Annotated in this window: 51 protein-coding genes (1 of these 51 only partly in view); 23 read left to right on the forward strand and 28 right to left on the reverse strand. The window is 62.4% G+C overall.

The genetic code is table 11. The features are described 5' to 3' along the window. Window positions 1-121: 121 nt before the first annotated feature. The 5 genes from RGM2987_RS26300 to RGM2987_RS26320 form a co-directional block, all read right to left on the reverse strand. Window positions 122-340, reverse strand: coding sequence for a formate dehydrogenase subunit delta (locus RGM2987_RS26300; protein ID WP_245145780.1), 219 nt, complete (start codon window positions 338-340; stop codon window positions 122-124). Next, a complete protein-coding gene (fdhF, locus tag RGM2987_RS26305; RefSeq protein ID WP_245145781.1) occupies window positions 337-3,213 on the reverse strand; it encodes a formate dehydrogenase subunit alpha in 2,877 nt (958 codons plus the stop codon). Before fdhF ends, RGM2987_RS26300 begins: the two co-directional genes overlap by 4 nt. Beyond that, window positions 3,210-4,769, reverse strand: a complete 1,560-nt coding sequence (locus RGM2987_RS26310; protein WP_245145782.1) for a formate dehydrogenase beta subunit — start codon at window positions 4,767-4,769, stop codon at window positions 3,210-3,212. Before RGM2987_RS26310 ends, fdhF begins: the two co-directional genes overlap by 4 nt. After that, entirely contained in the window at window positions 4,763-5,245 is a 483-nt protein-coding gene (locus tag RGM2987_RS26315) for a formate dehydrogenase subunit gamma (protein WP_245146147.1), read from the reverse strand. Before RGM2987_RS26315 ends, RGM2987_RS26310 begins: the two co-directional genes overlap by 7 nt. 706 nt (window positions 5,246-5,951) lie before the next feature. After that, window positions 5,952-6,467 carry a hypothetical protein gene (locus RGM2987_RS26320; RefSeq protein ID WP_245145783.1) on the reverse strand — a complete coding sequence of 172 codons (516 nt, stop codon included), beginning with the start codon at window positions 6,465-6,467 and terminating at the stop codon, window positions 5,952-5,954. A 303-nt stretch (window positions 6,468-6,770) separates the two neighbouring features. Between RGM2987_RS26320 and RGM2987_RS26325 the strand changes: the two genes are divergently transcribed. After that, window positions 6,771-7,640 (forward strand): AraC family transcriptional regulator, encoded by an 870-nt coding sequence (locus tag RGM2987_RS26325; RefSeq protein ID WP_245145784.1) that lies wholly within the window; start codon window positions 6,771-6,773, stop codon window positions 7,638-7,640. 53 nt (window positions 7,641-7,693) lie between these two features. On the opposite strand, the gene RGM2987_RS26330 is transcribed toward RGM2987_RS26325, so the two are convergent. The 10 genes from RGM2987_RS26330 to RGM2987_RS26375 all read right to left on the reverse strand — a co-directional run bounded on the left by RGM2987_RS26330 (window position 7,694) and on the right by RGM2987_RS26375 (window position 18,916). Continuing rightward, window positions 7,694-8,503, reverse strand: a complete 810-nt coding sequence (locus tag RGM2987_RS26330) for a gamma-glutamyl-gamma-aminobutyrate hydrolase family protein (protein WP_245145785.1) — start codon at window positions 8,501-8,503, stop codon at window positions 7,694-7,696. 284 nt (window positions 8,504-8,787) lie between these two features. Beyond that, window positions 8,788-11,532, reverse strand: coding sequence for a cystathionine beta-lyase (gene metC, locus RGM2987_RS26335; protein WP_245145786.1), 2,745 nt, complete (start codon window positions 11,530-11,532; stop codon window positions 8,788-8,790). Window positions 11,533-11,577: 45 nt separating this feature from the next. After that, the gene (locus RGM2987_RS26340; protein ID WP_245145787.1) at window positions 11,578-12,177 is read right to left on the reverse strand and encodes a cysteine dioxygenase; all 600 of its coding nucleotides are present in this window, start codon (window positions 12,175-12,177) and stop codon (window positions 11,578-11,580) included. Between the two features lie 30 nt (window positions 12,178-12,207). Next, window positions 12,208-13,044, reverse strand: a complete 837-nt coding sequence (locus RGM2987_RS26345) for an amino acid ABC transporter ATP-binding protein (protein WP_245145788.1) — start codon at window positions 13,042-13,044, stop codon at window positions 12,208-12,210. Beyond that, window positions 13,031-13,819, reverse strand: a complete 789-nt coding sequence (locus tag RGM2987_RS26350) for an amino acid ABC transporter permease (RefSeq protein ID WP_245145789.1) — start codon at window positions 13,817-13,819, stop codon at window positions 13,031-13,033. The genes RGM2987_RS26345 and RGM2987_RS26350 overlap by 14 nt, the downstream gene beginning before the upstream one ends. Continuing rightward, window positions 13,809-14,543 (reverse strand): amino acid ABC transporter permease, encoded by a 735-nt coding sequence (locus RGM2987_RS26355; RefSeq protein WP_245145790.1) that lies wholly within the window; start codon window positions 14,541-14,543, stop codon window positions 13,809-13,811. Before RGM2987_RS26355 ends, RGM2987_RS26350 begins: the two co-directional genes overlap by 11 nt. Next, window positions 14,540-15,751, reverse strand: a complete 1,212-nt coding sequence (locus RGM2987_RS26360) for an aminotransferase class I/II-fold pyridoxal phosphate-dependent enzyme (protein ID WP_245145791.1) — start codon at window positions 15,749-15,751, stop codon at window positions 14,540-14,542. Before RGM2987_RS26360 ends, RGM2987_RS26355 begins: the two co-directional genes overlap by 4 nt. Next, window positions 15,748-17,172: an FAD-binding oxidoreductase gene (locus tag RGM2987_RS26365; RefSeq protein ID WP_245145792.1), complete on the reverse strand. Its 1,425-nt coding sequence runs from the start codon at window positions 17,170-17,172 to the stop codon at window positions 15,748-15,750. Before RGM2987_RS26365 ends, RGM2987_RS26360 begins: the two co-directional genes overlap by 4 nt. Then, a complete protein-coding gene (locus RGM2987_RS26370; protein WP_245145793.1) occupies window positions 17,169-18,020 on the reverse strand; it encodes a transporter substrate-binding domain-containing protein in 852 nt (283 codons plus the stop codon). The genes RGM2987_RS26365 and RGM2987_RS26370 overlap by 4 nt, the downstream gene beginning before the upstream one ends. Before the next feature lie 53 nt (window positions 18,021-18,073). After that, window positions 18,074-18,916, reverse strand: a complete 843-nt coding sequence (locus RGM2987_RS26375) for a transporter substrate-binding domain-containing protein (protein WP_245145794.1) — start codon at window positions 18,914-18,916, stop codon at window positions 18,074-18,076. 228 nt (window positions 18,917-19,144) lie between these two features. Here RGM2987_RS26375 and RGM2987_RS26380 point away from each other — a divergent pair, with 228 nt between their 5' ends. Continuing rightward, window positions 19,145-20,008 carry a LysR substrate-binding domain-containing protein gene (locus tag RGM2987_RS26380; protein ID WP_245145795.1) on the forward strand — a complete coding sequence of 288 codons (864 nt, stop codon included), beginning with the start codon at window positions 19,145-19,147 and terminating at the stop codon, window positions 20,006-20,008. A 36-nt stretch (window positions 20,009-20,044) separates the two neighbouring features. Next, window positions 20,045-20,746, forward strand: a complete 702-nt coding sequence (locus tag RGM2987_RS26385) for a cyclase family protein (RefSeq protein ID WP_245145796.1) — start codon at window positions 20,045-20,047, stop codon at window positions 20,744-20,746. Between the two features lie 8 nt (window positions 20,747-20,754). On the opposite strand, the gene RGM2987_RS26390 is transcribed toward RGM2987_RS26385, so the two are convergent. Continuing rightward, window positions 20,755-21,669, reverse strand: a complete 915-nt coding sequence (locus RGM2987_RS26390) for a LysR substrate-binding domain-containing protein (RefSeq protein WP_245145797.1) — start codon at window positions 21,667-21,669, stop codon at window positions 20,755-20,757. Between the two features lie 198 nt (window positions 21,670-21,867). Between RGM2987_RS26390 and RGM2987_RS26395 the strand changes: the two genes are divergently transcribed. From RGM2987_RS26395 to RGM2987_RS26415, 5 genes are all read left to right on the forward strand, one after another. Continuing rightward, entirely contained in the window at window positions 21,868-22,617 is a 750-nt protein-coding gene (locus RGM2987_RS26395; RefSeq protein WP_245145798.1) for an SDR family NAD(P)-dependent oxidoreductase, read from the forward strand. 95 nt (window positions 22,618-22,712) lie between these two features. Beyond that, complete coding sequence (locus RGM2987_RS26400; protein ID WP_245145799.1) at window positions 22,713-24,011, forward strand: MFS transporter; 1,299 nt, start codon at window positions 22,713-22,715, stop codon at window positions 24,009-24,011. Window positions 24,012-24,028: 17 nt separating this feature from the next. Continuing rightward, a complete protein-coding gene (locus RGM2987_RS26405; protein ID WP_245145800.1) occupies window positions 24,029-24,877 on the forward strand; it encodes a transketolase in 849 nt (282 codons plus the stop codon). After that, on the forward strand, window positions 24,874-25,896 hold the full coding sequence (locus tag RGM2987_RS26410) for a transketolase family protein (RefSeq protein ID WP_245145801.1): 1,023 nt from the start codon (window positions 24,874-24,876) through the stop codon (window positions 25,894-25,896). The genes RGM2987_RS26405 and RGM2987_RS26410 overlap by 4 nt, the downstream gene beginning before the upstream one ends. A gap of 62 nt (window positions 25,897-25,958) precedes the next feature. Continuing rightward, window positions 25,959-26,900, forward strand: coding sequence for an alpha/beta hydrolase (locus RGM2987_RS26415; RefSeq protein WP_245145802.1), 942 nt, complete (start codon window positions 25,959-25,961; stop codon window positions 26,898-26,900). A gap of 334 nt (window positions 26,901-27,234) precedes the next feature. On the opposite strand, the gene RGM2987_RS26420 is transcribed toward RGM2987_RS26415, so the two are convergent. The 3 genes from RGM2987_RS26420 to RGM2987_RS26430 all read right to left on the reverse strand — a co-directional run bounded on the left by RGM2987_RS26420 (window position 27,235) and on the right by RGM2987_RS26430 (window position 30,748). After that, window positions 27,235-27,588, reverse strand: coding sequence for a DUF6124 family protein (locus RGM2987_RS26420; RefSeq protein ID WP_245145803.1), 354 nt, complete (start codon window positions 27,586-27,588; stop codon window positions 27,235-27,237). Between the two features lie 602 nt (window positions 27,589-28,190). Beyond that, a complete protein-coding gene (locus RGM2987_RS26425; RefSeq protein WP_245145804.1) occupies window positions 28,191-28,571 on the reverse strand; it encodes a response regulator in 381 nt (126 codons plus the stop codon). Window positions 28,572-28,573: 2 nt separating this feature from the next. After that, complete coding sequence (locus RGM2987_RS26430) at window positions 28,574-30,748, reverse strand: PAS domain S-box protein (RefSeq protein ID WP_245145805.1); 2,175 nt, start codon at window positions 30,746-30,748, stop codon at window positions 28,574-28,576. A 240-nt stretch (window positions 30,749-30,988) separates the two neighbouring features. Between RGM2987_RS26430 and RGM2987_RS26435 the strand changes: the two genes are divergently transcribed. Continuing rightward, window positions 30,989-32,707 carry an amidase gene (locus tag RGM2987_RS26435; protein ID WP_245145806.1) on the forward strand — a complete coding sequence of 573 codons (1,719 nt, stop codon included), beginning with the start codon at window positions 30,989-30,991 and terminating at the stop codon, window positions 32,705-32,707. A 796-nt stretch (window positions 32,708-33,503) separates the two neighbouring features. Continuing rightward, the gene (locus RGM2987_RS26440; protein ID WP_245145807.1) at window positions 33,504-34,841 is read left to right on the forward strand and encodes an OprD family porin; all 1,338 of its coding nucleotides are present in this window, start codon (window positions 33,504-33,506) and stop codon (window positions 34,839-34,841) included. A 6-nt stretch (window positions 34,842-34,847) separates the two neighbouring features. Here the strand turns inward: RGM2987_RS26440 and RGM2987_RS26445 are convergent, their stop codons facing one another. Further along, window positions 34,848-35,702, reverse strand: a complete 855-nt coding sequence (locus RGM2987_RS26445; protein WP_245145808.1) for a LysR substrate-binding domain-containing protein — start codon at window positions 35,700-35,702, stop codon at window positions 34,848-34,850. Window positions 35,703-35,776: 74 nt separating this feature from the next. Here RGM2987_RS26445 and RGM2987_RS26450 point away from each other — a divergent pair, with 74 nt between their 5' ends. Continuing rightward, on the forward strand, window positions 35,777-36,739 hold the full coding sequence (locus tag RGM2987_RS26450; protein WP_245145809.1) for a DMT family transporter: 963 nt from the start codon (window positions 35,777-35,779) through the stop codon (window positions 36,737-36,739). Between the two features lie 4 nt (window positions 36,740-36,743). Here the strand turns inward: RGM2987_RS26450 and RGM2987_RS26455 are convergent, their stop codons facing one another. Then, window positions 36,744-37,676, reverse strand: coding sequence for a LysR family transcriptional regulator (locus tag RGM2987_RS26455; protein WP_245145810.1), 933 nt, complete (start codon window positions 37,674-37,676; stop codon window positions 36,744-36,746). A 144-nt stretch (window positions 37,677-37,820) separates the two neighbouring features. Between RGM2987_RS26455 and RGM2987_RS26460 the strand changes: the two genes are divergently transcribed. Then, window positions 37,821-39,023: an MFS transporter gene (locus RGM2987_RS26460; protein WP_245145811.1), complete on the forward strand. Its 1,203-nt coding sequence runs from the start codon at window positions 37,821-37,823 to the stop codon at window positions 39,021-39,023. A gap of 57 nt (window positions 39,024-39,080) precedes the next feature. On the opposite strand, the gene RGM2987_RS26465 is transcribed toward RGM2987_RS26460, so the two are convergent. The 4 genes from RGM2987_RS26465 to RGM2987_RS26480 form a co-directional block, all read right to left on the reverse strand. Next, a complete protein-coding gene (locus RGM2987_RS26465; RefSeq protein WP_245145812.1) occupies window positions 39,081-41,135 on the reverse strand; it encodes a pyridoxamine 5'-phosphate oxidase family protein in 2,055 nt (684 codons plus the stop codon). Between the two features lie 220 nt (window positions 41,136-41,355). Continuing rightward, window positions 41,356-42,711, reverse strand: coding sequence for a PAS domain-containing methyl-accepting chemotaxis protein (locus tag RGM2987_RS26470; protein WP_245145813.1), 1,356 nt, complete (start codon window positions 42,709-42,711; stop codon window positions 41,356-41,358). 180 nt (window positions 42,712-42,891) lie between these two features. Then, the gene (locus RGM2987_RS26475; RefSeq protein ID WP_245145814.1) at window positions 42,892-43,668 is read right to left on the reverse strand and encodes an EAL domain-containing protein; all 777 of its coding nucleotides are present in this window, start codon (window positions 43,666-43,668) and stop codon (window positions 42,892-42,894) included. Window positions 43,669-43,795: 127 nt separating this feature from the next. Next, on the reverse strand, window positions 43,796-45,118 hold the full coding sequence (locus RGM2987_RS26480; RefSeq protein WP_245145815.1) for an APC family permease: 1,323 nt from the start codon (window positions 45,116-45,118) through the stop codon (window positions 43,796-43,798). Window positions 45,119-45,731: 613 nt separating this feature from the next. On the opposite strand from RGM2987_RS26480, the gene RGM2987_RS26485 reads away from it, so the two are divergent. The 5 genes from RGM2987_RS26485 to RGM2987_RS26505 all read left to right on the forward strand — a co-directional run bounded on the left by RGM2987_RS26485 (window position 45,732) and on the right by RGM2987_RS26505 (window position 49,309). Next, window positions 45,732-46,724, forward strand: coding sequence for an aliphatic sulfonate ABC transporter substrate-binding protein (locus RGM2987_RS26485; protein WP_245145816.1), 993 nt, complete (start codon window positions 45,732-45,734; stop codon window positions 46,722-46,724). Window positions 46,725-46,788: 64 nt separating this feature from the next. Next, window positions 46,789-47,646, forward strand: a complete 858-nt coding sequence (locus RGM2987_RS26490; RefSeq protein WP_245145817.1) for an ABC transporter permease — start codon at window positions 46,789-46,791, stop codon at window positions 47,644-47,646. 24 nt (window positions 47,647-47,670) lie between these two features. Further along, window positions 47,671-48,384, forward strand: a complete 714-nt coding sequence (locus RGM2987_RS26495) for an ABC transporter ATP-binding protein (protein ID WP_245145818.1) — start codon at window positions 47,671-47,673, stop codon at window positions 48,382-48,384. Window positions 48,385-48,503: 119 nt separating this feature from the next. Continuing rightward, a complete protein-coding gene (locus RGM2987_RS26500) occupies window positions 48,504-48,665 on the forward strand; it encodes a hypothetical protein (protein WP_245145819.1) in 162 nt (53 codons plus the stop codon). Window positions 48,666-48,718: 53 nt separating this feature from the next. Then, the gene (locus RGM2987_RS26505) at window positions 48,719-49,309 is read left to right on the forward strand and encodes an XRE family transcriptional regulator (protein ID WP_245146148.1); all 591 of its coding nucleotides are present in this window, start codon (window positions 48,719-48,721) and stop codon (window positions 49,307-49,309) included. A 130-nt stretch (window positions 49,310-49,439) separates the two neighbouring features. On the opposite strand, the gene RGM2987_RS26510 is transcribed toward RGM2987_RS26505, so the two are convergent. Beyond that, the gene (locus tag RGM2987_RS26510) at window positions 49,440-49,943 is read right to left on the reverse strand and encodes a hypothetical protein (RefSeq protein WP_245145820.1); all 504 of its coding nucleotides are present in this window, start codon (window positions 49,941-49,943) and stop codon (window positions 49,440-49,442) included. A 315-nt stretch (window positions 49,944-50,258) separates the two neighbouring features. Then, on the reverse strand, window positions 50,259-51,215 hold the full coding sequence (locus RGM2987_RS26515; protein ID WP_245145821.1) for a threonine dehydratase: 957 nt from the start codon (window positions 51,213-51,215) through the stop codon (window positions 50,259-50,261). 94 nt (window positions 51,216-51,309) lie between these two features. Between RGM2987_RS26515 and RGM2987_RS26520 the strand changes: the two genes are divergently transcribed. Next, a complete protein-coding gene (locus tag RGM2987_RS26520; RefSeq protein WP_245145822.1) occupies window positions 51,310-52,107 on the forward strand; it encodes an AraC family transcriptional regulator in 798 nt (265 codons plus the stop codon). Between the two features lie 29 nt (window positions 52,108-52,136). Here RGM2987_RS26520 and RGM2987_RS26525 read toward each other — a convergent pair whose 3' ends face one another. Then, window positions 52,137-52,922 (reverse strand): GntR family transcriptional regulator, encoded by a 786-nt coding sequence (locus tag RGM2987_RS26525; protein WP_245145823.1) that lies wholly within the window; start codon window positions 52,920-52,922, stop codon window positions 52,137-52,139. 250 nt (window positions 52,923-53,172) lie between these two features. On the opposite strand from RGM2987_RS26525, the gene RGM2987_RS26530 reads away from it, so the two are divergent. The 5 genes in view from RGM2987_RS26530 to hisM are tightly spaced (at most 58 nt apart) and all read left to right on the forward strand, a layout consistent with a single transcriptional unit that may run on beyond the window. After that, complete coding sequence (locus RGM2987_RS26530) at window positions 53,173-54,186, forward strand: SIS domain-containing protein (RefSeq protein ID WP_245145824.1); 1,014 nt, start codon at window positions 53,173-53,175, stop codon at window positions 54,184-54,186. Between the two features lie 2 nt (window positions 54,187-54,188). Next, window positions 54,189-55,043, forward strand: coding sequence for a PfkB family carbohydrate kinase (locus RGM2987_RS26535; protein ID WP_245145825.1), 855 nt, complete (start codon window positions 54,189-54,191; stop codon window positions 55,041-55,043). Window positions 55,044-55,101: 58 nt separating this feature from the next. After that, complete coding sequence (locus RGM2987_RS26540; protein ID WP_245145826.1) at window positions 55,102-55,872, forward strand: ABC transporter substrate-binding protein; 771 nt, start codon at window positions 55,102-55,104, stop codon at window positions 55,870-55,872. Between the two features lie 24 nt (window positions 55,873-55,896). Continuing rightward, entirely contained in the window at window positions 55,897-56,586 is a 690-nt protein-coding gene (locus RGM2987_RS26545; RefSeq protein WP_245145827.1) for an ABC transporter permease subunit, read from the forward strand. Continuing rightward, a protein-coding gene (gene hisM / locus RGM2987_RS26550; protein ID WP_245145828.1) for a histidine ABC transporter permease HisM crosses the window boundary here: on the forward strand, window positions 56,583-57,195 show its 5' portion. Its footprint extends 95 nt past the window's final position; the window shows 613 of its 708 coding nt (coding positions 1-613); the start codon lies at window positions 56,583-56,585; the stop codon falls past the right edge of the window. The genes RGM2987_RS26545 and hisM overlap by 4 nt, the downstream gene beginning before the upstream one ends.

Below are 57,195 nucleotides of genomic sequence, written 5' to 3' on the forward strand. Positions count from 1 at the left end.
GCCCTAATCCAGACACCGCGGTGCAGCAGATGCACCGCGTCAACTGATGGCGCCTGCTGCGCAGCCGAGCGGGAGCAAGCTCCCTCGCCACAGGGGTTTGCATGTTCCCGCATTTAAGGCGCTAGGCCCCTTCAGGTTCCGTCAACGCCGCCAGCAACAGCGGATGCAACACCGCCTCCGGATGCTTCTCCTGCCAGGCCGACAGCTCCCGGCGCATGCCCGGCGTCCAGAAGCTCTGGATGTGCTGGCGCACGCCCTTCACCGCCAGGGCGTTGTCCGGTTCGCTGGAGAAATACTGGGCGATCTGGTTGGCCATTTTGATCAGGCTTTCAGCACTCATCGGCGCACCTCGGCTTTCTCGGCTTGACGACGCTCGCGCAGCAGGCGGCCTTGTTCATCACTGAATGCCTGATAGCGTTTCTGCCATTCCGAAGGCTGGCTGACCCGCACGACTTCCACCGCCGTCACCTTGTATTCCGGGCAGTTGGTGGCCCAGTCGGAGTTGTCGGTGGTGATTACGTTGGCCCCCGATTCGGGGAAGTGGAAGGTGGTGTAGACCACCCCCGGTGCGACCCGCTCGGTGACTTTCGCCCGCAGTACCGTCTGCCCGGCGCGGCTGCCGATGCCGACCCAATCGCCATCGACAATGCCACGGTTCTCGGCGTCGGTCGGGTGGATTTCCAGGCGATCTTCCTCGTGCCAGGCCACGTTCTCGGTGCGCCGGGTCTGGGCACCGACGTTGTACTGGCTGAGGATCCGGCCGGTGGTGAGCAACAGCGGATAGCGGTTGTTGACCTTCTCTTCGGTGGGCACATAACCGGTAAGCATGAAGCGCCCCTTACCGCGCACGAATTGCTCGATGTGCATGGTCGGCGTGCCGTCCGGCGCGGCATCGTTGCACGGCCATTGCAGGCTGCCGTGGCGATCGAGCTCTACGTAGCTGACACGGGTGAAGGTCGGTGTCAGACGGGCGATTTCATCCATGATCTGCGACGGATGACTGTAGTCCATCTTGTAGCCCAGAGCGTCGGCCAGGGCGATGGTGGCTTCCCAGTCGGCCTTGCCGGCCAGGGGCTCCATGACCTTGCGCACCCGGGAAATGCGTCGCTCGGCGTTGGTGAAAGTGCCGTCTTTTTCAAGGAACGAGCTGCCCGGCAGGAACACGTGGGCGAACTTGGCGGTTTCGTTGAGGAAGATGTCCTGAACGATCACGCATTCCAGGGCGCTAAGGGCCGCAGTCACGTGCTGGGTGTTCGGGTCGCTCTGGGCGATGTCCTCACCCTGGCAATAAAGTGCCTTGAATGTGCCGTCCAGGGCAGCCTCGAACATGTTCGGGATGCGCAGGCCCGGGTCGGGTTGCAGCGTCACGTTCCACGCCTGTTCGAACTGGGCGCGTACGGTTTCGTTGGAGATGTGCCGGTAGCCGGGCAGTTCGTGGGGGAAAGAGCCCATGTCGCACGAACCCTGGACGTTGTTCTGCCCGCGCAACGGGTTCACGCCGACACCTTCACGACCGATGTTGCCGGTGGCCATGGCGAGGTTGGCAATGCCCATTACCGAGGTACTGCCCTGGCTGTGTTCGGTGACGCCGAGGCCGTAGTAGATCGCCGCGTTGCCACCGGTGGCGTACAGCCGGGCGGCGGCGCGGATCTGCTCGGCAGGCACGCCGCACACGGGTCCCAACACCTCCGGTGCGTTTTCCGGCAGGCTGACGAAATCGCTCCAGCGGGCGAAATCCGCCGGTTCGCAGCGTTCGTCGACGAACCCCTGCTTGACCAGTCCTTCGGTGACAATCACGTGGGCCAACGCGTTGAGCATCGCCACGTTGGTGCCGGGCCGCAATTGCAAGTGCAGCTCGGCACGGGCATGCGGCGAGTCCACCAGGTCGATGCGCCGTGGGTCGATGACAATCAGCCGCGCCCCCTGACGCAAGCGGCGCTTGAGCTGCGAGCCGAACACCGGGTGAGCGTCGGTGGGGTTGGCGCCCATCACCAGGATCACGTCGGCCTTCATCACCGAGTCGAAGTTCTGGGTCCCGGCCGATTCCCCAAGGGTTTGCTTGAGGCCGTAGCCGGTGGGCGAGTGGCAGACCCGGGCGCAGGTGTCGACGTTGTTGTTGCCGAACGCGGTGCGCACCAGTTTCTGCACCAGGTAGGTTTCTTCGTTGGTGCAGCGGCTGGAGGTGATGCCGCCGATGGAATCGCGCCCGTACTTGAGCTGGATCCGCCGCAACTCGCTGGCCGCATAGGTGACCGCCTCGTCCCAGCTGACCTCCTGCCACGGATCGCTGATGTGCTTGCGGATCATCGGCTTGGTGATGCGATCCGGGTGGGTGGCGTAGCCCCAGGCGAAGCGGCCCTTGACGCAGGAGTGGCCGTGGTTGGCCTGGCCGTTCTTGTCCGGGACCATGCGCACCAGTTGCTCACCCTTCATTTCAGCGCGGAACGAACAACCGACGCCGCAGTAGGCGCAGGTGGTGATGACGCTGCGTTCCGGCTGGCCGATCTCCACCACGCTCTTGTCGATCAGCGTGGCGGTCGGACAGGCCTGCACGCAGGCACCGCAGGACACGCATTCGGAATCGAGGAAGTTGTCACCGCCGGCCGCTTCCACACGGGAATCGAAACCGCGCCCAGTGATGGTCAGGGCGAAGGTGCCCTGGATTTCCTCACAGGCGCGCACGCAGCGGCTACACACGATGCACTTGCTCGGGTCGTAGTCAAAATAGGGGTTGGAGACATCCTTGGTCTCGGCCAGGTGGTTGGCGCCTTCGTAGCCGTAGCGCACCTCGCGCAGGCCAACCTGCCCCGCCACCGTCTGCAATTCGCAATTACCGTTGGCCGGACAGGTCAGGCAGTCCAGCGGGTGATCAGAGATGTACAGCTCCATCACATTGCGCCGCAGGGTCGCAAGCTTGGAGGTCTGGGTGCGGACCACCATGCCTTCGGTCACCGGCGTGGTGCAGGAGGCCGGGTAGCCGCGCATGCCGTCGATCTCCACCAGGCACATGCGGCAGGAGCCGAAGGCTTCCAGGCTGTCGGTGGCGCAGAGCTTGGGAATGGTGGTGCCGAGCAGCGCCGCCGCGCGCATCACCGAGGTGCCGGAGGCGACGCTGATTTCACGGCCATCGATGGTCAGATTGACCTGCACTTCGCTTTCGCGAGCGGGGGTGCCAAGGTCGATGTCAGTGCTGGGGTCGAAGATGTTGATCATTGCTCGGCCTCCGTGGTCGCCAGACCGAAGTCGGCGGGAAAGTGCTTGAGGGCGCTGGCGACGGGGTAGGACGTCATCCCACCGAGGGCACAGAGCGAACCGTATTGCAGGGTGTCGCACAGGTCTTGCAGCAGCAGCGCCTGTTCCTGGCGCGCACTGGCATCGGTGCTGGCGATCAGCCGATCCACCACCTCCACCCCTCGGGTGGAACCGATCCGGCACGGCGTGCATTTGCCGCAGGATTCCTCGGCGCAGAACTGCAAGGCGAACCGGGCCATGTGGGCCATGTCCAGGCTGTCATCCGCCACCACCACGCCACCGTGGCCGAGCATCGCGCCCATGGCGGCGAACGCTTCGTAGTCCAGCGGTGTGTCGAACTGCGAGGGCGGCACCCAGGCGCCCAACGGCCCGCCCACCTGCGCGGCCTTCAACGGCCGACCGCTGGCAGTGCCGCCGCCGTAACCTTCCACCAACTCGCGCAGACTCAGGCCGAAAGCACGCTCCACCAGCCCCGCCTGACGGACATTGCCCGCCAGTTGGAACGGCATCGTGCCCAAGGAGCGGCCCATGCCGAAATCACGGTAGAACTGCGCGCCTTTCTCCAGGATCACCGGGACCGAGGCCAGGGTCACCACGTTGTGTACCAGGGTCGGCAAGCCAAACAGGCCTTGCAACGCCGGCAGCGGCGGCTTGGCGCGAACCTCGCCGCGCTTGCCCTCGAGCGATTGCAGCAGCGAAGTTTCCTCGCCACAGATGTAGGCACCCGCCCCCACCCGCACTTCCAACTCGAAGCGGCGACCGCTGCCGCCCACGTCCGCGCCCAGGTAACCGGCGCTACGGGCGATGCCCAGGGCCTGGTTCAGGGTGCTGACGGCGGCCGGGTATTCCGAGCGCACGTAGATGTAGCCCATCGTCGCACCGACCGCGATGCCGGCGATGATCATGCCTTCGATCAACAGGAACGGGTCGCCTTCCATCAACATCCGGTCGGCGAAGGTCCCGGAGTCGCCTTCATCGGCGTTGCACACCACATACTTCTGCGGCCCTACCGCGTCGCGCACGGTGCGCCACTTGATGCCCGCCGGAAACGCTGCGCCGCCGCGACCGCGCAGGCCGGAGTCAAGCACGCTGGTGACCACGTCCAGGCCATCCATCTGGATCGCCCGGGTCAAGCCTTGAAAGCCGCCCTTGGCCCGATATTCGTCCAACGACAGCGGCTGGGTAATGCCGGCACGGGCGAACAACAAGCGCTGCTGGCTCTTGAGATACGGGATGTCCTCCACCGGGCCCAAGGCCAGCGGATGGCTGCCCGGATCGCCCGCCAGGGCATCGAGCAGGCTCGGTACGTCTTGCGGCGTGACGGGACCGAAACCCAGGCGGACACCGGCGCTTTCAAACTCCAGCAGCGGTTCCAGCCAATAGAGGCCACGGGAACTGGTGCGACGCAGCTCCAGCGGCAATTGTCGACGTTCAGCTTCACTGGCCAGTGCCGCCGCCACCTTGTCTGCGCCCACGGCGCAGGCCACCGAATCACGAGGGATGCAGAGTGTCAGCATGAGCCCTCCTCCAGGCAACCGTTCACCAATTGACGCAGGCGCTCCGGAGTCAACCGCGCATGCAGCTCACCGTCCAGCTCCAGGGCCGGCGAACACACGCAGGCCCCCAGGCAGTACACCGGCCGCAGGCTGATGCTGCCATCGGCGCTGGTGCCGTGGTCGTCCAGGGACAGGTGTTCGCGCAACTGCGCCGCCAACCCTTCGGCGCCCTTGCTCTGGCAGGACTCGGCCCGGCACAGGCGCAAGGTATGCCGCGCCGGCGGCGTGGTGCGCAAGTCGTGGTAGAAACTGATCACCCCGCGCACTTCAGCCTCGCTGAGGTTAAGGGCATGGGCGATTTCAGGGACGGCGGTGTCGGGCACATACCCGCAACCTTCCTGGATGGCATGCAGGATCGGCAACAAGGCACCCGGGGTGGCCTTTTCGCGTTCCAGAACGCTGTGAATCAGGGGCAGGTGAAGCGTCTCATCGAGCATAAGTGACCTCGGCATCTCGAACGCCACCGCCGCATAGCGGCAGCCGTCCGGAGTCTTGGCTGCGGCGCCCGGCCCACGTCACGGTAGCGTGGTTGATCCAGACGCCATTCCTGCTCTCCGGCCAGGCGTCTTGGCGCGCCTGGTCCGGGGCATCCCTACAGCTTGCCACTCCCCAAGGGTGACGATTGCACGTGGACGACAGAACGTGTTCTGAAAGCGACTTGGGGATGAGAGTGAGCTTAGTTCAAATCGTCTTTATCTACCGGGCTGACGCCGTGTGACGCCCTCCGATGGATGACTGCCTCACATGGGAATATCGACACCTGCCCATAAATCCATATCTTGAGTTGAGCCAACCAACCCGTAGAAATCTGTCACTACGCCTTTTGCCGAGCAACTAGTCCCTCCTTGTCTCAATAACGCTCCTTAGCTACTCGGACAAGGCTATCGCTAACAAAGCCAACATCGCAGTGTCCGCAGTAGAACCCCGCGACTACCTGTTGCAACGGCGACTGCCTCAGCAACTCAGGTTTACATTCATCCACAGCCAGTTGATCCGCTCGCACATAGCCGGCCTTTTCTTCCCCATTGAATCGTTTCTTGGGACTTTGCGCTCCGATAAGCAGCTCTTTTGGCCGAACGTACTGGGCGCTTCCACAGCGGGGACAGCGTTCAAGATCATTAGATTGCATCGCCGTAGCCCCCTCTACTTCAACTCCACCAACCGAATCGACTGCGACCCATCCAGCGACAGGTGAATCGTCGCCGCCTTGCTAGGAAAATTCGGCGCATCGCTGTCGGTATTTTCCAGCACCGGAATGTCGATCAAGGTCTGCTCGCCCGATGGATCGCTGACCAGTTTGGCGTCCAGTTTGTCGATCGAGCGCCAGCTGTCGCCGCCAATGCGAATCACGTCAAGCAGGGTGTAACGCTGCTTGCCCTCTTCGCTTTCTTCAGGAGTGAAAGCCGCCAGGTATTGGCTGTAGTTGTTGCCCATGCCGAAGCCTTCGATGGTGAACACGGCGAGCGTGACTTCGCTGTCCTCGCCGGTATCCAGCGTCTGCACCAGCGTCGCTTCCGGGTAGCCGGTGGCGTAGCTGTCTTTGAGCAGCGCCACCAGATGCCCGACCTGTTCTTCCAGCGGTTTTGGAATGGGTTGCTCGGCGGCTTGGGTCAGGGTACAGGCGAGGAACAGGCTGGCGGTAAGCAGGTGTAATTTCATGAATGGGAAGTCCGAGGTACGGGAGGTCGGCGCGGATAGTAGCGCATCAGCAGCATGGTTGATGAGCCTGTTGTTGCCTAGCAGACTGCCCACTAAGGAACGCAATGTTGTTCACTTCAGGTTTATCACTTGTCGTGGCGTCCTTAAGTAAACGGTATTGCGGCAGTATCGACATTTTCTACATCGCGCAATCAACTTCGATAGAAAGGAAACGGCAAAATCTGTCCTGAGCAAACACGGCTAGGCACGCTCATGCCGTTATAGTCGACTCTATTGCGACCGCACTTCCAAGAGCCTTCCCTGATGCCCGACATGCCGACCCACCTCGCCTACACCCAACGTTTCAACGCGGTGCTCGCCTACATCGAGGCCAACCTCGAAGGCGACTTGTCGGTGAAAACGCTTGGCCATGTGGCGAACTTTTCGGCGTTTCACTTTCATCGGCAGTTCACGGCGTTCGTCGGTGTGCCGGTTTCACGCTATGTGCAACTGATGCGACTGCGACGCGCGGCTCATCGCCTGGCGGCCGCGGCTAACTACTCGGTACTGGACGCCGCACTCAGTGCCGGTTTTGAAAGCCCCGAAGCCTTCAGCCGAGCGTTCCGACGGGCATTCGGCATGACGCCGAGTGCCTTTCGCAAGGCGCCGAACTGGCAGGTCTGGAACGCGGTGTTCACCATCCCTCACTTTTCCAGGACGATTACCATGCAAGTACGAATTGTGGATTTCGCTGAAGTCCGGTTGGCAGCGCTGGAGCATTGCGGCGCGCCCGGTCTTGTCAATGAAAGTGTGCGCAGGTTTATCCAGTGGCGCATGCAGAGCGGGCAATCGCCGGTGGCGTCGAGCCGCAGCTTCGGTATTCCCTATGGCAACCCAGATACGACGCCGCCGGAGCAATTTCGCTTCGCCATCTGCGGCGAGATGCACGAGGCCGTGGAGCCGAATGAATTCGGTGTCCACGAGCGCGTCATTCCTGCGGGTCGTTGCGCTGTGGTGCGACACACCGGGTCACCGGACCACATCGGCGAAACGATTTATCCGGTCTACCGCGACTGGCTGCCTGCCAGCGGAGAAGAACTGCGTGACCACCCGCTGTTCTTCCATTACCTGAGTGTCTATCCCGAGACGCCACAGGATCAATGGCAAACCGATGTGTATGTTCCGTTGCAATAGCGACTGAGCGGCCCGGGGTCGGAACTGACGAAGCTCTGCTCTGGATGGGCTGCTCAACCATCGCCTGCAAGCACTGCCGCCCGACGCTCAACCCGCTCCCGACAAGCCTCACCAAACGCCTGGAATATCCTCAGATAATCCGGATTGGCCGTCACCTGCCACTCCGGATGCCACTGCACCCCCAAGGCGAACGCCTTGCTGCCTTCCACAGAAAGCCCTTCCACCAACCCGTCTTCGGCCAGCGCTTCGATGCGCAAGCCATCGCCCACCCGCGCTATGCCCTGGCCGTGCACGGAGTTGACCTGGATGACGCCTGACAGGCCCAGCCGGGACAGCACGCCACCCGGTTGCACGGTCATGGCGTGGGTGCGGGCGTATTGGTCTTCGACCGGTTCGTTGCTCGGCGGCTCGTGCTCGGCGCCCGGGCCGTCGAGTTGTTGGTGGAGGGAACCGCCGAACGCGACGTTCATTTCCTGGAAGCCGCGGCAAATGCCGAGTACCGGCATGCCTGCCTCCACCGCTGCGCGCCAGAGCGGCAGCGCCAGTTGGTCGCGGGCTGGATCGTGGGGGGTTCCTGGCGGGCTGGGTGGGCCGTCGTAGTGATGGGGTTCGATATTCGAAGGCGAGCCGGTGAACAGCAGCCCGTCCAGGTTCTCCATGATCTCGCTCAGGTCCAGCAATTCCGGGAACACCGGCAAAATCAGCGGCAGGCCTTTGGCCGCCGAAGCAACCGCAAGGGCATATTTGTCGTTACTGATCTGGACGGTGTGCGGACCGATCTGCCATGAACAGGCGATGATTCCGATCCTGGGCAGCCGTGACGCGCTGCGGGTTTTATCAACTTCTATGTTGTTGAAATGCATGACAGGCCCTTGGTAGCGTCGAGAGTTACCGTTTGGATTGCGACGCGGGCCGGGTTGTTCATTCGGGATGATGGGCGCTCAGCCTGATGCCTGTCAGTTGAACTACACACCTGTGGGAACAAAGCTTGCTCGCGAGGGCGGTGGGTCAGGTTGAGGTGATATTGAATGTACCGCCGTCTTCGCGGGCAAGCCCGCTCCCACAGGGTTCTCGGGTGTTCACAGACTCTGTGTTTCACCACAAATCCCCTGTGGGAGCGAGCCTGCTCGCGATGGCGGTGGGTCAGCTAAGCTGCGTCCGCTACATCAAACCCCTGCTTCAAATCCTCGATCAACGCCCCGACATCCTCCAACCCGATGTGCAAGCGCACCACCGGATTCAATGCCCGGTCCTGCGCGCTGTTGCGATCCTTGGTATCGGCAACGGTCACCAGGCTTTCGTACCCACCCCACGACGCGCCGAGCCCGAACAACTGCAACGCATCGATGAAGCGCTCCAGATAAGCATCGTCGGCTCGTTGTAGTTCGAAGGACAACAAGCCGTTGCTGCCCTGGAAATCACGCTTCCACAGGGCATGGCCCGGGTGGTCGGTGAGTGCCGGGTGGAAGACCCGCTTCACCTGCGGCTGTGCCTGTAACCAACGAGCAACTTCCAGCCCCTGGCGCTCGTGCACATCCAGGCGTGGCGCGAGGGTGCGGGCGCCGCGCAGGACCAGGTAGGCGTCGTCGGGGCTGACGGTGGTGCCGAAGGTGTCGCTCATGGCCGCCAGCGCCGGCCAGGCCTCTTCCCGGGTGCAGACGCTGCCCATGACCACGTCGCTGTGGCCACTGAGGTATTTGGTCAAAGCCATGATCGAGATGTCGGCGCCCAGGGCCAGCGGCCGGTACAAGTAGCCCGAGCCCCAGGTGTTGTCCACCGCCAGCAGAATCCCTCGCGGCTTGCACAGCGCCGCAATGGCTGGCAGGTCGCAGAGTTCATACAGCAGCGAACCGGGCACTTCGGCGTAGACCATCCTGGTGTTGGCTTGCAGCCGTGCAGGCAGGTCGCTGCCGTCGGGGGCGAAGTAGCTGACTTCGATGCCAAAGGCCTGGAGAAAGTCCCGCGCCACGCGGCGTACCGGCGAGTACACGGCATCGGTGATCAGCACGTGATCACCGGGGCGCAGGTACGCCAGGAAGGTTTGCGCCACCGCCGCCAGCCCGGTGCCAAACAGGCGGGTGCGATAACCGCCCTCCAGTTCAGTGACGAGGTCTTCCAGGGCAAACGCCGTAGGGTTGCCCTTGGCGCCATAACTCAGAAGCCGTTCGCTGTCGCGCCGTGAGCGGACGTCACGCATCTGCGCCAGGTTGTCGAACAGCACCGTGCTCAGGCGACTGACGGGAACGTTGACCACCCTGGCGCCGCTGCCCTTCTCCGTTCGTGCAGCATGGACCAGGCGGGTGCGGACTCGCTCATCGTAAGGCTGCGAGTGCAACGGTTGGAGGCTGGCGATTTCGTCTGCGCTCATCTGCGCCAGCAGGCCGATTTCCCAGGCCAGGTATTGGCGCGCCGCGTCCTTGTTGCCGGCATGCCGGTCGTGGGTGAAAAACAGGAAGTCGATGCACTGTTCATCCGGCAGTGTCTCGACGCCCTGCTCCAGCACCAGACCGGCCGAAGACCCGTCACCGTCGAGCAAACGCACCAGCCCACGCTGCGCTTCAGGCAGCTCCAGCGCGGCCAGGGCCGCCACTCGCGGATCATCGGCGACCAGCACCACCGGCCGCTGTTCACCGGCGACCGCGCCAGCCAGCAACGGCCGGATCGACCAGCGCGCCCCGGCGATATGACCTTTGCGATAAGCCATGCTCGGCCGCAGGTCGATCAACGCGACCGCATCATCCTTCAGCGCATCGACCAGAGCCTGCACGCCGATCAGCGGCAAAGGTTGCGGCAGCACTACGTCTGTCTTGGGCAACGCCAAGCCACTGCTCAAGCCTTCGGCCAGCACGTAGGCCTCGTGCCCCAGCTGCCGCAGCCAGGCCGCGATCACCGGTGCGCGCACGCCGTCGTTATCGAACAGCACCACCCGCGCCCCTCGCACGCCCACATACAGGTCGGTGGACTGAATCAACTGCCCGCCCGGCGTGTGTTGCGCCCCCGGCAATGTGCCGGCAGCGAATTCCTCGGCGGTGCGCACGTCCCCCAGGAACAGGCTGCGCCCGCCCTCCTTCGCCCACTGCTCGACCTGGCCCGCCTCGACGGTTACCGCACCGGCCCGTTCGGCCAGTTGTGCCGCCGCCAGCCGCTGCGCCGGCAGCTTGTCGGTCGACACCTCATCGGCATAGCGACGTTCGCTGCCATGCTCCAGTTGGAGATCTTCCAGGTACCAGCCTTGGGTGCCGTTTTCCAAGGCGTAGACCGGGTTCTTGATGCCCAGGTCGATCAACGTCTGGGCGCCGATGATGCTGCGGGTTCGCCCCGCGCAATTGACCACGATCGGCGTCTGCTCGTCCGCCACCAGATCGTGCACGCGATAGCCCAGTTCGCCGTTCGGGCAGCAGATCGAACCGGGGATGGTCATCTTGCGGTATTCCTCGAACGGCCGACCGTCGAGCACCACCAACGGTTCACCCCGGGCCTGCCATTCGGCCAGTTGCCGGGCGCTGACATGCGGCGTGTGCCGAGCCTCTTCGACCTTTTCGCCAAAGGCCTTGGACGGCACGTGCACCCCGGCAAACAGTTGGAAACCGGCGCGCTCCCAGCCGTCGGCGCCTCCTTCCAGAATCTGCACATTGGTGTAGCCCAGCGCGTGCAGACGTTGCGCCGAACGTTGCGCCAGCGCCCCGCCGTCCTGGTCGTAGATCACCAGCCGGACCCGGGGATTTGGCGCCAAGCGCCGGACTTCCAGTTCCAGGCGACTGTAGGGCAGGTTCACCCCGAAAAACAGATGCGCTTCGCCATACTGGCCGTGCTCGCGCACATCAAACAGGGCGATTTCCTGCCCGTCGAACAACCCTTGCTGCAATTGTCCCGGAGTTATGGTCTGGCTCATGAAAGTCCCGCTGGAGAAAAATAGATGGCTGGCGTGCACGGGGAATCAGTGGGCGTAGGCCTTGATCGACGGAGCCATTTGCGAGGCGTTGTAATTGAGAATGCGCCCGTCGGCTTCAACGCCATAACGCCCGTTGAGAGACTCCAGCGGCAAGCCATACAGATGGAAATGCAGGGTCGGTTGCTCACCTGCGACCCGGATACCGTGCAGGTCCTCACCTAGGAAGGCGATGGACGTGCCGGGCTGCACGATGATTTCCTTTTCCAGGTGCAAGGTGGTGTAGCCCGGCTCACGCCCTTCGTCATCGCGGCGGTAGACGTAGTTGATCTCCTGGCCTTGCACCGCGCTGATGATGGCCCAGGTCTCGTGGTTGTGTGGGATCGTGCTTTTGCCCGGCAACAGCGAGTTGAGGTACAGCGTCGGCGTGTCGCCGTCGTCATTGAGTCGGTAGCGAAACGCAGTGCTGCCCTGCCCCGGCACCGGCGCCGGGAAAACGTCGAAGTTGAACAGGTCACGGCGCTCGGCCAGCCCTTCCAACAGCGCGACGATTTCCACCAGGGCGGCGCGGTCGACGCCACGCTGATGAATCACCCGCACTTTTTGCAGGAAGTCTTCGATGACATCGGGACGGCTAAAGATACTCATGAGGCAGGCTCCATTTTTATCAACAGAAAATCAGACGGACAGGCTGTAGCGACTGAGGTTGGTCAACAGGTACGGGTCGTTGGCAATCGGCTGCCGCCGCCCCGGATCACCCAAGGCATGGCGCAGGAATTCGCGGGTGCGCTCACTGGTGGGGGCCTGGAAAATCCGCGCCGCGCTACCGTGCTCGACGATCACGCCGTTCTCGGTGAAATAGACCACGTCGCTGATTTCCTCGGCGAAGCGCATTTCATGGGTGACCAGCACACAGGTCATGCCCTCCTCGGTCAGCTCACGGATCACCGTCAACACCTCACCAACGGTTTCCGGGTCCAGGGCCGAAGTCACTTCGTCGAACAGAATCAGCTCCGGACGCATCGCCAATGCTCGGGCAATCGCCACCCGTTGCTGCTGCCCTCCGGACAGTTGGCCCGGATAGGCATCGGCCTTGTGCTCCATGCGCACCTTGGCCAGCAAGGCCCGGGCGTCCTTTTGCGCATCGACCCGGTTGCGTCCCAGCACCTTGCGCGGGGCGATCACCAGGTTTTCCAGTACCGACAGATGCGGGAACAGGTTGTACTGCTGGAACACGAACCCGACGCGCTTGCGCAACTCGATGCGCTGGGCTTCCCGGGCCAGGGCATGGACTTCAGTGGCGCCGACGCGGATGCTGCCGCGCTGGGGCTGCAACAGCCCGGTGATGCAGCGCAGGATGGTCGACTTGCCCGAGCCGGACGGGCCGATGATCGACACGGCCTGGCCTCGGTAGACGTCGAGGTCGACGCCCTTTAGCACCGGGTTGCTGCCAAACGACAGATGCAGGTCACGCAGGCTGACCAGAGGCTCGGCGACGGTTTCAGTAGAAGGCATAGCGTCGCTCCAGGTATTGGGTCAGACGGGAAATCGGATAGCAGTAGGCAAAGAACAGCACCAGCAGGCTCAGGTAGATCACCACGGTGAAACCGGTCAGGTTCACGGTGTTGCTGGCGATCTGCGCGGTGTCGATCACATCGTGCACGCCCACCAGGGACGCCAGTGCCGTGCCCATGGTGATGACGGCGTAAAGGTTCATCCACGGCGGCAACATGCGCTTGAAGCACTGCGGCAGGATGATCGAGCGGAAAATCTGCCCACGGCTGAACGCCAGGGACCGCGCGGCTTCCCACTGGGTGCTGGGGATCGAGGCAATGGCGCCACGGAAGATCTCGGCGACGTTGGCGCTGGCCGGCAAGGCCAGGCCGAGGGTGACCTTGACCCAGTCGGGGAACGCGACATAAGTGCTGCCAATTCGAATTTCGAACGGGAACACGTAGGTGGTGAAATAGATCAGCACCAGCCAGGGCGCGTTGCGAAAAATCTGCACCCAGATCCGCGCCGGCCAGCGCAACAGGCGCAGCGGCGACAGCACCATGGCGCCGACCACCAGCCCCATCAGCGAGCCCAGGCCGATGGCAACCAGGCTGATGAGAATGTTCTGGCCAAAACCTGCGATCAGCGCCGGCGACCACTGCAACAAGGCCTTGAGCACTGGGCTATGCGGGGCGACATAGGCCAGCCAGGCCAGCGCGGCCGCCACCAGCAGCAACTTGCCGAAATGCCGACGCGGCCACGTCAAGGGCGCGCTCACCAACGAATCAATGGCCATAACCGGGCATCCTCAGGCGCGCTTCGAGGTAACGCCCCACACAATTGACGGTAAAACTCAGCAGGCCGAAGAACGACAGGATCAGGATCATCAGTTCCAGCACGTTATCGCTCTGGGTCCAGATCATGATCGCCGCGTAGGTGATATCCCCGACGGCAATGGCCGAGGCCACGGCGGTCATCTTCACCAGATCGATCAGGTTGTTGATCAGCGACGGCAAGGCAAAGCGCAGGGCCAACGGAAGCTGCACATTCCATAGCAATTGCCGGCTGTTGAAGGCAAGCGAACTGGCGGCTTCCAGGGTCACCGCCGGCACCGCTTCGATACCGGCCCGCAGCGCTTCGGCATGAAACGCGCCCTTGTGCAAAGAGATCACGATCACCACCCAGGCAAACGGCGTCAGCGGATTAGCCGTCCCCACCGCCTGGGTCAGCAGCATGTTCAGCACCAGGAACGCGCAGTACAGCTGCACCAGGGTCGGGGTATTGCGCGTGACCTCCACGAACAGCCGCGCCGGCTTGGCCAGCCAAGGCCGGCCAGAGGTCAACAGCGCCGCCAGACCGACACCGGCCAAGAGGCTGCCGACGATGGTCAACAGGCACAGCAGCACCGTGGTCAGCGCGCCCTGTTCCAGGGTGCCGCGCTGATAGGCATCGAGCAGAAAGTTGTAGTTGAGGCCAAACCCGGCGCTCCAATGGACGAACACTTCCAGCCAGTGGCTCATGGTTCGTCCCTCAATTGGGCGCAGGCGTGCGCGATACGGCGTCCGGCTTCGCTGACGGTTTCGGTCGCAGTGGCAATGGACAAGCGAAACCACGGCGACAAGCCATAGGCGCTGCCTGCCACCCCGGCGACCCCCTCTTCCAGCAAATACCCGACGACATCGGCGTCGCTGTCCAGGCGCTGGCCATCCGGACGATAACGCCCGAGCAATCCAGCGCAGCGCACAAACACGAAGAAGCCGCCTTGCGGTTCAAGGACCTCAAGACCGTCAACATCGCGCAACGCACTCACCAGCACATCGCGGCGCCGGCGATAGGCCGCAACCTGTTCCGGGAGGAAATCCAGGCCACCCTCGAACGCTGCCAACGCGGCGGCCTGGCCGACCGAAGAAGCCCCCGAGGTCGACTGCGACTGCACCACGGCCATGGCCTCGGTCAGCACTTGCGGCCCCGCCCCGAAACCAATGCGCCAGCCGGTCATGGCGTAGGTTTTCGACACCCCGCCCACCAGCAGGCAACGCGCCTGCAAATCCGCCGCGACGTTGAGCAGACTCTGGGCCGGGGATCCGTCGAAGCGGATGTGCTCATAGAGTTCATCCAGCAGGATCAGCACCTGCGGATGGCGCCGCAGGACCTCGGCCAAGGCATGCAACTCGGCCTCGCTATACACCGCGCCACTGGGATTGCCCGGACCGTTGAGAATCAGCCAGCGCGTGCGTTCGCCGATGTGTTGCTCCAGCTGCCGTGCAGTGAGTTTGCAACCCTGGGCCAACCCGCATTCGATGAACACCGGCTCGCCGCCATTGAAGCGCACGCTGTCGGGGAAGGACGGCCAGTACGGTGTCGGCACCAGCACTTGATCACCATCATCCAGGGTCGCGGCGAAGGCGTTGAAGATGATCTGCTTGGCGCCGTTGGCAATCACGATGGATTCCAACGGATAGTCCAGGCGATTTTCGTTGTGCAGCTTGCGCTGGACGGCCACGCGCAACGCCTTTACGCCGGGCGTCGGCGTGTACTTGGTGGCGCCGGCGGCAATGGCTGCGTAGGCGGCCCGCTTGATGTGTTCGGGAGTGTCGAAATCCGGCTCGCCGGTGGTCAGGTCGAGAATCGCCCGACCGGCATCGCGCAAGGCGGTGGCGCGGGATTTGGCGGCGGCATTGGCGGACAGCGAAACACGCTGCACGCGCTTGGACAAACGAAGGGTCATGGTTGCCCTCCCGCCAGGACCTTGCCTGGATTGAGCAGGTTGTGCGGGTCCAGCGCTTGCTTGATACGGCGCATCAGGTCCAGTTCCACCGGGCTCTTGTAGCGGGACAGCACGTCGACCTTGCGCTGGCCGATCCCGTGCTCGGCGCTGATCGAACCGCCATGGGCATGGGCGCTGTCATGTACCCGTTGGCTGAGGGCAGCGTAATGGGCCATGTGCGCCTCGATCGTGGAGCCCAGCGGATGGGCAACGTTATAGTGCAGGTTGCCGTCGCCCAAATGACCGAAGGTGTAATGCCGCACACCGGGAAAATGCTGCTGCAACAGCGCATCGGTCGCGGCCACGAACGCCACCACCTGGGAAATCGGCACCGAAATGTCGTGCTTCATGTTGCGCCCGGCACGTTTCTGCGCCTCGCTCATGTTCTCGCGTAATTGCCAGAAGGCTTGGCTCTGGGACAGGCTTTCGGCGATCAGCGCGTCGGCCAGCAGGTTTTGCTCGAAGACCTCCCCCAGCACGTGCTCGAAAGTTTGCCGTGCATGACTTTCGCTGTGGTTGTCCGAGAGTTCCAGCAGGGCGAACCAAGGCTGGCGGGCACCGCTGAAGGGGCGCGGGCCTTCGGGAAACTGCTCGTGCAACAGCGCCAGGCACTCGGCGCTGAGCAACTCGAACGCCGTCAGGCCCGCGCCGAAACCACTGCGGGCATGGGACAGCAACGCCACGGCCTGCGCCAGCGAGTCGAACGCCAGCAGCGCAGTGACCTGGGCCTTGGGCCGGGGAAAGAGTTTCAGGGTCGCGGCGGTGATAATCCCCAGCGTGCCTTCACTGCCAATGAATAGATCCCGCAGATCGTAGCCGGTGTTGTCCTTGCGCAAGCCGCGCAGGCCGTCCCAGATTTCACCCTGGGCGGTGACCACTTCCAGGCCCAGGGTCAGTTCACGGGCATTGCCATAGCGCAGCACGGCGGTGCCGCCGGCGTTCGTTCCCAGGTTGCCGCCGAGGGTGCAACTGCCTTCGGCGCCGAGGCTCAGGGGAAACAGCCGATCCGCCTCACGGGCAACCTGCTGGACGGTTTGCAGGATGCAGCCCGCCTCGACGGTCAGGGTGTCGTTGTCGGTGTCCACTGCGCGAACGCGATTCATCCGGTCCAGCAGCAGCAACACGGCGCGGCCATCGGCGTTGGGAGTAGCGCCGCCCATCAGCCCGGTATTGCCGCCCTGCACGACGACTGGGGTTTGCGACGCCACGCAGGCACGGACCACCGCAGCGACTTCCTCGGCCGTGCCCGGGTGCACGGCGGCGATCACCTGCCCGACGTAACGGCCCTGCTTATCGGTCAGGTACGCCGCGGCCTCTTCGCTACTCTGCGCATGTTTCGCGCCGACCAGCGCCTGCAACGTCAACCAAAGCGCATGGCTCATGGCAGCGCCGCCAACGGTGCGGCGTTGCGATATTTCTCATGCAGATCGCGCAGGGCTTGGGACGGCGCCATGCCGGTGCGTTCACCGAGCTGGATCAACCAACCGCTGCGATGCCAATCACGCACCACGGCATCGAGCCTGGCCTGAAGGTCGTGCTCGCCCTTGCGCAGCCAGATCACCGAGTTCGACGGAATCAGATCCCCTGGCAGCGGGATTTCATAGCCTTCCCACTCCGCTTCGCTGAGCAATGCATGCAGGGTCGGGCTCACGTGCACCGCCGCGACACAACCGTTGCCGCGCAACGACAGCAGCGATTCGGACTGGCTGCGGAACGCCTTGATCTGCGCGCCATAGGTTTCCTGCAATGGCTTGATGAAGTTGCTGCCCTGGGACACGCACACCGGCTTGTCCTTGAGGTCGGCCCATTGGGTAAGGCCCGAGCCCTTGCGAATCAAGGCCGCGCCACCCACCTCTTCATAAGGCGTCGGTACGTAGTCGAGGATCTCGGCGCGCTCTTCGGTGAACTGCATGTTGGCGATCAGGATGTCGACTTTGCCCTGTTGCAGGAACTGCACGCGGTTCGGCGCCAGCACCGAAACGGTCTGGGCCTCCACGCCCAAGGCCTTGCCGATACCCTTGGCCAGTTCAACGTTGTAGCCCAGGTGCTCGCCGCTCTTCGGATCGATGGTGCCGAAAGGCGCGCCACTGAGCATCACCCCGACGCTGATGACATGGCGTTGCTGGATCTTGTCCAGCGTGGCATCAGCCTGGGCCAGGCTGGCAGCACACGCGGCGGACCACGCCAGGCACAGGGTGGCCAGGGTTCTGGCGGAGAAAAATGAAGTCATGGGCGGCTACCTTGAGCGACGGTCGATAAAAAGAATGGCAAGTCCGACAGCCGTCAGGCACCGCCGCCCTGGAATTTTTTCTGCAATTCCACCAGGGCCGGCGACGCCGGCGTGATGCGGTTGCGGGTCTGGGCTTCGATCAGCCAGCCGCTGCGGTGCAGTTGCTGGATGATCGGGTCGAGCCTGGCCTGGGTGTCGTTTTCACCCTTGCGCGTCCAGATCACCGAAGGCGCGGGATTGAGCTCCGGGCTGAGGGCGCGATAGCCCTGCCATTCGGCGTTGTCGGCCAACAGCGGATTGATCAGCGTGGCGTCATGCACCGCCGCCACACAGTTGTTGCCGCGCAGGGCGAGCAGCGATTCCGAGGAGCTCTTGAACGCCTTGATCTCGGCGCCCAGTTCGGTGAGCGGCTTGATGTAGCTGCTGCCCTGGGAGGTGCAGACCGGTTGATTCTTCAGGTCTTCCCAGCGGCTGATCTTGCTGTCCTTGAGCACTGCGGCGGTGCCGCCGACGCGGTAGAACGGCGTGGGCACGAAGCCAAGGATTTCGCCGCGCTCGGCGGTCCATTCCATGTTGGCGATCAGCAGATCGACCTTACCTTGCTGCAGGAACTGCACACGGTTGGCCGGCAGCACCGGCACCAACTCCACCTTGGCACCCAGTTGCCGGCCCAATTCCTCGGCCAGGTCGACGTTCAATCCGCGTGGCTTCTGGGTCGTGGGATCGATGCCGCCGAAAGGCCCGCCGGACAGCAGCACGCCGACCACCAACTCATGGCGTTGCTCGATCTTGTCCAGGGTCGCATCGGCCTGGGCGACGGTGGCGCCCGCCAATGAGATCAACGCGCCCAACATCACAGGCAGCAATCGTTTTACAGGTGAGCGCTCAAGCAACATGGAAATCCCCTCATAAATGGCCGGCGTCCCCCGGCCTGATGAGTGGGCATCCTAGGTATCGCGCGAGGGCGAAGGAAATTCAAATATCGACTATCGTTATAACTCTCCGAGTTTGGTGATCAGGCAAAAAACGAATAACCGCGTATTTATTGGCCTGAAACGCAGCTCCACATAAAACGTTCCACCCCATACATAAAAATATGTAATGTTTCACGTTGCACCCTTGATATGAGCACCGCCATGTCGACCCTCGATCTCGAATTGCTGCGCACCTTCATCGCCGTGGTTGACCACCACAGCTTTGCCGAAGCCGGTGCCCGGCTGGCCCGTACGCAATCGTCCGTCACCCAGCACATGCAACGCCTGGAACAGCAGGTCGGCGTGAGCCTTTTCGAAAAGCGCGGCCGGCAGAAACAGCTCACCGAAGCCGGCCAGCAGTTGCTGCGCCACGCACGGCAGATGCTCTCGCTCAACGATGACGCACTCAATTCCCTGCGCGAGAGCAGCCTGAGCGGCGTGTTGCGCATCGGTTCGCCCCATGACATCGCCGACACCATCCTGCCGCCGATCCTCAGCCACATCGCCCGCTCGGCGCCGCGCCTGCGGCTGGAAATCGATGTCGGCCGAAGCCCGTTCCTGATGGACGACCTGCACCGAGGCAAGGTCGACATGATCATCTCTACGCGCCAGGATTCGAACCTTGAAGGCTTCGCCTTGCGCACTTCGCCGGTGTGGTGGATCTGCTCGGCGCAATACCAGCACAACCCCGGCGAACCGTTGCCGCTGATCCTGGTGGATGAGCCGAGCATCTATCGGCGCTACGCGCTGGAGGCGCTGGAACGCGCCAATATTCCCTGGCGCCAGGCCTACCTGGCGTCGAACCTGATTGGCATCAAGGCCGCCACCCGCGCCGGCCTGGGCGTCACCCCGCGGAGCATGGAAATGCTCGGCCCGGACATGCGCGTGCTGGGTGAGAACGATGGCCTGCCGCGTATGCCGGACGTGACTTATCACCTGTGGATCCGCGCCAATACGGTCAATCCGTTGGTGCGCCGGGCCTATGAGTTGATCAGGACCAGCCAGGGCCACTGAACAAATTTTTACCAGCCGCCAAACAGGACGTCAGCCATGCCCAGCATTCACTTCAGCCGGATCGTCGACCTCAGCCACCTGATCACGCCGAATATTGCCCTCTGGCCCAACGACCCGCCGGTACTGTTCAACACCGAGGCTTCGCTGGAAAAGGATGGCTACTACCTGCGCAGTTTCAGCATTGGCGAGCACAGCGCCACGCACATGAATGCGCCGAACAGCTTCGAGACCGGCGCCATGGGCATCGATGACTACACCCCTGAATCGCTGGTCCGGCCAGCGGTGGTCATGGATCTGGCGCGTCGGGTCGGCGACAACGTCGACTACGTCATCAGCCTGCAAGACATCGAGGACTGGGAGCAGGCGCACGGCCCGATTCCGGAGGGTTGCGTGGTGCTGTTCCACACGGGTTGGCAGTCGCGCTGGGCGGATCCGGGTCGCTTTTTCAATCAGGATGAGCGCGGCCTGCACTTCCCCGGGGTCGGCGCTGCGGCTACTCGCTTGCTGCTGGAAAAACGGCGTATCGCCGGGATCGGTATCGACACTCATGGCGTGGACCCGGGGCAGGAAACGACCTTTGCGAGCAACCGGCTGGTGCTGGGAAGGCGCGGCATTATCCTTGAATGTTTGAACCAGCTTGATCAGCTACCGGCCACTGGGTGCACGCTGGTGATCGGCGTGCTGCGTCTTGAGGCCGGCTCCGGTTCACCGGCGAGTGTGCTGGCGTTTGTTCCTTGAGGCTCGCCTCAATAATTGAAGTCGTGCCCCAGTTCTCTCTGCATCCACTCCAGGAAGCGCCGGACTCGGGGGAAATTGGCGTGGGCCCGGGGAAACACCAGGTGATGCGCGGTGATCGACGCACTCAGGTCCGGCGCTACCTCCACCAGCGCACCGCGCTCAAGGTAGTCCTGGGCCAGCAGCGTGCTTTCCAGCGCAAAGCCGAGCCCGTGGCTGGCGGCTTCCAGGGTCATGTAGGAACGGTCGAAGCTCAGGGTGTAGGGTTTCTCGGGCCGCGACAGACCGTGCTGGGCGAACAATTGCGGCCACTTGATCAGGGTCGCTTCCGACAGGATCAACTCACGATCGAGCAGATCCGCCACGGTCCGAACAGGCCGCTTCGCCAACAATTTCGGAGAAGCCATGACCGCAATCCGCTCGTTGCGCACCGTACGCACTTCGAAGCTCGGCCAGTTGGGCATGCCATGGCGGATGTCGACGTCGATCTTGTCCCGGCTGAAGTGCAGCGATTCGTAGGAACACGACAGGTTGAGCTGGATATCCGGATGGCTCTCGCGGAACTGCTCCAAGCGCGGCATCAGCCACAACAGGCCGAAGCTGGGGGACGAGTGCAGCCGCAAGCAATCGAGGCTGACATCGCTGGCGGCGCGCTCGGTGGCCACCGCCAGGCTGTGAAGGATACCGGAGACCTCGGTCAGGTACTGCTCGCCCACCGGGGTCAGGGTCACGCCCCTGGCCGTGCGGAAAAACAATTGGCGGCCGATCATCGATTCGAGCTTGGCCAGTTGGTGGCTCACCGCCGAGGGGGTCAGTTCGAGCAATTCGGCGGCGCGGGCGACGTTGCCAAAGCGCGCCGTCTGCTCAAAGGCCTGAATGGCTTTCAGGGGCGGCAGCACGGCAGGTGAGTCTTCAGGTAAGCGCATGATTATTGTTATTCCGCTGCAAGTCTTGTCATTCGGGCACCTGGCTATTCAACCATTCCACCCACCGGCTGGCGAGTGCTGAATTTTTTTCAGCACCGAGTGACTTTCGCGTTATTGCTCAGGGCGCTGGCGCGGAACACAGTGAGTCATCGGTTCATGGCCGAATGTCTCCCATAACAACAATCAGAGGTGTCCTCCATGCTTCTTCAAGGCAAAGTCGCGATCATCACCGGTGCTGCTTCGGCGCGAGGTATCGGCCGTGCGACAGCGACCACGTTTGCGCAACATGGCGCCCGGGTGGTGATCCTCGACCTGGATGCATCCGCGGCCCGTGACGCCGCTGCCTCCCTGGGCGAAGGTCACCTGGGCCTGGCCGCGAACGTCGCGGATGAACAACAGGTCCGCCAGACCGTCGCCACCATCCTCGAGCAATTCGGCCGCATCGACGTGCTGGTCAATAACGCCGGCATCACCCAACCGCTCAAGACCCTCGATATTCGCGGCTCGGATTATGACAAGGTGCTGGACGTCAGCCTGCGCGGCACCTTGCTCATGTCCCAGGCGGTGATTCCGGTGATGCGCGAGCAGCGCGCCGGGAGCATCGTCTGCATGTCCTCGGTGTCCGCCCAACGCGGTGGCGGCATTTTCGGTGGCCCGCACTACAGCGCTGCCAAGGCCGGCGTGCTGGGCCTGGGCAAAGCCATGGCCCGGGAACTGGGGCCAGACAACGTGCGGGTCAACTCGATTGCGCCCGGGCTGATTCACACCGACATCACCGGCGGCCTGATGCAGGATGATCGCCGTCACGCGATCATTGACGGCATTCCACTGGGACGCCTGGGTGAAGCCCAGGATGTCGCCAACGCAGCGCTGTTCCTGGCCAGTGACCTGTCCTCCTATCTGACCGGCATCACCTTGGACGTGAACGGCGGGATGCTGATTCACTGATAACACTGGCGGGCCGCGAGGCCCGTACGGTTCTGGATCGAGACGCAGCCGGGCCCATGGCCCGGCGGTCAATAACAACAAGAGATCAGACCCTCATGACCACCCTATCGCTCGAAGCGGTTTCGACCGTGCGCACCAACGCCTATCGCAAGACTGCCTGGCGGCTGATGCCGTTCCTGATGCTGTGCTACTTGTGTGCCTACCTTGACCGGGTCAATGTCGGCTTCGCCAAGTTGCAGATGATGAACGACCTGGCCCTCAGCGAAACCGTGTACGGCCTGGGCGCCGGCATGTTCTTCATCGGCTATTTCCTCTGCGAAGTGCCCAGCAACATCATCCTGCACAAGGTCGGGGCGCGCGTCTGGATCGCCCGGATCATGATCACCTGGGGTCTTATTTCCGCGCTGTTCGCCTTCGTTGAAACCGCCTGGCAGTTCTATGCCCTGCGCTTTCTGCTCGGCGTCGCCGAAGCCGGTCTGGCACCGGGCCTGTTGCTGTACCTGACCTACTGGTTCCCGTCCTATCGGCGTGCCCGCATGACCGTGTTGTGGTTCATCGCCATCCCGCTGTCGGGCATGGTCGGCGGCCCGCTCTCCGGCTGGATCATGAACCACTTCGCCGGTCTGCACGGCTGGGCCGGATGGCAATGGATGTTCGTGCTCGAAGCCATCCCAACCGTGCTGGTGGGCCTGCTGGTACTGAGCTATCTCAAGGATGGCGTGCACCAGGCCAGTTGGCTGGACGAGGACGAAAAAGCCCTGATCAGCCGCGAACTGGCCGAAGACGATCAGTGCAAAGTCACGCACGCTTCGGTGGGCGAGTTCATCCGCGACCGTCGGCTGTGGCTGCTCGCCGGTATCTACTTCTGCGTGGTGATGGGCCAGTACGCGATCACCTTCTGGTTGCCGACACTGGTGCGCAACGCCGGGGTTTCCGATCCGCTGCACATCGGTTTCCTGACCAGCCTGCCCTACCTCTGCGCGATTGCCGCGATGCTGCTGGTGGGACGCAGCGGCGACAAACATCGCGAACGACGCTGGCACCTTATCGTGCCGATGATCGCCGGCGCCCTGGGCCTGACCCTCGCCGCGCTGCTGGGTGGAAACATCCTGCTGTCGATCCTGAGCCTGTGCCTGGCCGCCTCGGGGATCCTGTCCGCTTCCTCGATGTTTTGGATGCTGCCCACCACGCTGCTGGGTGGCGTGTCTGCCGCCGCCGGCATCGCCGCCGTCAACAGTTTCGCCAACCTGGCAGGCTTCTGCTCGCCCTACCTGATTGGCTGGATCACCACCCAGACCGGCTCCAGCGCCATCGGCATGTACCTGATCACCGGGGTGCTGCTGGGCGGTGCGCTGCTGGTGCTGCGCATTCCCGCCGCCCTGGTCAATCGTTGAGTTATCGGAGTCTTACCATGTCCAACCTTGCTCCCCACACCGCGTCCACGTCACTGGCCGAACGCGCCCACAACATCCGTCACCATGCATTGCGCATGGGGCAGGTCCAGGGCCAGGGCTATGTCGGCCAGGCGCTGGGCGCCGCCGACCTGCTGGCGGTGTCGTACTTCCATGCCCTGAACTATCGGCCCGAAGATCCGAAATGGGAACAACGCGACCGCTTCTACCTGTCCATCGGTCACTACGCGATTGCGCTGTACGCGGCATTGATCGAAGCCCGGATCGTTCCCCTGGATGAGCTGGAAACCTACGGCGCCGATGACAGCCGCTTGCCCATGTCGGGCATGGCCGCCTACACCCCAGGCATGGAAATCACCGGCGGCTCGCTCGGCCAGGGCCTGGGCATCGCCGTCGGCGCCTGCCTGGGATTGAAACGCAAAGGCTCGTCTTCCTTCGTCTACAACCTGTTGTCCGACGGTGAGTTGAATGAAGGTTCGACCTGGGAAGCGGTGATGTCGGCGTCCCACTGGAAGCTCGACAACCTGATCGCCATCGTCGACGTCAACAACCAGCAGGCCGATGGCTATTCGAGCGAAATTCTCTCGTTCGAACCCATTGTCGATCGCTGGCAGGCCTTCGGCTGGTTCACCCAGCGCGTCGATGGCAATGATTTGGATGCACTGGTGACCGCCTTCGACGCCGCACGCAATCACCCCGGCACGCAACCGCGGGTGATCATCTGCGACACCCGCATGGGCAAGGGCGTGCCGTTCCTGGAAAGTCGCGAAAAAACCCATTTCATCCGCGTCGAAGAACACGAGTGGGACCTGGCGCTGAGCAATCTTGAAGAAGGAAAGAACCCATGAGCCACGCTGCCAATACCCCGATCTTGACCAGCGAGCCGGCCAAGAAGCGCCTCACCACCTCGGCGATGATTGCCTCGATTGCCGCCGAAGGCCAGGCCACGAAATCGGCGCCCTTCGGCCATGCGCTGGCGGCGCTGGCCGAGCAGCGCTCGGACATCGTTGGCCTGTCTGCCGACCTGTCCAAGTACACCGACCTGCACATTTTCGCCAAGGCCCACCCGGAGCGTTTCTATCAGATGGGCATGGCCGAACAGTTGTTGATGAGCGCAGCCGCAGGCATGGCCCGCGAGGGATTCGTACCGTTCGCCACGACTTATGCGGTGTTTGCCTCCCGGCGCGCCTATGACTTCATCTGCATGGCCATTGCCGAGGAAAACCTCAACGTCAAGATCGTCTGCGGCTTGCCGGGTCTGACCACCGGCTATGGCCCCAGCCACCAGGCCACCGACGACCTGGCGATCTTTCGGGCCATGCCTAACCTGATGGTCATCGATCCGTGCGATGCGTTGGAAATCGAACAGGCGGTGCCGGCCATCGCTGCGCACCAGGGCCCGGTCTATATGCGCTTGCTGCGCGGCAACGTGCCGCTGGTGCTGGACGAATACGGCTACCAGTTCGAGATTGGCAAGGCCAAGACCCTGCGCACCGGCGACGATGTCCTGATCATTTCCACCGGGCTGATGACCATGCGTGCGCTGGAAGCGGCCAAACAGTTGCAGGCCGACGGTGTCGATGTTGCGGTACTGCATGTACCGACGATCAAGCCACTGGACGAGCAAACCATTCTCGCCGAAGCCCGCAAACCGGGGCGGCTGGTGGTGACGGCGGAAAACAGCTCGGTGATCGGGGGGCTTGGCGAAGCCGTGGCAACGGTCCTGCTGCGCAATGGCGTGACGCCGACGTTCCGCCAGATCGGCTTGCCGGACGCCTTCCTCGATGCCGGCGCCCTGCCGACGCTGCATGATCGCTACGGCATTTCAACCCAGGCGGTTTGTACGCAGATCAAGGCCTGGCTGTAACGCAGGGCGCGGGGTTCCTTCACCGGCGCTCCGCTGTCCGACGACATAAAGGAATCTGCACCTTGAAGCCAGAAGCATTGCTCGATCCGGCGTTTCACAGTTTCATGACTCCTAGCGCGGAACACTGGTCACTGGGCACCCTGCCCGCCATTCGCGCTCGCGTGCATTCGATGTTCAAACCAGAACATCGCGCACGGTGCACGCAGACCTGGACCTCGGGACTGAACGGCGAACGGCTGCGCCTGTGTCTCTATCAGCCAACTTGTTTGAGCAGCGCGCCCCTGCCGGCGATCTTGTACCTGCATGGCGGTGGCTTCGTGCTCGGCAAGCCTGAAATGGCCGATGATTATCTGGCTGACCTGGCCGATGAGCAGCAGGTGCTTATCGTCGCGGTGGATTATCGGCTGGCTCCCGAACAGGCCTTTCCTGGGCCGTTGGACGATTGCTATGCAGCGCTTGGCTGGATGTGTGCCAACGCCCAGGGCCTGGACCTCGACCCGCAGCGCATAGTGGTCATGGGCCATAGCGCTGGCGGTGGATTGGCCGCGGCGTTGGCGATCATGGCGCGCGACAGGCAGCAGTATCCGATTGCCGCTCAGGTGCTTGTTTACCCGATGCTCGACCATCGTACGGGTTCGGCAGGTTCGCCCTACTCCAATCCCAGCACCGGTACCTTCAGTTGGCAGCCGGCGCAGAACCGGTTCTGCTGGGAGTGTATGCGTGGCGGCTACCGCCTGGACGATGAACGCGTTGGTTGGTTTTCTCCAGCGTTGGAGCAAAAGCTCGGTGGACTGCCGCCGTGTTTCCTGTCGGTCGGGGCGCTGGATTTGTTTGTCGATGAGGATGTGGCTTACGCGATGGGGTTGTCTCGGGCGGGTGTGGCGGTGGAGCTGCACGTTTACCCAGGCGCGCCGCATATGTTTGACCAGGTGCCTGGGCGCATTACCACGCAGTCGGCGGTTGATGTTGTTCGGGCGTTAGGGAAGTTTTTGAAAAGGGGCTGAAGATTTAAAAACGAGGCGGCCTTAACGTCGACCTGCTTCTTGCGGGTGTACCCCTACTCCAACTGTAGGAGCGAGCTTGCTCGCGATAGCGGTGGGTCAGTTAACTCAGTGCCGACTGACCCGACGCTATCGCGAGCAGGCTCGCTCCCACAGAGGTCCGGAGGTGTTCTCAGGATTCAAGTCCACTAGAGATCATTGTGGGAGCGGGCTTGCTCGCGAAGGCGGTGGGTCAGTTAATTCAGTTTTGACTGACTTGACGCATTCGCGAGCAAGCCCGCTCCCACAGGGGGTTGGGTGTACTTGCTCTCACATCGGGGGGGGTCAGTGGACGCTCTTACCTCGGATCAACCACATCCAACGCCCGGTTCGCCAGCAGCAGGCCCAGTTCGATCATCTGCTGCACGCCCAGCGCTATATGGCGTCGCGAACCTTCCAGGTCGAACGCCAGGTCAGCGATCATGGCATTGGCAGAGGCCAGGGTTTCGCTGAGGTTGGCGAGCAGGCATTCGGCATCGATGTTGGGGGCGACGGTGAACAGGGTGTCGGGGGTGGCGGGTGTTTCTTGGTCGGCTTTGGGCTTCAGGTAATAGTCCAGGGCGCGGGTGTCCGCATCGTCGAGCTTTTTGCTGTTGGCTGATTGGGGGCGGGATGTGTGATCGTCTGGTGTATTGGATTTGTTCTTGGACATGCTCATGGATCCTCAAAATGGGAGCCATCACCGATTCGCTACTAAACGAAGAGAGTGGCAGCTGTACGCAGGTTAGTAGACCGGGGATCCAAGAATCCGGCGCACCCGAAGGCGCCCTGCGCACAGCTACCATTGAATGCAGGCGTGGGATACCTGACTGAATGGAGCATTACGCGTCTTGGATACCGAGCTACTAAACCCGATCACTGATGGGCAGTGACGAGAACAAAGCTACCGGTGAGGTCCAAGGCGCACAAGCCGGCGGATTCTGGCGTAGTTGTAGGCAGAGGCGCAAGGTGATGTAGCCTCCAGTCGCAAATCTGAAGGACGTAAATCGGGCAATTTCCCAAGAGGTTGTAGGGGAAATTCCCCATGCGCCAGAACCGGACTGGAACGGGAGGTGAAAGCGACCCCGTGGCGAGGGAGCTTGCTCCCGCTCGGCTGCGTAGCAGCCGCAAAAAAGCCTGGGGCCGCTGCGCAGCCCAGCGGGAGCAAGCTCCCTCGCCACGGGGATTGTGGCTCACTAAATGCTGATGGGAACCCGGTTACCGGAGCCAAGGGGTGCTTTGCGCTCCAGTGCGAAGCGCTCACCAAAAAGGCTATCACACGGCCCCGGTGACCGGTCCTTTGAGCGCCAGGCCGATCTTGTGCTGCAACTCGCCTTCGGAGAACGGCTTGTGCAGTACCGGGTACCCCGCGAACTCGGCAGGCACGCCGCTAGCGCCGTAACCAGTGCTGAACAGAAAGGCAATGCCGCGACTGCGCAGGATCTGCGCCACCGGGAAAACCCGTTCGCCAGCCAGATTGACGTCGAGGATGGCAAGGTCGATCTGTGCCGTGCCGGCCCGATCCTGCGCCGCCGCGAGCCGGGCAACCGAGGCGACGATTTCGCAGCCCAGGTCTTCCAGCATTTCCTCGATCAGCATGGCAATCGCTCCTTCGTCCTCGACAACGAGCACCCGCACTCCGGCGAATGGCGTCATGCCTAGGCCCCGATCAGGAATGAGAGGTGGCAGCGAACGCCTTCCGGGGCAAAGGTGAGCGCGAATTTGCCACCCAGGTCGCGCTCGATGCAGCGCTTCATCAGGCGTGAACCCAGCCCTTCCCGCTCTGGTTGCAACACCAGCGGCCCGCCGCGCTCGCGCCAGTCCAGGGTGAATAGCGTGCCGTCGGGTTGCGCTTGCAACTGCCAAGTGACTGAAAGCGTGCCTGACTCTACCGACATTGCGCCGTACTTGAGTGCATTGATCGCCAGTTCGTTGAGGGTCATCGTCAGGTTGAGCGCGACCCGCGTGCCGATGTCGATGGACGGCCCTTCGACGACGATCCGCGTCGGATCACTGCCGAATACCGGCATCAGGACTTCCTGGGCCAGGGAGTCCAGAGGCGTGTTGCCCCAGTGGCGGCGGGTCAACAGATCGTGGGCGCGGGACAGCGCCAGGAGCCTGGCTTCGAAGCGTTTGTAGCCGTCCTTCGCATCCTCTGCGTCGCGTGCCGTCTGGACCGCCAGGGACTGCACGGTGGCGAGGGTGTTCTTGACCCGATGATTGAGTTCGTCGATCAAGGTTTTCTGGCGATTTTCAGCCTGCTTGCGCTCGGTGATGTCCACCAGCATGTTGATCGCCCCGACCAGATTTCCCTCGGCGTCATGCAACGGCGTGGGATACGGAGCGAAAGGTACGCGGGTGCCATCCGGGCGCTCGGCAATCGCCTCAACGCCGCGTATCGGCCGGTTTTCCTTCAAGGCCACCGCCATCGGACATTGGTCGTGGGGCAGCGGCGTCTCGTCGGTGTTGAAGAGTTTCCAGGTCACGCACCACATGTCGCCCAGCTCAGGGGTGCGGCCGGACAGCTCCACCGCTGCTCGGTTGTAGAACGTGATGCGGCCTTGCGCATCGGTCGTATACACCGCGGCGGGCAATGCTTCGAGCAGGTTGCGCATGTGCCGTTCGCTCTCGCGGACCTGCATTTCCATGCGCCGCGCCGCGGTCACATCCTGGATGACTCGCACGCCATAGCGAAACTGCCCGGCCGCATCGCGTACCGAGGAGCTGTGCACGTCCAGGTAGAGGACCTGGCCGTCCGGCTTCACGGCGCGCTTGCGCAACACATAGCTGTCCATTTCGCCAGCAACCTGCCGTGCGTAGGAAGCAGCGTCCTCGCTGGCGCATTCCGGATGGGTATAGTCGAGGAAGGACATTGCCAGCAGTTCTTCTCGCGGGCGGCCCAGCATGTTGCACAGGGCATCGTTCACCCGCAGCAACTGACCGTTGGCGTCGGCCTCGGCGATGCCGATGGTGGCGGCTTCATAGGTGGCGGCCAGGCGGTTATCGCTCTCCTGGCGGGCTGCCTCGGCGGCATGCATGCAGGTCACGTCAATAGTGAAGCAGCGTGTGTTGAACAGCTTGCCGGCTTCGAAACGGCCATTGGAGGTGATGGTGACATGCTTGATCGAGCCGTCCTTGGCCTTCAGGCGCGCCGGATAGCTTTCCAGGCAATCGCCGCTGCTCAGCTTGGTGAGTATGTCGCCGATCACCGGTTCGTCGGCGTGGAATTCAGCGATGTGCCGGCCAATGTACTCGTCGGCCGAGTAGCCCAGCAGCGCCAGCTCAGCCTTGTTAGCCCGCAGAATGACGCCGTCGCCGCTGACAATGTGCAGGCCGACCGCGCTGTTTTCGAAAAAATCTTCGAGATCGGCGCTCTTGCGCCGCAGTTCCGCGGCCACCGCATGATGCGCCGAGACGTCCTGGAAGCAGTTGATCGCGCCCTGGATAACACCATGCCGATCCCTGAGGGCGCGGATGTTCATCAGCGCGACGAACCGCGAACCGTCCTGGCGCTGGATGATGACTTCCTGATTGCGCGCCGTGACGCCGGCGCTGAGGGCCTGGGCGGTCGGGCACTGGTCAAGGGCCAGGGGAGTGCCGTCCATCAGGAACAGGCGATGGGAGCCGCAGAAGCGGTCACCGTTTTCACCGAGTATCGGCGTTCGCCCCCAGAGCCCGGCCGCTTCGCTGTTGTACCTGACGAGCCAGCCGTCGCGATCGCACAGGTACACCGCGCCGGGAATGGCTTCGAGCGCGTTTTCGCCGATGGAAAACAGACTTTCGTATTCGCTCGGAGCCAGGGTTTCCCTGGGCAGTTCTTCAATGTTCGACATTGTCATCCTCAATCTTTCACGGTGCCGCAATGGAGTCTAGAGTCCGATTGCTCGCAGGAGTTCAGGGAGAAGATCGATGGTGACGCAGCCCTCTCGACTCGGTGACGGATAGACCCCCGGCCTTGGGCCGTAGTAGAGTGCTCGAAAGCCGATAAATATCCACTTTGAGATGCCTCCTGCGATAGGACCTGAATGTCAGGTGTCTTGCGTAGGTCATCCCTCTGACGCGACGGTAACCGCATGATCGAAATCACCGAAGTCTCCATCGCCCAACTGCGGGCTGCGCTCGAGTCCGGCCAAATGACGGCGGTCGAATTGGTCCAGGCGTACCTCGCCAGGATCGATGCCTACGATGGCCCCGATACGCCTACTGCGCTAAACGCGGTAGTGGTGCGCAATCCTGATGCCTTGAAAGAAGCGCAAGCGTCCGATGCGCGTCGGGCGAGCGGCCAGACGCTGGGCCCGCTCGATGGCATTCCCTATACGGCCAAGGACAGTTATCTGGTCAAGGGGCTCACCGCCGCTTCCGGAAGCCCGGCGTTCAAGGATCTGGTGGCGTACCGCGATGCATTCACCATTGAGCGCCTGCGCGCTGCCGGCGCGATCTGCCTGGGCAAGACCAATATGCCGCCCATGGCTAATGGCGGCATGCAGCGCGGGGTCTATGGCCGTGCGGAGAGCCCATATAACGGCGACTACCTGACCGCCCCGTTTGCCTCGGGCTCCTCGAATGGAGCCGGCACGGCAACGGCTGCCAGTTTCGCCGCGTTCGGCCTGGCGGAAGAGACCTGGTCGAGCGGGCGCGGCCCGGCGTCGAACAATGGCTTGTGCGCCTACACGCCTTCACGCGGGGTGATTTCGGTGCGCGGCAACTGGCCGCTGACGCCGACCATGGATGTGGTGGTGCCCTACGCTCGGACCATGGCCGACCTGCTCGAAGTGTTGGATGTGGTGGTCGCGCAGGATCCGGATACACGCGGCGATCTGTGGCGCCTGCAACCCTGGGTACCGATTCCGAGCGTCGATTCGGTTCGCCCGGCCTCGTATCCAAGCCTCGCCAGCCACCCGGGCGCCCTGGCCGGCATTCGCTTCGGCGTGCCACGGATGTACATCAACGCCGACCCTGAAGCGGGCACGGCCGAAGCGCCCGGCATCGGTGGCCCGACCGGGCAGCGAATCGTCACCCGCGCCTCGGTGATCGATCTTTGGGAACAAGCCCGCAAGACGCTTGAGGCCCACGGCGCCGAGGTGGTCGAGGTGGATTTCCCGCTGGTGTCCAACTGTGAGGGCGATCGGCCCGGTGCACCAACAGTGTTTACCCGGGGCTTGGTGTCCAAGGAGTTCTTGCACCATGAACTCTGGGACCTGTCGGCCTGGGCGTTCGACGATTTCCTGCGGGCCAACGGTGATCCGAAGTTGAACCGCCTGGCGGATGTCGACGGACCGCAGATCTTTCCCCACGACCCGGGCACCCTGCCCAACCGCGAGGATGACCTCGCCGCCGGCATGGACGAATACGTGAAGATGGCCCAGCGCGGCATCACGCCCTGGGATCAGATTCCAACCCTGCCGGACGGACTGCGGGGCCTGGAGGAGACGCGTCGGATCGACCTGGAAGACTGGATGGATCGGCTTGGGCTCAACGCGGTGATCTTCCCGACCGTGGCCGATGTCGGGCCGGCGGATGCGGATGTCAATCCGGTTTCTGCCGACATCGCCTGGAGCAACGGCATCTGGGTCGCCAACGGCAACCTTGCGATCCGCCACCTGGGTGTGCCCACCGTCACCGTGCCGATGGGCATCATGGCCGACATCGGCATGCCCGTCGGCCTGACATTTGCCGGCCGGGCCTATGACGACTCGGCGTTGCTGCGATTGGCTTCGGCGTTCGAGGCGACTGGGTCGAAACGCCAGATTCCACCGAGGACTCCGCCGCTGTCGACAGGCTTGGGGCGTTGACCTGATTCGGTTTGGGGCTGCTTCGCACCCCAGCGGGAGCAAGCTCCCTCGCCACGAGAGCTGCGTGTTCCAAGGCCTTTGTGGCGAGGGGATTGATCCCCGCTGGGCTGCGCAGCAGACCCAAATGGCTAAAGGCAATCTTCCTGATACACCGAGGTGATTGGGTTAAGGGCTGCTTCGCACCCCAGCGGGAGCAAGCTCCCTCGCCACGAGAGCTGCGTGTTCCAAGGCCTTTGTGGCGAGGGGATTCATCCCCGCTGGGCTGCGCAGCAAACCCAAATGGCTAAAGGCAGTCTTCCTGACACACCGAGGTGATTGGGTTAAGGGCTGCTTCGCACCCCAGCGGGAGCAAGCTCCCTCGCCACGAGGGCTGCGTGTTTCAAGGCTTTTGTGGCGAGGGGATTGATCCCCGCTGGGCTGCGCAGCAGGCCTAAATGGCTAAAGGCAGTCTTCCTGACACACTGAGGTGATTGGCTTATGGGCTGCTTCGCACCCCAGCGGGAGCAAGCTCCCTCGCCACGAGGGCTGCGTGTTCCAAGGCCTTTGTGGCGAGGGAGCTTGCTCCCGCTGGGCCGGTCCGCGTTCGGGCGCAGCAGACCCAAAAGCTTGAACGCAAACAACCTGACGTTCCGCAGAAACAGAGCCAAAGGCTGAGCGCAATTAACAACGTTTAACTCACACCGTCACCCTCCCGACTCCAAGAATGACGCCCTCTGCTCAAATCTGTTTTCCACCACGGGAAGCTGTTGACCTCCCGTGGGGATGCAGCATTACCGTCTGACATGGATTTTCTGTCATGGCTCACGCTCGATACACCCCCGCCGCCCTCAGGCCATTCTGGTTCCTGACCCTCCTGACCGGCAGCGCAACGTCAGTAATGGCGGCGCAACCTGCGCAAGAGGTTGGCTTTCTCGAAGGCGCGAACCTCGAAATCCTCAGCCGCAACTTCTACCTGAACAACGACTACCGTTCTCCCACGCCATCCGGCAAAAGCTACAAGGCGGAATGGGCCCAGGGGTTCATCGCCTCGTTCGAATCCGGTTTCACCACGGGCACCCTCGGCGTCGGCATCGATGCCCATGGCTTCCTGGGGTTGAAGCTGGACGGCGGCAAAGGGCATTCCGGGACGGGACTGCTGCCGCTGGATGAGGACGGGCGCAGTGAAGACAATTACTCCAGCGCCGGCGGCGCGCTGAAGTTCAAGACCTCAAACACCACCCTGGCGGTTGGTGAAATGACTGTGGAGACCCCGGTATTCGACACAGCAGACAAGCGCCTGCAACCGGAGTACGCCAGCGGCTTGCTACTTTCGAGCAGGGAACTGGCAGGGCTCGACCTGCAAGCCGGTCACTTCAGTGCCTTCAAGAATCAGGACGCCTCGACCGGCCGGGGCGACTTTTCCGGCTACGGGGCCACGACGCGCAACCACGACATCGATTTCATCGGCGCCGACCTGCTCAGCGGCCAGCCAGTGGGCGGCGCGCTCTACGTCTCCGAACTGAGCGACACCTGGCGCCAGTACTACGCCAATCTACATGGCGCTGTCGGAAGCCTGTTTCTCGACGGCAATCTGTATCACACCCGTGATCAAGGCAAGGCCGCCGCCGGGGCCATCGACACCACCGCCTACAGCCTGTCCGGCAAATACAGGATCGATGCCCAGGCGTTCACCCTGGCTTATCAGAAAATCAACGGCGACACGCCTTTCGATTTCGTCGGTGGCGACTCGATCTACCTCGCCAATTCGATCAAATACGCCGATTTCAATGGCCCCGGTGAACGCTCCTGGCAAGCGCGCTACGACCTCGACCTGGGCACCTTCGGTATTCCCGGTCTGAGCTTCATGGCCCGCTATGTCACAGGACGCGGCATCGACGGCAGCCACGCCCCACAAGGCGGGGCCTACAACCCATTCGATCCGGACAGCGGTGGCTATCGCCCGCAGCAGGGGGATGGCGGACGCCATTGGGAGCGCGACCTGGACCTGCACTACGTCGTGCAATCCGGCCCGGCCAAGGACTTGTCGCTGCAACTGTCCCACGTCACTCACCGAGCCAACGACGCCCAGGCCGGCGATGACATCGACCGGCTGTACGTGGTCATCCAGTACCCGCTCAAGTGGGGCCCGTTCTGACCGGTGCTACAGGCGAAAATATTGCTGCATGGTCTGGGCCAGCAAGTCCACCGCTTCTTCATTGTGGGAGGCTTGCGACCGTTGGAATACCACCTCGTGCTCGGCGATGACGGGCAACCCATCGAGGATCTGCATGGCGTCCGTCACGCGCGCACGGTCTATCAGACTGATCGCCAGCCCCGCCTCGACGCATGCCTTGACGGCCTGGTTGGACGGGCTTTCCAGGACAATCCTGGTTCGACGACCGCTTTGTCGTAGCGATTCCACCATCGCTTGCCGATACGGACACTGCGCTGCGTGCACGGCCAACGGCAACGGATCCGCCGCGGCCAGGGCAACATGGGCCGGCCCGACCCAGACCGGGCGGGTGGAGACCAATACCTGCGCCCCTGCATTCGGTGAGCCCTTCGGCTGGGTAATGACCGCCGCCTGGAGCTTGGCCCGCTGCACCAGATCCCGCAGCGCATAGCTTGGTGCCGTCTTGAGTTCCAGTATCACGTTTGGCCAGGCGGTCGCGAATGTCGGCAGGATGTCGCGGATGACATGGTCGGCGTATTCATCCGGGACGCCCAGAGTGATGCGCCCCGCCAGCCGCGTTCCCTGCAGATCGGCCAGCACCCGGTCATGGGTGTTGAGCAGCTCTGTGGTCGAGGCCAGCAAGCGCCTGCCCAGGGTCGTTAGGGAAACCGATTGATTGTCCCGATTGAGCAGCCGCCCTCCGGCAACGCCCTCCAGCCGCTGTATGTGCACACTCACCGCCGCCGGGCTCTTGTGCAGGACCTGGGCCGCCGCGCTGAACTTGCCGATGCGTGCCACTGCATGAAACGTCCGGATCAAGTCGATGTCGAGAATGGCCGTCATGATTCATCCTTTGTGAATGACTGATGCAGGATATTTTGATTTATCAGACTACGCCGGTTTCGTAGCCTGTGGTCATGAACCTGCCCAATTGCACCACCCGGCCTTCCCTCTCCTGGCGCCATTGGCACCAGGCCGTTCCGCTGCCGTTGCTCGAGGTCGCCTTGCTGGTGACCTGGAGCTCCGGCTTCGTTGGCGCACGCTTTTCCATCGACTATGCGCCGCCGTTACTGGTGGTGTTCTGGCGCTGCGTGGTGGTTACGTTGGTTCTGTTGCCCTTCGTTGCCAGCCAGCTGCGACGCGCTTCTGGAGCCATGCTGCTGAAAAACGCCGGCATCGGCCTGCTTGCCATGGCCGGTTACCTGGCAGGCATCACCCAAGGTATCGCCCTGGGTGTACCGGCGGGTGTGGCCGCGCTGGTTGCGGACCTGTTGCCACTGGGCATGGCGCTGTTGGCCGCCGGCGTGCTCGGGCAACGACTGGCCTGGCAGGTCTGGGTCGGTCTGTTCATCGGCCTGGGCGGCGTTGCACTGGTGACTCACGGCGCACTGGCGTGGGGCGATGCGCCGTCATGGGCCTATGGCCTGCCGTTGCTGGGCATGCTGTCGCTCGCCGTCGCGACCCTCTGGCAAAAACGTTTACCGGCTTCGCAATCCTTGGGCCTATTGCCGAACCTGTGGTTGCAATGCTGCACTTCGGGTTTGGCCTTCGCCGTGGTCGAGGGAACCCACGGCAGCCTGGCGCCGGTCCCGAGTGCCGGCTTTGCGTTGAGCGTGCTGTGGACCGCCGGGCTGTCGACCATGGGCGGCTACGGACTCTACTGGCTGTGCCTGCGCCGTGCGACCGCCACCCGGGTCGCCAGCGTCCTGTACCTCAGCCCGCCGCTTACCATGCTCTGGGCCTGGGCGATGTTTGGTGAACCGCTTTCATGGCAGATGGTGGTGGGCATGGCCGTTTCCGGCGTGGGGATCTGGCTGGTCGTGCGCATGGAAGCCCGGCAAGCCCAGCGGCAAAGAGACCGGCGGCTGGAGGCAGCCTAGGCGTTCATGATATTTCGCCATGTTCGAGTCCCCTGGTCAGATGAGCCGTCAGCACGTCCAGTAAAACAGCGACCTTGGGCAACGTTTCACGGTGCTTCTGCCAGAGCAGGTTGATCGTCATGCCATCGGTCGCCGAATGAGCAAGTACTTGCACCAGGGTCCCCTCCTCGAGTTGCCGCTGGATGAGCCATGAAGGTAGCTGGGCAACCCCGCACCCCGACAGCAGTGCCATCACCAAGCCTTCTCCATCGCCGACGATCAACGTTGGAGTCATTTGCCTTCTGACGATTTCCCCCGGGCGGCTGCCGGCGAAATTCCACGAGCTGATTTTTCCGTCCGGCCAACCGTAGGCGATGCACTGGTGATACTCCAGCTCCGATTCGGTGAGGGGAGCGCCATGCTCGGCCAGGTACGAGGGAGACGCGCAGAGCACATGCCATTCGCGGCCCAGGTGGCGGTGCCCCACAGTCTCCGGCCAGACATTCGTGCCGCCCAACGTAACGACGATGTCCACGCCCTCCTGGAGCGGGTCGATGGAATGATCGGAAAATGAAATATGCGGGACCAACAACGGGTAGTCCTGCAGGCAGCGCAGGATGATGGGGAGCACCTGGGAACGGCCGAATGCTCCCGGGAGGTGGAGTCGAACCCGGCCACGTGGCTCGGTGTGCTCGGCATGCAGGGAAAGCTCGGCCTCTTCAAGGTCCGTCAGCACCCCGGTGCAGGTGCGGTAGAAAGCCGTTCCTGCGTCGGTCAGCGAAACGCGCCGGGTCGTGCGTTCGAACAATCGAACTCCAAGCCGGTTTTCAAGACGAGCGACGCCCTTGCTCACTGCAGAAGCCGTCAGGTTCAAGCGATCAGCGGCGGCCTTGAAACTGCCGGACTCGGCGACGCAGACGAAAACGTCGATGCCCTTCAGTCGTTCGGAGGCAAACATAGGCATCCTTCATTCATGAATTCATTTCCTTCAATCCGTGAACAAACATCATAAATCAGAATTCCGTTCCTCAGTATGCTGCCATCCAATAGCGTCTCTCGCGACGTCGCGGAACCTGTCAACTCACCCAGCAAAGAGGCACGGATGCTCACCGCTCTCAAAACCTATCCCTCGACCGTCAATGTGTTGCTTTCAGCGTCTTTGGTCCTGACGCTGGCGCGGGCAATCACCCTGCCCTATCTGGTCATCTATTTGTCGGACCGCTTTGGGTTGAGCGTCGCCGACATCGGCCTGGTCATCGGCAGTACGTTGATCATCGGATCGTTGTTGAGCCTGTACGGCGGTTTCCTGGTGGACAACCTGTCCAGCTACCGGCTCATCCTGGTTTTCAGCGGACTGTTCACGATGGGGTTCGCGGGCACGTTCCTGGCCCGCGAAATCTGGCTCTTCTACGGTTGCCTGGTGTTGATCAACCTGGCCTATGCCGTCATCGATATTGCCGTCAAGGCGGGATTTGGCGATCTGCTGCCGGTTGCCGAGCGTAGCCAAGCCTTTTCCATCAAATACACATTGACCAACATCGGTTACGCCGCTGGGCCATTGATGGGGGCAGGATTGGCCAGGCTGGATAGCAGCCTGCCATTTTTCATGTCCGGCGCGCTGGGTGCAGCATTCTTCTTCAGCTATCTCCTATGGGCCAACCGAGACCTGAGCGTTGTCAAAAAGGACCGTGACCCCCTCCCATTCCTGGCCGTGGGAAAGCTGCTGTCCCAGGACTATCGACTGGTGTGTTTTACCCTCGCGGGGTTACTCAGCGCAGTAGTCTTCGGCCAATTCACGGCCTACCTCTCACAATACCTGGTGGTCACCACTACGCCCGAATTCACCTACCGCATCATCAGCGCCATCGTCACCACAAACGCGCTGATGGTGATCAGCCTGCAGTACGCCATCGGCAGAAAGATTTCACCGCGTCATCTGAACCTGTGGCTAGGCGCCGGGCTGAGCATGTTCGTCCTTGGACTGGCCGGCTTCGCCCTTTCAGGTACGGTCATGTTCTGGATAATCTCGATGGCAGTTTTCACCCTCGGCGAGATCATCGTCATCCCGGCTGAATACATGCTGATCGACAACATCGCCCCCAATCATCTGCGAGGCATGTATTACGCGGCGCAAAACCTCAGTAACCTCGGCGCGGCATCCGGCCCTGTGCTTTGCGGTTTCTTATTGGCAACACAACCGCCGTACTCCATCTTCTACCTGCTCGCGCTGTTCACTCTTGCAGGGGGCGGGTTTTATCTTTTAGGGGCATGCCTGAGCGATCGTTTCAGCAGGCATCGATCTTGATGCGGGGTAAGCCAGCTTAAGTCCCATCACCTGCGCCGCCTCTGAAGCGAGTGTCTCTTAAACCTCCAGCACCAGGGTTTCACTGCCCTGTGCCGGCACTGCACAGCAGATCAGCACTTCGCCTTGCGCGACAGGCTCGGCCGGCATGTTCAGATAATGCACCTGACCACGACTCAACCGGGTTTTGCAGGTACCGCAGGAACCACCTCGACAGCTGAATTCCGGGCTCAGCCCGCGGGCCTCGGCCAGTTCCAGCAGCGATCCGGCGCCTGGTTCCCAGCGTGCTTCCTTGCCGGAGCTGGCGAACAACACTTTCACCGCTTCGCTCGCAGCCGGCACCTGTTGCGCCGCCGGTACGCTGACCTCGATGTCACGCACCAGGGTCGACGGGCCGAAGGTTTCGGCATGGATGCGGTCGTCGGCAATGCGCAGTTTGCGCAGTCCGTCGTACAGGGCCTGGGTGAAGCTGCCCGGGCCACACAGGTAGAAGTCGTAATCGTTGAGCGGCAGCAGGTTCTTGAGCAGTTCTACGTCGATCCGACCCGCCAGATCGTAACCATCGCCAATAGCAGTTTTGACCGGTGGCCGGCTGACCACGCGCAGCACCCGCAGCTTGTCGCCCGCGCGTGCTGCCAGTTCATCGATTTCATCACGAAACGCGAGTTCTTCTACCGTGCGAGCGCTTTGCACCAGCCAGACCGGGCGCATGCGGCTGATGCGTCGGCCCTGGTAAACCACTTCGCGCAACATCGACAACAGCGGTGTGATACCCACACCTGCCGCCAGCAGCACCAAGGGCCGCCGCTCGGTGGCCTGCACGGTGAAATGTCCCTGGGGCGCCCGGCCCTCGATCTCGTGCGTCACCTGGATCTGGTCATGCAAGTGCGACGACACCAGCCCATCGCGCTTGACGCTGATGCGCAGGAAATCATCCGACGGCGCGCTCGACACGCTGTAGGTACGAATCGAGGGCGCTTTCTGCCCATCCAGCGCGACCCGCACCGGCAAGTGTTGCCCGGCTTCGAAGCGGGGCAAACCCGCGCCATCGGTTGCCTGCAAGTAAAAAGAGCGAATGCTGGGGCTCTCGTCCACCACCCTCGCGACCTGCAGCGAGCGCCAAGTGGTGCGCAGGGCTTCGGCTTGCAAGCGCTCCGTGGCCTGTTCCCAACTGCCGGTCATCAATGAGTTGGGCGAGTCACCTTCGTGCTGGTCTTTCCAACGCAGCGTGATGGCCGCCGGGCGGTAGACGATGCGTTGTGGGGTGAACCGCATCAGCCGCTCGGCGCCCTGGAACGCGGCGATCTGCGGATCGTCCAGCACCACCTGCGCCGAGCCGCTCATTTGCAACAGATCACCGGTCTCGAAATCGATGAACACCAGGCCCGCCCGCGGATTCAGCAGGATGTTGCCCAGGGTATTGAAAAACAGGTTGCCGGAGAAATCCGGAACGGTCAGCGATCCGTCTTCCTCCATGCGCACAAAGCCCGGTTTGCCGCCGCGATGGGAGGCGTCAACCTGCCGCTCGCCGTCGCGCTCCACATAGGTGGCGATGTAGAAGGAATCGGCTGCGGTGACCAGCCGACGCACCAGCGGGTCGGTCACCTCCAATTGACGAGGGGCGCCGGCCTGCTCTTCGACAAAGTGGTACTGGCGCAGGTTGATGTAGCGCGGGCAGTTGCCGTAGGCCTGGCGCACCGAAATCTCCAGCCCTGGCTCAAGCTGACGGCGAACCACACCATTCATGCGGTTGCGCCGACGGGTGTGCAGCTCGATGCCGAGCATGCCGATGGCATCCCCTTCGCCCATGCCTTCCTGGGCCGGGTCGTTGGGCTGCGGCTCGACGTTGATGTGCAGGGTCTGCGGATCAGGCGAACCCATGAAACCGGGTTGACCCGTACGCAAGGTCGCCCACACATCGCCCTGGCGATCCACCGCACCCAGCACCACGAACGGCAACTGGGCATAGAAGTCGCGATGCTGGTCCGGTATCCAGGTACGCGCCAGTTGCCGCTGGCCGACACCGGCCATCATCTCGACGGCGCCGACGGTGCGCTGCAAGGCCAGCTCCCCTTCGTGCCAGGGCGAGTTTTCTGCTTCCAGGGATGAGTCCATCAGATGCTCCTCGCGCCAGCAGGACGAGGGCCTGCGTCAGTGCGCCATGGTTAGGGATGCTCCGTCACACCCCTTGACCGGGTGTGCGTGTCGGTGGAGACATCTTCATCCCAAAGCAACTGCGCAGGAATACGCGCGAACTGCAATCCGCCCTTTCATTAAGTGCAAAGGTCGCGTCAATGGGCAGCTTGCTGGTCCAGACGCGGGGGTCCGGTCCGACTCACCCCACCCAGCCAATCGCCGTCTTCGGAATGACCTCGGACTCATCAAGCTTGGACGCGAACATGCTCACCGCGTCCAGTGCATCGGTGGTCCCGGCCCGGATCTGCACGATGACCGACCCGGCCTGGTCCGCCAGGGTCACGCCACGCAGCGCGCCCTCATGGGTGACGCTCATGCTGGCGACCGCTTCGCGGGTTTCGCTGAGGATCATGCCGATCATTTCGGCGATCTCCGAGGTCGAGCGGCTGGTCCGGCCAGCCAGTTGCCGGACCTCATCGGCCACCACCGCAAACCCACGCCCCTGGTCGCCGGCCCGGGCGGCTTCGATGGCGGCGTTGAGGGCCAGCAGGTTGGTCTGGTCGGCGATGCCGCGAATGGTGTTGACGATGGCGGTGATTTCTTCGGAACGCGCGCCCAGTTGCCCGACCAACCGTGACGACGCGCCAATGTTGTCGGCGATCTGGCGCATTTCCCGGGCCGTCTGGTGGATGACCTGGGCGCCCTGCTCGGCGACGCGCTCGGTCTCGGCGGAGATGTGATAGGCCCGCGAGGCGCCGCGGGAGTCCTCCTCGAATTTTTCAACCCGCTCGGTGATGTCGCTGGCGAACTTGACGATCTTGCTCAACTTGCCCTCGGCGTCATACACCGGGTTGTAGCTGGCTTCCAGCCACACCACCTTGCCGTTCTTGCCGACGCGCTTGAACTGCCCCCTGAAGAACTCACCAGCGTTGAGACGACGCCAGAAATCCGCGTACTCGGAACTGTTGACCAGGCTCGGCTCGCAGAACATCCGATGATGCTTGCCCTTGAGTTCGGCCAGCGAATAATTCATGACACTGAGGAAGTTATCGTTGGCGGTGAGGATGTGCCCGCTCAGGTCGAACTCGATCACGGCCATGGCCCGGTCGAGCGCCGCCAGCTTGCCCCGGCTTTCCGCTTCACTGGCAACTTTGGCCGTGACGTCCAGAGCGTACTTGACCACTTTCATCACACGGCCTTGCTCATCGACTACCGGGTTATAGCTGGCTTCCAGCCAGACATGCTCGCCCTGTGCACTGACCCGCTGGAACGTCCCGGAAACGAACTGGCCGGCCCGCAACCGATTCCAGAATTCGCGGTACTCGGCACTGGCCGCCAACGCCGGGGTACAGAAATCGCGATGGGACAGACCGCCCAGTTGGTCAGCCCGATAGCCCATTGTCTTCAGGAAATTCTCGTTCGCTCGAAGCAGCTTGCCGTCAGGGCTGAACTCGACCACGGCCATCGACCGGTCCAGAGCGCCCACCAACCCCTTGTATGCTGCCAATTCGGCTGTCCTAGCCGCCAGTTCATTTTTTAGTGTTGTATTAAACATGACGAACCCTCGGCGAACCCAGAAATTAACCGGACCTCTTAAGGCTATCGGCACACTGGCGGGGCGCTTAACGAAGCGGCGTAATCATTTTTCGAAGCTAGAACGGGGCGCTTGCGATGGTTCGGTTCCAAGAAACCGGGCATGCTGGAGAAAACTTCATCTGACGGTAGCGTAACGCAGTTAAAAGTTACCAGGCGCAAGCCGACCGATCTCAGGCCGCGCATAGAAATAACCCTGCATCAGCTCGATGCCCAGTGCCACAAGTGCGGCGCTTTCTTCACGCGTTTCGATGCCCTCCGCGATGACCTGGATCCCCAGGCGCTGCGCCACCAGGACAATGCCCTCGACAATGGCTTGCTTGACAGGGTCCTGATCGATGGTGCGGGTCAGCGCCATATCGATCTTCAGCACCTGGGGCTGGAACATGGCGAGCAGGTTGAGCCCTGAATAGCCGGAGCCGAAGTCGTCGATCGCCGTGGTGAAGCCCTGGCGCTCGTATTCCACGAAAATCGATTTGAGGTGGTCAGGGTCGTCCACCCGCTCACCCTCCGTGACTTCGAACATCAGTCGCTCCGGTGGAAAATCCGCCTGCCGCGCCGCTTCCAGCGTGGCGCGGATGCACGTCTCGGCCCGGTATACGGCTTTAGGCAGGAAATTGATGCTCAGCAGGCAATCCGCGATCTCCAGGATGCCCAGCCGGGCCGCTTCCTCAATGGCTTTTACACGACAGGCCTGGTCGAAACGGTAGCGGTTGCTGTCGTTCACCAGCCCCAGGATGTAGCCCGCCGACTCGCCGTTGAGACCTCTGACCAGGGCTTCGTAGGCAAAAGTAGCACCGGTGCGGACATTGAAGATCGGTTGGAAAGCCATGGTGAAGTCGAATCCCAGTGCCTGGTGATCGCGGCACTCGGCGCAACCGAGGGGCTGGAAGGTCTGGTGGGGGGAGCGAGCGGTCATGATCGATATTCCGTGCGGTAACGGGACTTCCCTGCAGTTGCAAAGAACTTTAGCCAACGCTACTGAATCGGCAAGGAGCGGGCTTTCTGCAATGCCCTTGACCGCTGCCCCTGCTTCCCTGCGGTACCTAGCTCGGTTTTATCGCCACGGGCAAGCTGATGCGGGTGCAGAAATACAGCAGCACGCCCACGAACACCAGGGCCGCACCGCGGAGCCAGGTTTCCAGGCTTTGCTGGCTGAGCAATACCAGGCACGAGACTATGGCGAGCACCGGTACCCAGCTCGGCACCCGGAAATGATCGCCCATCCCGGTGTCTCGCCTCAGTACCAACACCGCCAGGTTGGTGCTCAGGAACACGAACAGCAGAAGCAGGACGACGGTTTCGGCCAGCGTCGCCAGGGTGCCGGTCAAGGTCAGCGCAATGGATACTAGCGTCGTGGCGATAATCGCGACCCAGGGCGTGCGCCGCTTGGGCAGCACTTTCGCCAGCGGCTGCGGCAAGAGGCCCTGGCAAGCCATGCCGTAGGCGAGCCGACTGGCCATGATCATGGTGAGCAGCGCGCCGTTCGCCACCGCAATTAGCGCAATGAAGGCGAAAATGCGTGGCGAAATGTTCAGCCCCGAGGCCCGGACAACCTCCAGCAGCGGCGCCGAAGTCGCCACCAGTTCTTCCATCGACAACACCGAGGAAGCGGCCACGCCTACGGCCATGTAAACCACCCCGGCGGTCAGCAACGCCCCGAACAGGGCGCGTGGATAGACACGGCGCACGTCTCGTATTTCCTCGGCGAGATTGGCCGACGTCTCGAAACCGACAAACGAATAGAACGCAAGCAGTGCTGCGCCCAACACTGCCAGCACCGGACTGACACCCGGCTTGAATTGCAATGCAGTCTTTGGATGCGCATCGCCCGATTGGAAGAACCAGGCCGCCGCGACGATAACCAGGATCAGTCCCGACAGCTCGACGACCGTCATGACCACGTTGGCTCCCAGCGACTCCTTGATGCCCCGGGCATTGAGCAATGCGATGACCAACAGGAAAACCAGCGCCGCCGCATGGGGTGAAACGCTGATGAAGGGGGCGAGATAGTCGCCTGCAAAAGCCAGGGAAAGGCCGGCGGCGCTGGTAACGGCGGCGGCCAACATGCAAAAGCCGACCAGGAAGGAAATCAGCGGTGACTTGAATGCCTTTTCGGCAAACACCGAGGCCGCACCGGCCTGCGGGTACTTGGTGACCAACTCTGCATACGAGCCGGCGGTCAGCATCGCGAAGAACAAAGCGACCAACAGCGGCACCCAGATCGCACCGCCCACCTGCCCCGCTATCGTTCCGGCCAGCGCATAGACGCCAGCGCCGAGCACATCGCCGAGGATGAACAGAAACAGCATCGGTCCGGTCACTGCTCGGCGCAAGGAGGGTCTGGAGGGCGTAGTGGTCGCAGTCATGTTCGGGCTCTGGCAGGGGGACTGATTCGCTGGATGCGATGCAAACGGCTGTAGCGCTGAGCAGTGGAAAAAATCAGCCGGCGAAAGTTCATAAATGTTGCGGCAGTGACCCGACCCTGTGGGAGCGGGCTTGCTCGCGAAAGCGGTGGGTCTGCGAAGAAGATGTTGAATGTACCGTCGCCTTCGCGGGTAAACCCGCTCCCACAGGGGATCTCGGGTGGCTGGGGATTGGTGTGCGACACCGATTTCTGTAGGAGCGGGCTTGCTCGCGAAAGCGGTGGATCTGCAAAGAAGATGTTGAATGTACCGCCGCCTTCGCGGGTAAACCCGCTCCCACATTGGTTTTGTGGCGAGCACCAATCCTGCGACCACTTGCCGATCCGGGTGGGAGCGAGATTGGCTTTCCAGGTGTTCCGCCTGCAACACTGCCCCAGCAGAGTGTTGAATGGGCAACACTTACCGAACAATTAACCCGTCACAAGCCCTTGAGAACCGCGACTTCCCGGGCATGGCACAGAGGCTGCAATATTCCTTGCAATGCACTAACTCACTCGCAGTCCGATCTTTCGGAAATAAGAAAGTTGCCTTCACTCGCCTTGCCTGGAGCCGTCCGATGAAACCTTATTTGCGCTTTCCCCTGGCCCACGCCAGATACCTGATCGGCGCCTGCGTCCTGGCGCTGGGACTGAGTCCGCTGGCCCAGGCCGCAGAAAAACCACCCGCCGAGGTGCATCTGGACTACGCCTATTACTCGCCGGTCAGCCTGGTGCTCAAACACTTCGGTTATCTGGAGAAAGCCCTGCCCCAGACCAAGGTGAGCTGGGTGCTGAGCCAGGGCAGTAACCGCGCCCTGGAATACCTCAACAGTGGCGGCGTCGACTTTGCCTCGTCGGCTAGCCTCGCAGCCGTACTGAGCCGGGCCAACGGCAGCCCGATCAAGTCGGTGTATGTCTACAGCCGCGCCGAGTGGACCGCCCTGGTGGTGCGCAAGGATTCGCCATTCCAGACGGTAGCCGATCTCAAGGGCAAGAAAATCGCCGCCACCAAGGGCACCGATCCCTATCTGTTCACCCTGCGCAGCCTGCAACAGGCCGGGCTGAGCAAAGACGATGTGGAACTGGTGCACTTGCAGCACCCGGACGGACGCGTCGCGCTGGAAAAAGGCGACGTCGATGCCTGGGCCGGCCTCGACCCGCACATGGCCGCCAGCGAAGTGCAGGCCGGCGCGCGCCTGCTGTACCGCAACCCCGGTTTCAACAGCTACGGCGTGGTCAGCGTCACGGAGCAGTATGCCCGTGAGCATCGGCAAACCATCGACACCGTACTCGCAGCCTACGAGCAGGCTCGTCAATGGGCGATCCAGCATCCCCAGGAGCTGGCAAAGCTGCTGGCCGACGAATCGGGCCTGCCGCTGGAAGTCGCCAAGCTGCAGCTTTCACGCACCGACCTCGGCAACTCGCAACTGAGCGCCCAGGATGTGCTGGCTTCCAAGGCTGCCGCGCCGATCCTGGTTTCCGAGGACCTGGTGCGACGCGGCGTGAATGTGGATCAGGTGATCGACCAACTGCTCGACACCGGTCGCCAACAAGCCGTCGCCCGTCAATAACTCACCGCCCGGGCGACACCGGCCCCGGCGCCTGGCCCGGGGTCGGCGCTGCCAGAGGAGCATCATGAGCAGTAACAGCAACGACCTTGCCCGCAAACAATTGTCCGGTGCGCTGGACCTGTCCACACCGGGCAGGCCGGCGCTTTTCAGGCTCACCCGCTGGCAGCCGCGTCTCAAAGGCCTGGTCCTGCCGGCGCTGATCATCGTGCTTCTGGAGATCATCGTGCGCATCGGCTGGCTGCCTTCCTACCAGATGCCGGCGCCCAGCGAGATCGCCTTGACCCTGGGCGACCTGGCTGAGGGCGCACTGTGGAAACACATCGGCGCCAGCCTGCTGCGGGTGTTGCTCGGTTTTGCCATTGGCGTCGCCCTGGCGTTGGTGTTTGCCGCCTGGGTCGGCTTGAGCCGCGAAGCCGAAGCGTACCTGGAGCCGACCTTCGCCGGTCTGCGCTCGATCCCCAGCCTGGCCTGGGTGCCGCTGCTCCTGCTGTGGCTGGGCATCGACGAAACCTCCAAGGTGGTGTTGATCGCCATCGGCGCGTTCTTTCCGGTGTACCTCAATGGCGTGGCGGCGATCCGCAACATCGACCGCAAGCTGGTGGAAGTCGGCCATATGTATGGCTTCAGCCGACGCCGGCTGGTGCGGCGGATTCTCCTGCCCGCCGCCCTGCCCGGCCTGTTCACCGGGTTGCGCAGCGGCATGAGCCTGGCCTGGATGTTCCTGGTGGCCGCTGAACTGATCGCGGCGACCAAAGGCCTGGGCTACCTGCTCAGCGATGGCCGGGAAACCTCGCGGCCGGACATCGTGCTGGCGGCGATCATCGTCCTAGCGGTGCTCGGCAAGCTCAGCGACGGCCTCCTCGCCGGGCTGGAAAAGCGCTTCCTGGCCTGGCGCGACACCTTCAACGGGCAAGACAGCTGAAACCCCTACGCCGAGAATCCATTCATGAGCCAAGCCCTGCTGGATATACGCGTCGAGCGCAAGACCTTCGCCGCCACCACTGTCCTCAACAATATCCACCTGCAATTGCAACCCCGGGAAACCGTGAGCCTGCTGGGTCCCAGCGGCTGTGGCAAAAGTACCCTGCTGCGCATCATCGCCGGCCTTGAACGGGATTTCGAAGGGCAACGGCTCCGCGATACCGGGCCCCTGGCCTTTGTGTTCCAGGAGCCACGGTTGATGCCCTGGCTGACGGTGGAGCAGAACATCGGTTTCAGTGACGACGGGCAATACGACAAGACCTGGGTCGCACAGTTGATCGAGGAAGTCGGGCTCGCGGGCTTCGCCAATGCCTTGCCCAAGGCCTTGTCCGGTGGCATGGCGCAACGGGTGGCGATTGCCCGCGGCCTGTACTCGCGACCGCGGGTGCTGCTGCTGGACGAACCCTTCAGCGCGGTGGACGCTTTCACTCGGATGAAACTGCAGGACCTGCTGCTGCAATTGGCCGACCGACACGCCATTGCCCTGCTGCTGGTCACCCATGATGTCGACGAGGCGCTGTACCTGAGTGACCGGGTATTGGTGATGGACAACCGGCCCAGCAGCATTCGCCAGGAACTGGCGGTAGCGCTGGATCACCCGCGAGACCGCCGCGATCCACTGCTGGCCAGACTCAAGGCGCTGGCCCTGACTGAATTGCAGCGCGCCCATGTGATTTGAGGGCCTTTGCGATTAAGAACGCATAGGAATTAATAAATAAATAATCAGTATTTATGGTTATAAAAATAAACACGTACGCTCTGCTCATCCGCCCCTTGGTCACGACAGTGAAGTGCCTTATGAAACAGACTGACAACGTTATCGACCTCGCCCAATTTCGCAAACGCAAACAGGCCCAGCAAGTGGCCCGGGCCATGTGGGAGATGTACGCACGTAATGCCGGTTACCAGGCGTTCCAGTGGGTCCAGGCGTCTCATTCCAGCCGGACGTACAACGTGTGAGCGCCCAGGAGCCCTCGCGCTTTTTGACCAGCGCCGACGAACCTGAAGTAGACCTGAACAACCTCGAGGCGTTGGATGAAGATCCGATCTGCGAGCGGGTCGGGCAGAATCTGCAGCGCCTTCGGGGCAAACGCCATCTTTCCCTGGACGCCCTCGCCCGCCAGTGCGGTGTCAGCCGGGCCATGCTGGCGCAGATCGAGTCCGGGCGTAGCGTGCCGTCGATCAAGGTGCTGTGCAAAATCGCCAAGGGTCTGAAGGTGTCGGTGGCCGCGTTTCTGGAGCATCGGGCTTTCGAGGGGGTGGCGGTTCTGTCAGCCGCTCAGAGCAAGCGCCTGGTCAGCGCCAACGGCGCTTTTGTCAGCCGCACGCTGTTTCCGTTCGATGTGGCACGGCAGTCGGAGTTCTACGAATTGCGCCTGAGCCCTCTGGGGGAGGAACAGTCCGAAGGGCACGGGCCGGGCGTGCAGGAGAACCTGGTGGTGTCCCAGGGTGTGCTGGAAATCAGCGTCAATGAGGAACGCTACCTGCTCTCCACCGGCGACTCGATTCTGTTTTATGCCGACCAGCCCCACCGTTATCGCAACCCGGCCGACAGTGAAGCGGTGGCGTACCTGGTAGTGACCTACCCGGAACGCCTGGATTGACAGCCATCGTGGCGAGGGAGCTTGCTCCCGCTGGGCTGCGCGACAGACCCTTTTTGTGAGCGCTTCGCACTGGAGCGCCAGCCCGGTCAAGCGGGAGCAAGCTCCCTCGCCACAGTGGACTGCGTCAGTCTTAGCAGGTGCAGCACATCATCGGCATGCCGTTGCAGCTCATCATCATTGGCATGGCGCAGTCGTTCATCATTTTCATCATCAGGGCGCAGCAGTTTTTCATCATGTCCATGTTCATGCCGGCCATCGGCATGATTTTGCACATCATGCAATCGGCCATCATCGTGCATTCCATCACGCACTTCATCGATGGCATCGGCATGCCCATGGTGGGCATTGGCATCATCATGTTCGACATCGGCATCGCCATGCTCGCCTGGGACATGCACATCATGCTCATGTTGGCGCAGTGCATCATCATCGGCATGCCGCAGTTCATCATCATCTGCATCATTTCGGCGCTGTTCTTGAACATCGCCATGTCCATGCCGGCAGCGGGCATCATTTTGCACATCATGCCGTCATCCATCATTTCGCAGGACATGGTCGCCATCATCATCGGCATGCCCATCATCGGCATCATCGGCATGGTAGTGTTCATTGGCATCTGCATGGCGTTCATCATGGTGTTGCTCCCTGTAAGGATCGATAGTTGGACGAAGCTGATGGGGCGGATTCTAAGCATTGTCCTCAGTCCAACAAGATGGCGATCGAACAGCCAGAACGAACGCTGGAGCAGTCTTAACGACGTGATGAGCGCGGGCGTGTCTGCTTGTGCGAACATAACGACGTCTTTGCAGAAACCCAGGCAGCACCAGCTTCGATCCCTCGGCTTCAGCTATTCCATTGAGACCTATATAAATAACCGTAAGAAATAATCGGTCTAATTGGCTCATGCGAATCCGTTAAGCCACAACCGTGGGAGCAAAGCTTGCTCCCACTAACCGATCACTGCTGCATACACCGAACGATCAACATTGCCACCGGACAGAATCACCGCCACCCTTTTGCCCTGCATCGCTCTTCGCTCCTGCATCAGCGCCGCCAACGCCGCTGCGCCGGCGCCTTCTGCAAGGTTATGGGTGTCGGTGTAGTAAACCCGCATGGCCTCGGCAATCTCCTGCTCGCTGACCGCCACGATCCGCGCCGCGCCAGCCCCATAGATAGCGAAGGCCTCGGGAATCGGCCTGCGCACGGCCAGGCCATCGGCGAACGTATCCGCCGACGGGGTCTCGCACAGCGTACCCGCCTCGAACGATAGCTTGGCCGCCGCAGCCTCGGTGGACGCCACCCCCACCACCTGCGTCTTCAGGCCCAACGCATCGCGGGCGCCGATGACCGCGCAGATGCCTGAGCCACAACCGATCGGCACGTAGACCGTGTGCAGGTCCGGCACCGCATTGAACAGTTCCAGGGCGTAGGTCGCCACGCCCTTGACCAGCTCAGGGTGGAACGGCGGCACCAGGAACAGGCCGTGGACTTGTGCCAGGCGTGCGGCCTCTTCTCGGGCCTCGTCGAAATCACGCCCGTATTCGATCACTTCGCCGCCAAAGCCACGCATGGCATTGTTCTTCTCCAGCGAATTGCCTTTGGGCACGACGATCAGCGCTTTCAAACCCAGGGCGCTGGCGGCCAGCGCCAGGCTCTGGCCATGGTTGCCGCGGGTCGCGGTGACGATGCCCCTTGCCTGTGGGTGCTCGCGCCTGAGCCAGTGCATGAAGGTCACGCCGCCGCGGACTTTGAAGGCGCCGGTGGGCGTGTGGTTTTCGTGCTTGACCCATACCGCGCAGCCGAGCCGTTCAGCCAGCAACGGCCAGGCGTACTGGGCGGTGGCAGGCATGACTTGGTAGACGTGGCGGGCAGCCTCTTCGATAGCGTCGCGTGTCAGATTGTGCATGTTCAGCCTCCGGTTTTTGGCCCAGTCTAGGCATGGACACCGTAGGCCGGCTTTCAAAAAACTGACCTGACTTTCAGAGCGGCATTTCTCTACTATGTTGCCCATGAGCCATCGAAACCGCCAACAGCCACCACCAGCCGAACCGGTCCGCCGCATCGAGGCCGGGCCGTGGGCGATTGAATTGCTGCCCGGCAGCGCCTATGCCGCCCGGTACGTAGCGAGCCAGTCGGCAATCGGCTTTGCCTTCGACAGCCAGCGCGGCCTGCATGCCATCGGCAGCGACCGGGTGCACCCGTTCGAGGCCATGCCCAACGGCCTGGCGTTCGTTCCCATGGGCTGCGATGTGTTTTCCGAATCACCCCAGGGTGGCGAATACCTGCGCGTGGTTCGCACCGACGCAACGGCGCTGGCGGGAACCCAGCCCTTCAATAATCGGATCGACCGCCAGGCCATGGCCCTCGCACACCGGATGCGTGGCGCGCTGTTGCAGGCTTCAGTGGCGGACGATTGGGAAGCCTGGGCCATCGCCCTGGCTGAGCGGGTAGTCGGGACAACAGCAAGCCCTCATGCCGTACTCAGCGGCAGCCGGATGCGCCTGCTGGACGAGCTCATCGACACGGGTCTCAACGGCCCTCTCGGCGTATCGACCATGGCGCAACTGCTCGGATTGTCCGAAGGCTATTTCATGCGAGCCTTCAAGAACGCCACGGGAAAAAGCCCCCACAGCTACCTGATCGACCGCCGCCTCGCCAAGGCCCGGGCGCTGATGCGCGATTCAAACGCAGGATTGAGCGAGATCGCCCTCGCCTGCGGCTTCAACTCCCAGGCGCACATGACAACGGCCTTCAAGCAACGCCTGGGGATCAGTCCCGGAGCGTTGCGCAGTTCCTGACGACAAGGTTACAGCCGACGCAGGCCCGGTCATGCATGTACGCTATTGACCCGGCTGTCCGCCAGCTTGAACACCACGCGCTGCGGATGGTTGACCGAGACCAGGTATTCCACCGGTTGCCCCTGGCGGTCGAAGATCACGCCGCGATAGACCAGCGCGGCAGTGCCGGGCTCGACTTCGAGCAGGCGGGCCTCTTGGTCGTTCATCAAAGCAACGCTCAAGGTGCCTTCGTCGCCCTCGATCTCGATCTGGTAGCGAGACAGCAGTAAGGCGTACAACGAGGCGCCCTCGATCAGGTCCCCCGCCACCAGATCCGGCGCGCGGGCCGCAGGAATGTAGCTGGTCTCGATGCAAAACGGTTTTTGATCCACCGTGCGCAGGCGCCTGATGGTCAGCAACGGATCGCCTTCCTCGATCTTTAACCATTTGGCGACGCGCGCGCTGGCCTGGGTTTGCTCGAAGTAGAGCAATTTACTGCCAGGCCTGGCTCCTGCCTGCTCGACCACCTCGGCTATGCCTTTTCGCGCAACGGTATTGAGTGGCCGCTCCACGCCCGGAGCCGTCACGAATGTGCCGCGATTGCCACGGCGCTCCAGGACGCCACGATCGATCAGGGTTTGCAGGGCCTTTCGCAGCGTCATCCGGCTGATCCCCAAATGCTCGGCCAAATCACGCTCCGCCGGAATGCGTTCCGTTGGCCCGAACTCTGGGCGCTCCAGCATCTCCAGCAATGCCTGGACGGCATGCCAGGCCACCTGCTTGCGCTCGGGCGCCAGGAGCGACACGTCAGAGGACTTTGGAGGGGTAACTTTCATGGTCTACATCCTGGATTATTTTTTTCGGTGGTTCAGTGCGACGTCAGCCCAAACAAAACGTCGCAAACATGCGTACTGGGTGAGAGGCAGCATAACAGGCCGCGGGGTAAGCCCCGTGATCCGCCCGAGCGGCCCATTAGACCACGGCTAAAAAGCCTTGTATTGGTATTTTTCATGGTATAGCTTCTGGTCTAAACAGCGATCATGAAACGCAACATGAATCACCCTTATAAAGCCCCCAGGAGCTCACATGGCGATCCAGTTCAACCGGGAAGCATTCATCACTTCCCTGCAGCAATCGGTGCACATCGTCGACGACGCGCAGCAGTTTGGCCAAGAGTTGGCGACGCGGATCGACCGCATCTACTTCGTCAGTTGCGGCGCTCCCAATCGCATCATGCTCGGCCTGCAATACTGGCTTGAACGCTACAGCCAGACGCTGGAGGTGCGCCGCTATTTCCCGGCCGACTTCATGGATATCGATCCGCCGCGCCTGGATGAGCGAACCCTGGTGGTGCTGGCGTCCAAGTCCGGGACCACCCAGGAAACCATCGCCGCCGCGAATTTCCTGAAAGACAAACCGTGCTTGACCGTCGGGGTGACCCAAACCGCCGAGCTGCCCCTGGCCCAGGCCGTCCAACATTGCTTCCTGCTGGGCCGTACCGATGAGGCGTACTTCGGCTGCTTCATGATTCTCCAGGCACTGATCGGCGGGATCCTGGCCAGGCGCGAAGGCTGGCCGCTGCTCGACAAGCTCACGCGCTCGCTCAAGGCATTGCCCAAGGCCCTGGCGGATGCCGCGATCAACAACGACCAACGCGCCACCGAAGAGGCACGCCTCTACAAAGATGACCGCGTCATGTACTTCCTCGCCTCTGGCCCGATGTTCACCACCGCCTATGTATTCGGCGTTTGCGTAGTGATGGAAAGCCAATGGCTGCATTGCCTGCCGGTGGAGGCCGCCGAGTTCTTCCACGGCCCGTTCGAAGCCATCGACGCCACCACGCCGTTGCTCCTGCTGGTGGGTGAAGACCCCAGCCGGGCACAGATGGAGCGCGTCGTCAGCTTCTGCCAGCGCTACACCGAACGGGTCATGGTCTATGACGCCAAGGACTTCCCGATGGAGGGCATCGAGCCGGAGATCCGTGCGATGGTTGCTCCCTACATCGTAGGCATTGCCGTGGAACGCATCGCCGCTCATCTCGCGGTCTGGCACCAGCAGCCACTGACGACTCGCCGCTACATGTGGAAAACGGAGTACTGAACATGTCCAGCCTGATCGCGGTCGGGGACAACACCCTGGATGTGTACCTGGACCAGAACCTGGAATACCCGGGCGGAAATGCCTTCAACGTAGCGGTATTCGCGGCCCGGCTGGGCGCGCGCAGCGCCTACCTGGGCTGCGTTGGCGATGATCGTTACGGTCAGCGTCTGCTCGATTGCCTGCAACAGGAGACGGTCGATGCTTCGCGTTGCCGGGCACTGCCCGGCGCCAATGGCTGGGCCTGTGTCGACAGCGTCGAGGGCGAGCGGGTATTCCTGGGCAGCGATCCAGGAGTATGCCGCCAACTGCAACTCGACGCCGATGATCTGGCTTATGCCGCAACCTTCCCATTGGCGCATAGCAGCCTCTACAGCGGCCTCGAAAATCAACTGGCCCGGATTCGCCAGGCCAGTGGCCGGCTGTCCTTCGATTTCTCGGACAACTGGATGGAGTTCGACTGGCAGGCGCTGATCCAGCACGTCGACATTGCGTTTTTCTCGGCAGCCGATCTCTCGTCGGCGCAAGCCGTTGAACTGGCGAACTCAATGCGGGCAATGGGGCCGGCAGTCGTGGTGATCACCCGCGGTGCCCAAGGCGCCCTCGCGGTCGATGCCCAAGGCATCCACGACCAACCCGCACTGCCCTGCACCTTCGTCGACAGCATGGGCGCTGGCGACGGTTTTATCGCCGCGTTCCTGCTGGCATGGCAAGCAGGCCAGGGCCTGGCCGATTGCCTGGCACAAGGGGTCGGTTTCGCAGGCCGAGTGTGTGGCTGGGCCGGCGGCATTGGCCACGGTCAGAGCGTGAACGCCGAACGATCCCAGCAACTGAGACACGCCTTGAATATTCAAGGCTGATGCTTGCTGCCCGGGCTCTTCCGAGGCGGTTCCAACAACCTGACGTGGATACCTGTCGATGAACAAATGTCTGATCGGTTTGATGCTCCTGGCTTGCCCATTGATCACCTGGGGCGCGAGCGAAGAGCTGCGTTTCGGGGTCGATCCCACCTACCCGCCCTTCGAGTCCAAACGACCGGACGGTTCGCTGACCGGTTTCGACATCGAGCTGGGCGAAAGCCTGTGCAGTGAATTGAAACGGCGTTGCGTCTGGGTGGAGAACGCCTTCGACGGCATGGTCTCGGCCCTCAAGGGCAGGAAGTTCGATGGGATACTGTCCGCGCTCTCCATCACCGAAGCACGCAAGACCGAAATTGCCTTTTCCAACACGCTGTATGACACCCCCGCCCGCCTGGTGGCCGTGCAAGGCAGCGGCTTGCAACCGACGGCCGAAGCCCTGCGCGGCAAGCGTATTGGCGTGCAGCAAGGCAGTGTGTTCGAGGTCTACGCGAAGCGAATGTGGGGGGTGAAAGGTGTAGAGGTGGTGCCGTATCAAAGCAGTGACCTGACCTACTCCGACCTGATCAACGGGCGATTGGATGCTGCATTCGACGACGCCATCGCGGTCTCCGAAGGGCTGCTGAAAAAGCCGATGGGCAAGGGCTTCGGCTATGCCGGCGAGGTGGTCAGGTCCCCGGAGATCTTCGGCCCGGGCACCGGGATCGGCTTGCGCAAAAGCGACACCGAACTGGCCAGCGACATCAACCAGGCGCTCGAAAGGCTCCACCAGAACGGCACCTATGAGCGCATTGCCAAAAAATACTTCGACTTCGACATCTCGCCAAAATAAATCCCCCGCGCGGAGCCTGAAAGCATGTTTCTCGAAGGGTACGGCTATCTGATTTTCCAGGGCGCATGGCTGACCGTCCAGGTGGCCACGTGGGCCGCCTGCGTGGCCATCGTGCTCGGCCTGCTCGGTGCCTTGGCGAAGCTCTCGGCGCTGGCACCGCTACGGCTGATGGCGACGCTCTATACCACGCTGGTGCGCAGTGTGCCGGACCTGGTGCTGATGCTGCTCATCTACTACAGCGCGCAAATCGGGCTCAACCAGGTGGCGCAAGCGTTTGGCCGCGAATCGTTGCAGTTGAACCCTTACGGTACCGCTATCGGCACCCTGGGGTTTATCTACGGGGCCTACTGCGCCGAAACCTTTCGCGGGGCGTTCCAGGCGATTCCATTCGGTCAGCTCGAAGCGGCCCGGGCTTATGGCATGAGTCATTGGCAGGTACTGCGGCGCATCCGCCTGCCGCAAATGATGCGATTCGCGTTGCCGGGTATCGGCAACATCTGGCAGGTGCTGTTGAAAAGCGCCGGGCTGATTTCGCTGCTGGGTCTCAATGACATGGTCCAGGTCGCCAAACAGGCCGGCAACGCGACCTCGAGACAGATGTTTTTCTACCTGGTGATCGCCGCGATATTCCTTGCCTTCGCCATCCTTTCAAGCCTTGTGCTCAAACGCCTGGAGCGGCGCTACAGCCTGGAACCGCAGCGGAGAGCGTCATGATCGAGATACTGAAAGAGTTCGGGCCGAACTTCCTCTGGTCCGACGGTTATCGCTGGAGCGGACTGTGCGTCACGTTATGGCTGCTGGTGACGTCCGCGGTCATCGGATTATGCGCAGCGATACCCCTGGCGCTGATTCGCACTTACGGCGGTCGCTGGCTGGCACTGCCGGTCCAGCTCTATACCCTGGTGTTTCGTGGCACGCCGCTATTCGTGCAACTGCTGATCATCTACAGCGGCATGGCGAGCTTGAGCCTCATCAGGGAATCACCGAGCCTGTGGTGGTTCTTTCGTGACGGCATGCACTGCGTCATCCTGGCGCTCGCGTTGAACACCTGCGCCTACACCATCGAGATTCTCGCTGGCGTACTGCGCACCACCCCACGCGGGGAAATCGAAGCGGCATTGGCCCTGGGCATGACCCGCACCCAATTGTTCATGCTGGTGCTGATACCGAGCATGCTGCGTCGGGCACTCCCTGCCTACAGCAACGAAGTGATCTTCGTCTTGCACGCCACGGCCATCGCCTTCACCGCCACCGTTCCCGACATCCTCAAAATTGCAGCGGATGTGAACGCAGCCACTTTCAAGACCTTTCAGGCATACGGGA

Source organism: Pseudomonas sp. RGM2987 (genome assembly GCF_022952855.1).
In the GTDB taxonomy this organism is placed as follows: domain Bacteria; phylum Pseudomonadota; class Gammaproteobacteria; order Pseudomonadales; family Pseudomonadaceae; genus Aquipseudomonas.

Coding starts and splice junctions, on each gene's coding strand:
- RGM2987_RS26300 (WP_245145780.1), bottom strand. CDS start 340: ATGAGTGCTGAAAGCCTGATCAAAATGGCCAACCAGATCGCCCAGTAT.
- fdhF (WP_245145781.1), bottom strand. CDS start 3,213: ATGATCAACATCTTCGACCCCAGCACTGACATCGACCTTGGCACCCCC.
- RGM2987_RS26310 (WP_245145782.1), bottom strand. CDS start 4,769: ATGCTGACACTCTGCATCCCTCGTGATTCGGTGGCCTGCGCCGTGGGC.
- RGM2987_RS26315 (WP_245146147.1), bottom strand. CDS start 5,245: ATGCTCGATGAGACGCTTCACCTGCCCCTGATTCACAGCGTTCTGGAA.
- RGM2987_RS26320 (WP_245145783.1), bottom strand. CDS start 6,467: ATGAAATTACACCTGCTTACCGCCAGCCTGTTCCTCGCCTGTACCCTG.
- RGM2987_RS26325 (WP_245145784.1), top strand. CDS start 6,771: ATGCCCGACATGCCGACCCACCTCGCCTACACCCAACGTTTCAACGCG.
- RGM2987_RS26330 (WP_245145785.1), bottom strand. CDS start 8,503: ATGCATTTCAACAACATAGAAGTTGATAAAACCCGCAGCGCGTCACGG.
- metC (WP_245145786.1), bottom strand. CDS start 11,532: ATGAGCCAGACCATAACTCCGGGACAATTGCAGCAAGGGTTGTTCGAC.
- RGM2987_RS26340 (WP_245145787.1), bottom strand. CDS start 12,177: ATGAGTATCTTTAGCCGTCCCGATGTCATCGAAGACTTCCTGCAAAAA.
- RGM2987_RS26345 (WP_245145788.1), bottom strand. CDS start 13,044: ATGCCTTCTACTGAAACCGTCGCCGAGCCTCTGGTCAGCCTGCGTGAC.
- RGM2987_RS26350 (WP_245145789.1), bottom strand. CDS start 13,819: ATGGCCATTGATTCGTTGGTGAGCGCGCCCTTGACGTGGCCGCGTCGG.
- RGM2987_RS26355 (WP_245145790.1), bottom strand. CDS start 14,543: ATGAGCCACTGGCTGGAAGTGTTCGTCCATTGGAGCGCCGGGTTTGGC.
- RGM2987_RS26360 (WP_245145791.1), bottom strand. CDS start 15,751: ATGACCCTTCGTTTGTCCAAGCGCGTGCAGCGTGTTTCGCTGTCCGCC.
- RGM2987_RS26365 (WP_245145792.1), bottom strand. CDS start 17,172: ATGAGCCATGCGCTTTGGTTGACGTTGCAGGCGCTGGTCGGCGCGAAA.
- RGM2987_RS26370 (WP_245145793.1), bottom strand. CDS start 18,020: ATGACTTCATTTTTCTCCGCCAGAACCCTGGCCACCCTGTGCCTGGCG.
- RGM2987_RS26375 (WP_245145794.1), bottom strand. CDS start 18,916: ATGTTGCTTGAGCGCTCACCTGTAAAACGATTGCTGCCTGTGATGTTG.
- RGM2987_RS26380 (WP_245145795.1), top strand. CDS start 19,145: ATGAGCACCGCCATGTCGACCCTCGATCTCGAATTGCTGCGCACCTTC.
- RGM2987_RS26385 (WP_245145796.1), top strand. CDS start 20,045: ATGCCCAGCATTCACTTCAGCCGGATCGTCGACCTCAGCCACCTGATC.
- RGM2987_RS26390 (WP_245145797.1), bottom strand. CDS start 21,669: ATGCGCTTACCTGAAGACTCACCTGCCGTGCTGCCGCCCCTGAAAGCC.
- RGM2987_RS26395 (WP_245145798.1), top strand. CDS start 21,868: ATGCTTCTTCAAGGCAAAGTCGCGATCATCACCGGTGCTGCTTCGGCG.
- RGM2987_RS26400 (WP_245145799.1), top strand. CDS start 22,713: ATGACCACCCTATCGCTCGAAGCGGTTTCGACCGTGCGCACCAACGCC.
- RGM2987_RS26405 (WP_245145800.1), top strand. CDS start 24,029: ATGTCCAACCTTGCTCCCCACACCGCGTCCACGTCACTGGCCGAACGC.
- RGM2987_RS26410 (WP_245145801.1), top strand. CDS start 24,874: ATGAGCCACGCTGCCAATACCCCGATCTTGACCAGCGAGCCGGCCAAG.
- RGM2987_RS26420 (WP_245145803.1), bottom strand. CDS start 27,588: ATGTCCAAGAACAAATCCAATACACCAGACGATCACACATCCCGCCCC.
- RGM2987_RS26425 (WP_245145804.1), bottom strand. CDS start 28,571: ATGACGCCATTCGCCGGAGTGCGGGTGCTCGTTGTCGAGGACGAAGGA.
- RGM2987_RS26430 (WP_245145805.1), bottom strand. CDS start 30,748: ATGTCGAACATTGAAGAACTGCCCAGGGAAACCCTGGCTCCGAGCGAA.
- RGM2987_RS26435 (WP_245145806.1), top strand. CDS start 30,989: ATGATCGAAATCACCGAAGTCTCCATCGCCCAACTGCGGGCTGCGCTC.
- RGM2987_RS26440 (WP_245145807.1), top strand. CDS start 33,504: ATGGCTCACGCTCGATACACCCCCGCCGCCCTCAGGCCATTCTGGTTC.
- RGM2987_RS26445 (WP_245145808.1), bottom strand. CDS start 35,702: ATGACGGCCATTCTCGACATCGACTTGATCCGGACGTTTCATGCAGTG.
- RGM2987_RS26450 (WP_245145809.1), top strand. CDS start 35,777: ATGAACCTGCCCAATTGCACCACCCGGCCTTCCCTCTCCTGGCGCCAT.
- RGM2987_RS26455 (WP_245145810.1), bottom strand. CDS start 37,676: ATGTTTGCCTCCGAACGACTGAAGGGCATCGACGTTTTCGTCTGCGTC.
- RGM2987_RS26460 (WP_245145811.1), top strand. CDS start 37,821: ATGCTCACCGCTCTCAAAACCTATCCCTCGACCGTCAATGTGTTGCTT.
- RGM2987_RS26465 (WP_245145812.1), bottom strand. CDS start 41,135: ATGGACTCATCCCTGGAAGCAGAAAACTCGCCCTGGCACGAAGGGGAG.
- RGM2987_RS26470 (WP_245145813.1), bottom strand. CDS start 42,711: ATGTTTAATACAACACTAAAAAATGAACTGGCGGCTAGGACAGCCGAA.
- RGM2987_RS26475 (WP_245145814.1), bottom strand. CDS start 43,668: ATGACCGCTCGCTCCCCCCACCAGACCTTCCAGCCCCTCGGTTGCGCC.
- RGM2987_RS26480 (WP_245145815.1), bottom strand. CDS start 45,118: ATGACTGCGACCACTACGCCCTCCAGACCCTCCTTGCGCCGAGCAGTG.
- RGM2987_RS26485 (WP_245145816.1), top strand. CDS start 45,732: ATGAAACCTTATTTGCGCTTTCCCCTGGCCCACGCCAGATACCTGATC.
- RGM2987_RS26490 (WP_245145817.1), top strand. CDS start 46,789: ATGAGCAGTAACAGCAACGACCTTGCCCGCAAACAATTGTCCGGTGCG.
- RGM2987_RS26495 (WP_245145818.1), top strand. CDS start 47,671: ATGAGCCAAGCCCTGCTGGATATACGCGTCGAGCGCAAGACCTTCGCC.
- RGM2987_RS26500 (WP_245145819.1), top strand. CDS start 48,504: ATGAAACAGACTGACAACGTTATCGACCTCGCCCAATTTCGCAAACGC.
- RGM2987_RS26510 (WP_245145820.1), bottom strand. CDS start 49,943: ATGATGAACGCCATGCAGATGCCAATGAACACTACCATGCCGATGATG.
- RGM2987_RS26515 (WP_245145821.1), bottom strand. CDS start 51,215: ATGCACAATCTGACACGCGACGCTATCGAAGAGGCTGCCCGCCACGTC.
- RGM2987_RS26520 (WP_245145822.1), top strand. CDS start 51,310: ATGTTGCCCATGAGCCATCGAAACCGCCAACAGCCACCACCAGCCGAA.
- RGM2987_RS26525 (WP_245145823.1), bottom strand. CDS start 52,922: ATGAAAGTTACCCCTCCAAAGTCCTCTGACGTGTCGCTCCTGGCGCCC.
- RGM2987_RS26530 (WP_245145824.1), top strand. CDS start 53,173: ATGGCGATCCAGTTCAACCGGGAAGCATTCATCACTTCCCTGCAGCAA.
- RGM2987_RS26535 (WP_245145825.1), top strand. CDS start 54,189: ATGTCCAGCCTGATCGCGGTCGGGGACAACACCCTGGATGTGTACCTG.
- RGM2987_RS26540 (WP_245145826.1), top strand. CDS start 55,102: ATGAACAAATGTCTGATCGGTTTGATGCTCCTGGCTTGCCCATTGATC.
- RGM2987_RS26545 (WP_245145827.1), top strand. CDS start 55,897: ATGTTTCTCGAAGGGTACGGCTATCTGATTTTCCAGGGCGCATGGCTG.